The 57,671-nt window shown below is 70.3% G+C and carries 32 protein-coding genes (1 of these 32 running past the window's edge); 12 read left to right on the plus strand and 20 right to left on the minus strand.

Annotated features, from left to right (window positions below):
- The 3 genes from ACZ4WQ_RS42075 to ACZ4WQ_RS42085 form a co-directional block, all read right to left on the minus strand.
- The coding region (locus ACZ4WQ_RS42075; RefSeq protein ID WP_398372965.1) for an amino acid adenylation domain-containing protein at positions 1-7,217 on the minus strand (7,217 nt) is incomplete at its 3' end.
- 2 nt (positions 7,218-7,219) lie between these two features.
- On the minus strand, positions 7,220-8,434 hold the full coding sequence (locus tag ACZ4WQ_RS42080) for an aromatic ring-hydroxylating oxygenase subunit alpha (RefSeq protein ID WP_385338481.1): 1,215 nt from the start codon (positions 8,432-8,434) through the stop codon (positions 7,220-7,222).
- A 377-nt stretch (positions 8,435-8,811) separates the two neighbouring features.
- Entirely contained in the window at positions 8,812-10,053 is a 1,242-nt protein-coding gene (locus ACZ4WQ_RS42085) for an NAD(P)/FAD-dependent oxidoreductase (RefSeq protein WP_358843089.1), read from the minus strand.
- Positions 10,054-10,594: 541 nt separating this feature from the next.
- Here ACZ4WQ_RS42085 and ACZ4WQ_RS42090 point away from each other — a divergent pair.
- On the plus strand, positions 10,595-11,080 hold the full coding sequence (locus ACZ4WQ_RS42090) for a LamB/YcsF family protein (RefSeq protein ID WP_385338485.1): 486 nt from the start codon (positions 10,595-10,597) through the stop codon (positions 11,078-11,080).
- A 155-nt stretch (positions 11,081-11,235) separates the two neighbouring features.
- Positions 11,236-12,309, plus strand: a complete 1,074-nt coding sequence (locus tag ACZ4WQ_RS42095; protein WP_398372962.1) for a hypothetical protein — start codon at positions 11,236-11,238, stop codon at positions 12,307-12,309.
- 107 nt (positions 12,310-12,416) lie between these two features.
- On the opposite strand, the gene ACZ4WQ_RS42100 is transcribed toward ACZ4WQ_RS42095, so the two are convergent.
- Together ACZ4WQ_RS42100 and ACZ4WQ_RS42105 are read right to left on the minus strand one after the other, a co-directional pair.
- Positions 12,417-13,082 (minus strand): TetR/AcrR family transcriptional regulator, encoded by a 666-nt coding sequence (locus tag ACZ4WQ_RS42100; RefSeq protein ID WP_468022814.1) that lies wholly within the window; start codon positions 13,080-13,082, stop codon positions 12,417-12,419.
- A 39-nt stretch (positions 13,083-13,121) separates the two neighbouring features.
- The gene (locus ACZ4WQ_RS42105) at positions 13,122-13,295 is read right to left on the minus strand and encodes a hypothetical protein (protein ID WP_385338494.1); all 174 of its coding nucleotides are present in this window, start codon (positions 13,293-13,295) and stop codon (positions 13,122-13,124) included.
- 165 nt (positions 13,296-13,460) lie between these two features.
- Between ACZ4WQ_RS42105 and ACZ4WQ_RS42110 the strand changes: the two genes are divergently transcribed.
- The 4 genes from ACZ4WQ_RS42110 to ACZ4WQ_RS42125 all read left to right on the plus strand — a co-directional run bounded on the left by ACZ4WQ_RS42110 (position 13,461) and on the right by ACZ4WQ_RS42125 (position 20,218).
- Positions 13,461-16,394: an alpha-glucuronidase family glycosyl hydrolase gene (locus ACZ4WQ_RS42110; RefSeq protein WP_398372959.1), complete on the plus strand. Its 2,934-nt coding sequence runs from the start codon at positions 13,461-13,463 to the stop codon at positions 16,392-16,394.
- Between the two features lie 78 nt (positions 16,395-16,472).
- Entirely contained in the window at positions 16,473-17,600 is a 1,128-nt protein-coding gene (locus ACZ4WQ_RS42115; protein ID WP_358843099.1) for a substrate-binding domain-containing protein, read from the plus strand.
- A gap of 149 nt (positions 17,601-17,749) precedes the next feature.
- On the plus strand, positions 17,750-18,829 hold the full coding sequence (locus ACZ4WQ_RS42120) for a glycosyl hydrolase 53 family protein (RefSeq protein WP_468022815.1): 1,080 nt from the start codon (positions 17,750-17,752) through the stop codon (positions 18,827-18,829).
- A gap of 42 nt (positions 18,830-18,871) precedes the next feature.
- Complete coding sequence (locus ACZ4WQ_RS42125) at positions 18,872-20,218, plus strand: right-handed parallel beta-helix repeat-containing protein (RefSeq protein WP_468022816.1); 1,347 nt, start codon at positions 18,872-18,874, stop codon at positions 20,216-20,218.
- Between the two features lie 135 nt (positions 20,219-20,353).
- Here ACZ4WQ_RS42125 and ACZ4WQ_RS42130 read toward each other — a convergent pair whose 3' ends face one another.
- On the minus strand, positions 20,354-21,157 hold the full coding sequence (locus tag ACZ4WQ_RS42130) for an AfsR/SARP family transcriptional regulator (RefSeq protein ID WP_385338503.1): 804 nt from the start codon (positions 21,155-21,157) through the stop codon (positions 20,354-20,356).
- Between the two features lie 605 nt (positions 21,158-21,762).
- On the opposite strand from ACZ4WQ_RS42130, the gene ACZ4WQ_RS42135 reads away from it, so the two are divergent.
- Together ACZ4WQ_RS42135 and ACZ4WQ_RS42140 are read left to right on the plus strand one after the other, a co-directional pair.
- Positions 21,763-22,278, plus strand: a complete 516-nt coding sequence (locus ACZ4WQ_RS42135; protein WP_311721798.1) for a flavin reductase family protein — start codon at positions 21,763-21,765, stop codon at positions 22,276-22,278.
- Between the two features lie 230 nt (positions 22,279-22,508).
- Positions 22,509-23,420: an ArsR/SmtB family transcription factor gene (locus tag ACZ4WQ_RS42140; protein WP_398372956.1), complete on the plus strand. Its 912-nt coding sequence runs from the start codon at positions 22,509-22,511 to the stop codon at positions 23,418-23,420.
- Positions 23,421-23,481: 61 nt separating this feature from the next.
- On the opposite strand, the gene ACZ4WQ_RS42145 is transcribed toward ACZ4WQ_RS42140, so the two are convergent.
- Together ACZ4WQ_RS42145 and ACZ4WQ_RS42150 are read right to left on the minus strand one after the other, a co-directional pair.
- Complete coding sequence (locus tag ACZ4WQ_RS42145) at positions 23,482-24,972, minus strand: amino acid adenylation domain-containing protein (RefSeq protein ID WP_311721796.1); 1,491 nt, start codon at positions 24,970-24,972, stop codon at positions 23,482-23,484.
- A gap of 262 nt (positions 24,973-25,234) precedes the next feature.
- The gene (locus ACZ4WQ_RS42150; RefSeq protein ID WP_398896205.1) at positions 25,235-25,891 is read right to left on the minus strand and encodes a TetR family transcriptional regulator; all 657 of its coding nucleotides are present in this window, start codon (positions 25,889-25,891) and stop codon (positions 25,235-25,237) included.
- 318 nt (positions 25,892-26,209) lie between these two features.
- Between ACZ4WQ_RS42150 and ACZ4WQ_RS42155 the strand changes: the two genes are divergently transcribed.
- Complete coding sequence (locus tag ACZ4WQ_RS42155) at positions 26,210-27,199, plus strand: LysR family transcriptional regulator (protein WP_311721794.1); 990 nt, start codon at positions 26,210-26,212, stop codon at positions 27,197-27,199.
- 129 nt (positions 27,200-27,328) lie between these two features.
- Here ACZ4WQ_RS42155 and ACZ4WQ_RS42160 read toward each other — a convergent pair whose 3' ends face one another.
- Both ACZ4WQ_RS42160 and ACZ4WQ_RS42165 read right to left on the minus strand, forming a co-directional pair.
- Entirely contained in the window at positions 27,329-29,887 is a 2,559-nt protein-coding gene (locus ACZ4WQ_RS42160; RefSeq protein ID WP_311721793.1) for an FtsX-like permease family protein, read from the minus strand.
- Positions 29,887-30,681, minus strand: a complete 795-nt coding sequence (locus ACZ4WQ_RS42165; RefSeq protein ID WP_311721792.1) for an ABC transporter ATP-binding protein — start codon at positions 30,679-30,681, stop codon at positions 29,887-29,889. The genes ACZ4WQ_RS42160 and ACZ4WQ_RS42165 overlap by 1 nt, the downstream gene beginning before the upstream one ends.
- 65 nt (positions 30,682-30,746) lie before the next feature.
- Between ACZ4WQ_RS42165 and ACZ4WQ_RS42170 the strand changes: the two genes are divergently transcribed.
- Positions 30,747-30,896 carry a hypothetical protein gene (locus tag ACZ4WQ_RS42170; protein WP_311721791.1) on the plus strand — a complete coding sequence of 50 codons (150 nt, stop codon included), beginning with the start codon at positions 30,747-30,749 and terminating at the stop codon, positions 30,894-30,896.
- A gap of 284 nt (positions 30,897-31,180) precedes the next feature.
- On the opposite strand, the gene ACZ4WQ_RS42175 is transcribed toward ACZ4WQ_RS42170, so the two are convergent.
- The 8 genes from ACZ4WQ_RS42175 to sbnA form a co-directional block, all read right to left on the minus strand.
- Positions 31,181-32,203 (minus strand): methyltransferase, encoded by a 1,023-nt coding sequence (locus ACZ4WQ_RS42175; RefSeq protein WP_385338514.1) that lies wholly within the window; start codon positions 32,201-32,203, stop codon positions 31,181-31,183.
- A 129-nt stretch (positions 32,204-32,332) separates the two neighbouring features.
- A complete protein-coding gene (locus tag ACZ4WQ_RS42180; protein ID WP_358843074.1) occupies positions 32,333-33,301 on the minus strand; it encodes an ATP-binding cassette domain-containing protein in 969 nt (322 codons plus the stop codon).
- On the minus strand, positions 33,298-33,513 hold the full coding sequence (locus tag ACZ4WQ_RS42185) for an MbtH family protein (protein WP_311721788.1): 216 nt from the start codon (positions 33,511-33,513) through the stop codon (positions 33,298-33,300). The genes ACZ4WQ_RS42180 and ACZ4WQ_RS42185 overlap by 4 nt, the downstream gene beginning before the upstream one ends.
- Positions 33,514-33,538: 25 nt before the next feature.
- A complete protein-coding gene (locus tag ACZ4WQ_RS42190; protein ID WP_311721787.1) occupies positions 33,539-34,768 on the minus strand; it encodes a cytochrome P450 in 1,230 nt (409 codons plus the stop codon).
- A 40-nt stretch (positions 34,769-34,808) separates the two neighbouring features.
- Positions 34,809-35,627 (minus strand): ABC transporter permease, encoded by an 819-nt coding sequence (locus ACZ4WQ_RS42195; RefSeq protein WP_468022817.1) that lies wholly within the window; start codon positions 35,625-35,627, stop codon positions 34,809-34,811.
- 64 nt (positions 35,628-35,691) lie between these two features.
- Positions 35,692-47,472, minus strand: coding sequence for a non-ribosomal peptide synthetase (locus ACZ4WQ_RS42200; RefSeq protein ID WP_468022818.1), 11,781 nt, complete (start codon positions 47,470-47,472; stop codon positions 35,692-35,694).
- Positions 47,469-52,070, minus strand: coding sequence for an amino acid adenylation domain-containing protein (locus tag ACZ4WQ_RS42205; protein ID WP_398372944.1), 4,602 nt, complete (start codon positions 52,068-52,070; stop codon positions 47,469-47,471). Before ACZ4WQ_RS42205 ends, ACZ4WQ_RS42200 begins: the two co-directional genes overlap by 4 nt.
- The gene (gene sbnA / locus ACZ4WQ_RS42210) at positions 52,067-53,062 is read right to left on the minus strand and encodes a 2,3-diaminopropionate biosynthesis protein SbnA (RefSeq protein WP_311721783.1); all 996 of its coding nucleotides are present in this window, start codon (positions 53,060-53,062) and stop codon (positions 52,067-52,069) included. Before sbnA ends, ACZ4WQ_RS42205 begins: the two co-directional genes overlap by 4 nt.
- Before the next feature lie 518 nt (positions 53,063-53,580).
- Between sbnA and ACZ4WQ_RS42215 the strand changes: the two genes are divergently transcribed.
- Positions 53,581-55,122: a tryptophan halogenase family protein gene (locus ACZ4WQ_RS42215; protein ID WP_385338841.1), complete on the plus strand. Its 1,542-nt coding sequence runs from the start codon at positions 53,581-53,583 to the stop codon at positions 55,120-55,122.
- A 242-nt stretch (positions 55,123-55,364) separates the two neighbouring features.
- Complete coding sequence (locus ACZ4WQ_RS42220; RefSeq protein WP_311721780.1) at positions 55,365-56,654, plus strand: cation:proton antiporter; 1,290 nt, start codon at positions 55,365-55,367, stop codon at positions 56,652-56,654.
- A gap of 62 nt (positions 56,655-56,716) precedes the next feature.
- Here the strand turns inward: ACZ4WQ_RS42220 and ACZ4WQ_RS42225 are convergent, their stop codons facing one another.
- Positions 56,717-57,577: a 3-hydroxyacyl-CoA dehydrogenase family protein gene (locus ACZ4WQ_RS42225; protein WP_311721779.1), complete on the minus strand. Its 861-nt coding sequence runs from the start codon at positions 57,575-57,577 to the stop codon at positions 56,717-56,719.
- Between the two features lie 23 nt (positions 57,578-57,600).
- Positions 57,601-57,671, minus strand: the 3' end of a protein-coding gene (locus ACZ4WQ_RS42230; RefSeq protein WP_311721778.1) for an HAD-IIIC family phosphatase. It continues 955 nt past the right edge of the window; the window shows 71 of its 1,026 coding nt (coding positions 956-1,026); the start codon falls outside the window, past its right edge; it ends in the stop codon at positions 57,601-57,603.

The following is a 57,671-nucleotide window of genomic DNA, read 5'->3' on the forward strand; positions in this document are numbered from 1 at the left end:
GCCGCACCCAACGGCTTCACCACCACCGACACCACCCCCTCACCCGGCACAAACCCATCCGCCCCCGCATCAAACGCCCGCACCACACCCGAAGGAGAGAACGACCTGAGCCGTGAACCGAGCTGGAAGTACTGGGGCGACATCCCCATGTGCACACCGGCGACGATGGCCTGTTCGCACTCGCCCTCACGGATGCTGCGCACCGCCGAGTGCAGAGCCACCAGCGACGACGAACACAACGTGTCGATCGTCATGCTCGGACCCCGCAGATCCAGGAAATAACTCAACCGGTTCGCGAGGATCGCGTTGTGGTTTCCCAGGCCCGCGGCCGTCTCCACGACGTCGCCCACCACCATGTCCCGGTAGTGCTGGTAGCTGGCGCCCACGAACACACCCGTGGATTCCCGCACCCTGCCCGCCAGGCCCGCGTCCTCCAGCGCCCGCCACGCCGACTGGATCAGATGACGCTGCTGGGGGTCGATCCACTGTGCCTCGGCGGGCGACAGGCGGAAGAACCCGGCGTCGAAGTCGGTGAGCCCGTCGACGAAGCCGCCCCGTCGGAGGTATACGGTGCCGGGCTTGGCCTCCGTGCCGTAGTAGGCGTCGATATCCCAGCGTGACGCGGGTACTTCGCGCAGGCAGTCCTCGCCGGCGAGCAGAGCGCGCCACAGCTCCGTGGTGTCCCCGGCGCCCGGGAACACTCCGTCGACACCGATGATGGCGATGTCGTGGCGGTCCGTGTCGGCCGTCCCAGCGGCCTCTTCCGATGGCGGGAGGGCCGTCGAGGTGATCGACGTGGCGAACACCTGGGCCGCGCGGGTGTCCATGGCCGGGGGCTGTTCGGGGGCCGGGGGCTGTTCGGGGGCCGGGGCCGACCCGGCGTCGGAGCCGGGTACGGCCGTGACGCCGTACTCCTCGCGCAGTTCGGCGGCGAGTCTGTCGACCGTGCCGACCTCGAGCACCAGGGTGACCGGGATGTCGACATCCAGCATCGCCCGGATGTCCTGGGCCAGCGAGACGGCGAGCACGGAGTCGAGCCCCTGCTCCTGAAGTGGCCGGTCCACTTCGAGGGCTTCGACCTCCATCTCCAGCGCGGACGCGACCTTCCGGGCCAGGGCGGCATCGAGGCGGTCGGCCCCACCGGGCCGCCCCGGCATGACCCGGTGACCGTTGCGCTCGGCGGCCGGGGCCATCGGCGGGGCGGTACGGACGGCATCCCGCGACGTGCCGGGCTGCCCCGTCCCGTGCGTCGAACTCGGTGAGAGCCGCTTCCAGGTGATTCCGCGGGCCTCCAGCACCGGTTGGTCGCCGTCGAGGATCACCAGGCTTCCGGTGAGCAGGCCGGTGTCGGCGCCCGTGTCCCGGTCGCGCCGGGCGTACACCCGGGCGGTTCCGGGAAGGCGGCCGAGGACCGTGAGCCGCTCGATGGCGAAGGGGACGTACAGCCCTTCAGCGCCGCACGCGGCGAGCGCGGCCTGGAACGCCCCGTCCAGGAGCCGGGCGTCCACCGCGCCGTGCGGCTGGGCCCCGGCCCGCAGCAGGCCCGTCGCCTGCCCGGGCGCGGTGGCCAGGGAGGCGACCGTACGGAAGCCGGGGCCGTAGCGCAGTCCGTCCCGTTCGAAGGCGCGGTACATCGCGTCGACGTCCACGGCCGTGAAGCCGTCGCCGGAGGCGGGGACGGCGAGCACCGGCTGCTCGACGCCGGTCACCTCGGCATCGCAGACCAGGGCTCCGGCCGTGTTGCGGAACCTGACCGAGGTTCCGTCGCGCTCGGCCGAGAGGGCCTCGGGCCCCTCGACGGCCACGCGGAACGTCAGATCGCGCAGGCCGAACCGGTCCCCGCCGAGGAGCTCGGCGACCCTGCCAGGGTACGCGGCACCGGGCAGGGTCGGCTTGCCGAGGACCACGTGTTCGTCGGCCTCGGGCTGCTCGGCCCACGAGTTCGTGGGACGACCGGCCGGCGCGGTGGCGTGCGGCGGGAGCGCGGGCCTCGGCCGGCCGGCGGGCTCCAGCCAGAGGTACCGCTCGTCGTGCGGCGCGGTCGGAAAACGCACCCGCGCACGCCCCGGCCCGGTGACGAGGTCCACGCCCGCGACGAACCGCCGGGCCAACGCGTCCAGTTGCTCCCGCCCGGCTCCTGTGTCGAGCGGCGCCGTCCTCGTGCGCTCGGTACCGAGGGCCACCCCGACGTACAGGGAACGGGCTTCGCCCACGCCGGCCAGGAACAGCCGCAGCTTGTCCTCGAGCTGCTCGAGGCTGTCCACCACGCAGGCGAGTCGGTGCGAGGCGGCCGGGCGGCGCAGGCTCGCGTCGTTCAGGGCGGCCAGGGGCGGGCAGTACGCGGAGCTCACCATCATGACGAGCCGCTGTGCGAGCGTGTGCAGCGCGGCCTGGGACCCCGCCGACAGGGTCAGCAGTCGCGGCCCGTGGTCCGTGGTGTGAAGGTCCCCGGAGTGGGCGGCCTCGACCACAACGTGGGCGCCCGCGCCTCCGAAGCCGAAGCTGCTGACTCCGGCGACCCGCGGCCCCTCCCAGGGCAGCAGCCGGTCGGCGACGAACAGGGGTGAGCTGTCGAAGTCGAAGGCCTTGTTCGGGGTGGTGAAGTTGAGGGACGGCGGGATGCTGCCGGCCTGGAGCGCGAGAATCGTCTTGATGAGGCCGGCCATCCCCGCGGCGGGCTCCAGATGGCCGACGTTCGTCTTCACCGAACCCACGGCCACCGGTCGCGAGGCAGCCTCGCCGAGGACCGCGTGCAGGGCCTCGAGTTCGATGAGGTCGCCGAGCTGTGTGCCGGTGCCGTGCGCCTCGACGTATCCGATGCCGCCCGCGGTGATCCCGGACGCCTTCAGGGCCTTGCGCAGCACCGATTCCTGGGCCGGCCTGCTGGGCGCGGTGAGGAAACCGGCGCTTCCGCCGGTGTGGTTGACGGCCGTGCCGCGGATCACGGCCAGGACCGGGTCGCCGTCGCGTTCGGCGTCCGTGAGCCGTTTGAGGACGACGACACCGCAGCCCTCGCCGCGTACATAGCCGTCCGCCGCCTCGTCGAAGGTGCGGCAGACCCCCTGCGGTGACAGCATCCCGTTGCGTGCGAAGGAGCGTGTCTTGTCGGGGGTCAGCACGAGATTCGCGGCGCCGACCACGGCGGCGTCCACCTCGCCCGCGCGCAGGTGCATGGCCGCCTGGTGCAGGGCGACCAGGGACGACGAGCACGCCGTGTCCACCGCGAAACTCGGTCCCGACCAGCCGAAGGTGTGCGACAGCCGGTTGGCGACCATGGAGATGGCGGTGCCCGTGGCCACGTGTGGGTCGGCGTGGCCGGTGCTGTCGGCCACCAGTTCCGGGAAGTCGCTCGCGATCGTTCCGATGAAGACTCCGGTGTCGGCGCCGAGCGACGTGTGGTCGTGGCCACAGCTCTCCAGTGCCTCGGCCGCCACGCTCAGCAGGATGCGCTGGAGGGGGTCCATCCGCCGTGCCTCACGGTCGGTGAGGCCGAAGCGCGCGGCGTCGAAGTACTCGACCCCGTCGATCCAGCCCATGTGCACGTCATCGGCGTCGGACCAGAGGTGTGCCCAGCCCCGCTTTCCGGCCGGTGCCTGCCCCACGCTGGAGATGCCGCCTACGAGGTTGAGCCAGAACTCGTCGGGTGTGGCGGCCCCGGGGAACCGGCACGCCATACCGATGACGGCCAGCGCGCTGTCGTCGGCCGGGCGCCGTGCGGGCTCGGGCCGGGCGGGCTCCGGCCGGGCGGGCTCCGGCGTCACGTCGGCCGCGACCGGCGTCTCCGCCACGGGTGCGGCTTCGTCCGCCCCGGCGTCGGTGATCGGCACCAGACCCTCCGCCCCCAGCAGCCGGGCCAGCTTGGCCGGCGTGCCGGTCGCGAAGATCAACGGAGGGCTGATCTGGGCGTCCAGCTCACGGCTGAGCCGCGCGGCGGCGACCGTGACGTTGGCCGATTCACCGCCGAGGTCGAAGAAGTTGGCCTGCACCGCGAAGTCGGTGTGTCCCAGCGTGGCCGCGAAGCTCCGTGCGATCGAGTCGGCAAGGGCTCCCTCGGTGATGCCGCTCCCCGGGACCTCCGCGGGCTCGGCGGTGGACGGGACGATGTTGTCCCGCGTCGGCAGCGGCAGCCGCGCCCGCGCGACCTTGCCGTTGCCGGTCAGCGGCAGTGCTTCGACGCGCACGTAGGCGTCGGGCACCATGTAGTCGGGCAGCGGCCCCCTGACGAACTCGTCGAGCTGCGACTTCGTCGCCGTGGCGGCACCGACCAGATAGGCGGTCAGCCGCGGTTCGCCACGTCCCTCGAACCGTGCCGCGACGACCACGGCCGCGCTGACGCCGGTGAACCGCTCCAGCACCCGCTCGATCTCGGCGGGTTCGATGCGGTTGCCGCGCACCTTCACCTGGGTGTCGGCACGGCCGAGCCACTCGACGGCTCCATCGGTGTGCAGCCGTACCTCGTCACCGGTCCGGTACAACCGCACACCGGTGTGCGGATGGGTGAGGAAGGCGTCCGCGGTCAGGTCCGGGCGGTCGGCGTAGCCGCGTGCGAGCCCGGCGCCGGAGATGTACAGCGCACCTGTCGTCCCGACGGCGCTCGGCTCCAACTGGCCGTCCAGGACGTGCAGTTCGAGATTCGGCAGGGGATCGCCCAGAGGCAGGAAGGACCCCGGGGACGTCATGCGGTGGCAGGAGGCCCAGATGGTCGCCTCGGTCGGCCCGTAGAGGTTCCACAGCTCCCGCGCCGACGCGTGCAGCGGCTCGGCGACGCTCATGGGCAGGGCCTCGCCGCCGGAGAGGACGGTGAGCCGCGCGGGCGGGGTCCAGCCGGTTTCCAGCAGCAGACGCCACATGCTCGGCGTCGCCTGGGCGACGGTCACCTCGCCGATGAGCTCTGCCAGTCGGCGCGGGTCGCGCGCCACGTCGCGGGAGGCCAGGACGACCGTGGCACCGACCGTCAGCGGAAGGAGCAGTTCCAACAGGGAGATGTCGAAGGCCACCGTGGTGTGCGCGAGCATGCGGTCGTCGGCCGAGGAGCCGAGGCGTTCGCCGATCCCGGTGAGGAAGTTGGCCAGCGCCGCGTGCTCGATCTCCACGCCCTTGGGGTCACCCGTCGACCCGCTGGTGAACAGGGTGTACGCCAGGTCGTGGCCGCCGACCTCGGCCGGCCGCGCCGCCGCCGAGCCGTCCGCGTCCGGCACGCGCAGGGCCGGGCCGAGCCGCGCTCCCAGAGCGTGTGTACGGGCATCGGTGAGGATCAGGTCGCACCGCGCGACCTCTGTGCAGCGTTGCAGCCGTTCGACGGGGTAGCCCGGGTCGAGCGGCAGGAACGCGGCACCGGCCCGCAGGACGCCGAGCAGCGCGGGGAGCAACTGAACCCCCCGGTCCACCAGCACACCGACCACCGAGCCGTTCTCGACGCCCTGGTCGTGGAGGCGGGCGGCGATCGCGTCCGCCCAGGCGTCCAGTCCGGCGTAGTCCAGCGTCCGGTGGCCACTGCACACGGCGACGGCTTCGGGCCGGTCGGCGACCGCCGTGGCGATGAGGTCGAGGACGGTCGGGCCGGCCGCCGCGGGCTGCTCACCCGCCGACTCCGGTACCGCGGCGAGGGGGGCCGACGGTGCGGCGGGCGCCGTTTCCTCGCCGTGGAACAGCGCGGCCAGCGCGATGTCCTCGACCCGTTCGGTGAAGGCCAGCGCCTCGTCGCTTTCCATCGCGGTCTCCCGTACGAAGACCGTGGGCGGACCGTCCTCGAGGCACAGCAGCGCGATCTCGGTGTGCGGTTCGGCGGACGCCTCCTCCCCCACGCTCCGTTCCAGGACCATCAGCCGCGTGAACGTCGGCTCCTCGGAACCCAGCGGACGTCCCGCCAGGCCGAGGCGCACCTCGAGGTCGGCGGCGTAGCCCTTCCGGGAGGCCGCCTCATCGAGCTTGTCCAGCAGGGACCGGGTGGTGTCCGACGCGTACCGGACGGGAAAGCGCGCGGCGGCGATGCCATGCGTGTGCTCCGCGAGGACCCGTGCGGCCGACGGCGACCAGGCGAAGTCGAAGGTCCGCTCCCCCGTGCGCTCCGCCACGGCCTCGAGGAAGGCCCGGACCACCCCGGCCGCCTCGTCACGCGAGGCGGGGGTGAAGGCCAGCTCGTAGCGCCCGTAGTGGGCGGTGGCGGCGGTGAAGTCGTCCGCGGGCAGTCGCGCCGGTCGCAGATCCCGCAGCCGCGCCTGCCACCACGGCTCATGGGCCCGCAGCGGCTTCTGTGCGGCGGCGATGTTCGCGAGCCGCTCCGCCGAGGCGGCGGGCATCGCGGCGCCCTCGATGATGCCCAGCCGCTGCGCGGCGGCCTGGCCGCTGAGGGCGCTGCCGTCGACGGCCGTGAAGTCGCTCAGGACGAGGTCCGCGTCCGGCGCGGACAGGGTCAGCGCCGAGGTGGTCACCGACAGCGCGACGGTCTCGGAGCGGGGCTCGTCCCGGGGGATCAGCCTGATCTGCCGGGTGAACACCGCGCCCTGTTCGGTGACGAGCGTCGGCAGCCCGAGCGGGTTGGGGAAGGATCCGTAGTCCAGGGCCTTGGAGATCCGCGCGGCCTCGGCGGCCGTGGTGCCGGCGTGGATCAGGCCGCCGGACGCCATGCGGGCGGACCGTCGGTAGAACCGCCGTTCGCGGTCACCGGTGGCGGTGGCGGTGGCGGTGGGCTGGGGCAGGGTTCCGGCCACCACGTGCGGAACGAGTTCGCGGAACAGCTCGATTCCGCTCTCGGCCGTCTCGTAGGTCAGTGACAGGGCGGTGGAGTGGTCGCGGATCGGGAACCACCGCTCCAGCAGCACGCTTCCGGCGTCGACCGCCTCTGTCATGCGGTGCCAGGTCGCCGCGTGGCGGGTCTCGCCCTCGTACAGTGCCCAGGCCGGAACGTGGCTGCCGGAGTACCGGGGCAGCGGGCCGTCATGGAAGTTGATCGCGGCGACCCGGGGCAGTTCGAGGATGTCACCGGACAGAATCCGGAAGTTGACCATGCTGAACAGATAGTCGAACGGCCGCTCCGACAGCGCCCCCGCCAGGTCGCCCCGGGGGTCGAGCAGGGGAACGGCGTGCTCGGCCGCCCACGCGGCCGCGGCCGGGTCGTCGCTGAGGATCCCTTCGATGCGTACGCCCGCGTCGAAGAGTTGGGCGGCGCACTGGGTGAGGACCCGGGTTCCCCCGATGATGAAGCAGTTGGTCGGCATGTTCACCCCTGGGCCGCGGTGGAGTCGACGGGGTGGGCGGAGCCGGCGCTCGGCGCGGCGTCGGAGCCGTCCGCGGGGTCCGTGGTCTCGGCCGCCACCCAGGCGTCGATCTGGGAGACGACCTCCTCGTCGAGGGAGAGCTGCCCGGGGGCCCACATCGGGTTCGACAGACCGCGGTGGGTGCGCTCGCACATCTCCCAGTCCTCGTAGTTCGCCTTGTCCCACAGCGCGAAGACGGCCTCGTGGGAGAAGTCGTCCTTGGCGGTCTCCGAGGGGTGGAAGAGCCAGAAGTGCCGTACGAAGCAGGTGCCGGGGCTCTCGGGCCAGACCCACTGCATCATCACGTAGTCGGCGGTGAACCCGAACAGCAGATTGGGCAGGATCGTGATCCAGTTGATCCGCTGCCGGTCCGCCTCGGGCACCAGGGGCATGGGGACGCGCCCGCTGCGGCCCGTCATGGAGACGGAGTTGAAGCCACCGCGGATCGACTGCCAGGCGCCGACGATGTCGCCCTTGAGGTCGTAGGTGCCCGCGTCGTCGAAGTCGGTGATGCGGTGCAGGTCCTTGTGGGCCGTCGGGAAGTGCAGGCTCTCGTTGACGTTGTGCGCGACGAGCTTCCAGTTCGAGGCGACCGGATAGTCCTTGGCCTGCACACACTCCAGATCGGCCAGCTCGTAGACGCGCGCGAACTCGCCCAGCTCGCCCAGGGAGGCGTCGAGGTCCGGGGCGTCGTCGGAGAAGGTGATGAACACGACGCCGTAGCGGATCTCCGTGCGGATGGGCAGCAGCCCGTTCTTCTCCTTCTCGAAGAAGTGGTCGAAGTACGTGCCGTTGAAGCTCTTGAGTCGGCCGTTGCGGTCGTAGACCCAGCAGTGATAGAGGCAGACCAGGCTCTGCCGCTTCCCGGCGGCCTCCTCCACGAGCTTGTAGCCACGGTGGCGGCAGTAGTTGTGGTACGCCTGGATCCCGTTGTCCCCGTGCAGGAGGAGGACCGACCCGGTGCCGATGTTCAGGGTGCTGTAGGCGCCCTTCTGCTTGAGGCGGGACACATGGTCCACCGGGAGCCAGCGCCGGCCGTAGATGCGGGCCATCTCCCGCTGGTACTGCTCCTGGCCGGTGTAGAACTCGTGCGAACGACCGACGCCGCCGGTCTCGAAGTAGGGCCTCTGGTCGGACTGCTCGCTGATCAGGTGGAACATGCTGGGCGCGCGTGTCATCTGCTGGGCTCCCTCGGAGGGTGCGTGGAAGGCGGTGGCAACGTGCCGATGCCCTCGGGCCCGCGGGGCGGAGTGACCGCGGTGTCCGATGCCGCGGGAAGCACCCTCGCCGCCTGCGCGGTACGACGGCACAGGGCGGCCCGAGGAATGGGAATGACGGAAAACACCGTGAGGTTGCTGCGGATCGACCGGGCAGCACCTGGAGCGGGACACCACGCTTTCGGACGACGCGGCGCCCGGGGAGCCGTGTGCGCGCGGAGGCGTGACGTACGGCTGCCGATGCTTTCTGTATGAAGTGCTTGGCGCGTCAGCCCGCGACGGCGGCTGCCACTCGCGGTCGTCGGGTCGACCGCCGGGCCGGTCGGCGGGCCTGAGGCTCAGCCGGCGGGGTCGTAGATCCGCTGGTCCTGCTCCACGCCGGCATCGTCGTAGAGGCGCTCAAGGGCGTCCGGGGAGTAGATCTCGTGGTCCTCGACGATGCCCCCGATCAGCCCGAGCATCTTGTTGGTCCACTCCTGGCTCTTGCTCATCGCGTCCATCGTGGCGCGGAAGAAGGGCGGTAGCTCGGTGAGTTCGCTCAGGGTGGTGGTGAAGTCGTAGACGCCGGAGCTCTCCTCGTCACGCACCTTGTTGTACTCGGCCAGCGCCTCCTCCATCGGGCGCTCGCCCGCGAGTCCCTGGTGGATGCGGTCGGCCAGGATCTCGCCGTGGAGGAAGGCGTCCGTGATGCCCCACCCGGTGTAGGGGTCCTTGTGGTAACCGGCGTCGCCGACGAGGGCCCAGCCGGGCCCGTACGCGCGGCGATAGTAGTTGTCCGGGTAGCGCATGGGCCTGAAGTCCTCCTCCCGCCTGCCCTGGTCGCGCAGTTGGGCACCCATCTGCGGATCCACGTCGTCGAAGACGGCCTGGAAGCGTGTCTCCACGTCCTGGCGGAATTCCTTGAGCAGGCGCCGGGTGCCGATGATGGCCAGCATGTGCAGGCCGTCGTTGGTGGGCCAGGTGCCGAACCACTGCTCGTTGAAGCCGGCCTTGTGGTGCAGGCCCCAGTCGAGGCCGCTGTAGTACGAGTAGTAGATGAAGCCGGCGGCGGGGCGGACGTCGTACAGCTCGGCGCCGACCTTCTTGGCGACGGTGGAGTGGAACCCGTCGGCGCCGACGACCACGGTGGCGCGCAACTCGCGCTCCGGACCGTCACCGTCGCGTCCCCGGATGCCCACGACGCGGTCGTCGGCGAAGACCAGGTCGGTCACGGTGAATCCCTCGACGACCTCGGCGCCGGCCCGGCGGGCCGCGTTGACCAGGATCTCGTCGAGCACGGTGCGACGCGGGCAGTACACCGCGTCGATGCCGCCCACGGGGTCGGCGAAGCCGTTGAGCTGGATCCCGCGATACGAGTAGTGCATCTTGTTCAGCGCCGGGGTCTTGGCCGCGATGATCTCGTCGAGCAGACCCCACTCCTGGAGCCGCAGGAGCCCTGCCTGGTGGATGTAGTGCGTGGAGACGGTGTCGCTCGGGAAGGAGCTCCGGTCCACCACGAGTACCCGGTGCCCCTGTCGCGCAAGGAGCATCGCCAGCGGCGATCCGGCACAGCGGGCGCCTACAACTATGACGTCGTACACGTATTTCCCCCCATCATTAAGATTAGGTTTCCTTGCGGTAAACCATGCCTGCCGATGCGCCCTGGTCATTGGCGCATCGGCGATGAAAGGGAGGCTATGAGTATCGGCAACCGGTGGTCAAGACTTGGTCGAGATAAAGAAAGTGCAACGCACAGGCGGGGCGGCACCTGTTTCCATCGTCAGGCGGCGGAGGCTCGAGCAGCACCCCGCCCAGGGGCAGCATTTACAGCATTTACTCGAGGAAGCCAGTGTTGACGACAGGTGCCATAGGCCGCGATTCCGGTCAATCAGCCACTCTCGGCCACGGCTTGACGCACGCCGAGTGGGCAAACCGGAGGAAGTACTTCCGTCCAGAACATCGGACCTCTGCTCCGAATTACTCGGTTGAAGTAACCCTTGTAGTTAATAGATGAATTCTCGTCCAGCGCGGCCGAAAACTATTTCCTCGTTGAACGGTCTTGATTCTTCCGGGCCACGGGAAGCCGCCGCCGAACGCTCCACTCATTCGCCGGCGCGGGCCGACTCCACCCGGTCGAAGCCGGTGCCGACACCGACCGCGGTCGCCGCCGTCGACGGCACGGACATCGACATATCCGCCGACTCGTTGTGCGTGCAGGGCGACACTGCGGGCGCGGTGGACATCGCCCGCCGGCTCGGCGAGGAGCTGACTCGCTCCCGCGCCACCGACCTGCTCTCCGGCCTCGGCCCCGCACCGCTCACAGCCGGCGCCCTGCTCCCGGTGGGCGCGCCCGGCGGCCCGATGCCCGGCGTGGACCCGGCGCACCGCTCCGCCCTGCCGGACGACATCACGCTGCGGGTGGTTCCCGGGCCGCGCGACGACTGGTTCGACACGGTCTCCGTGCGGACCCTGTACCGGCAGCCTTGGGAGGCCACCAGCCGCAGCAACCGAGTCGCCGACCATCCGGTCACCGGCGGCTATCCGGTGATCGGCGTGGTGCACGCGGCCGATCTGTCACTGGCCGGGCAGAGAGGGCCGGGGGGACGAGTGTGGTTCCGGCCCGAGTAGGGGGTCGGCGGTGTTTCTCAGGCCTGTGAGACAGAAGGGGCGGTATTGGCTGGTACGCCACTGCTGTACCTCGTGTTCCACATCTACGGTCTGGTGTCGATCAAGTCCTTCCGTCTGACGGCCAGTTGGGCCTCACATGACTCAAGGAGCATCACATGACACAGAGCACCTTCCGAAGCCGGCGTACCGCCACGCTCCTCGTCGCGGCCGCCTCCCTGGCCGTCGGCCTGGTCGCGTCGCCCGCGAACGCCGCGACGACCTGGGAATCGCTACCGGTCCCCGCCACTAATGTGAACTTCTCGCTGCTGCCCTTCGACAGTCAGAACGCCTACGCCACGACGAAGCCCTACTGCTGGGGGGGTTGCCTCCCCGACGAGAAGCTGTGGCAGCGGTCCGGCAGCACCTGGAAGGAGCTGAAGCCGCCCACCGACGCCGCGTTGGGCACGTTGGCCGGTACTGGCCCCAACGACCTGTGGGCGATCGGCCGGAAGGACATCGGCTCCACTGTCTGGCATGTCCACCACTACGACGGCACCAAGTGGTCGTCCGACCTCAGCCCCGATACCCGGAACTTGGAGATTCTCGACGCCGAGGCGGTCAGTAGAACCAGCCTGTGGGGCGCGGGCAACAACCGGAAGGACGGATGGACCCCGACCGTCACCCACTGGGACGGCCAGAGATGGAACACCACCACGTTCACCGGCATAGACGGAGGCTTCGACGCCATCGACGTGCGGTCCGAGAACGACATCTGGGCCGTCGGCTATCGCAACAAGGGCGGCGTCCCCGCCGACTACCAGCCGCTGGCCATGCACTACGACGGCACCAAGTGGAGCGAGGTGCCGGTTCCCGAGACGCCGGGCGAGATGAACATCCTGCGTACCGTGCTCAGCAACGGTCCGAACGACGTGTGGGTCGCCTCCGACAGCCACGTGTCGCACTGGGACGGCGCGACCTGGACGCGCAGGGACATCCCCGTCTCCGGCCGCGTCACGTCGTTCGCCAACTACGGCGGTCAGATCTACGCCGGCGTGTGGGTTGACCTGAGCGGCGGCCCGAAGCTGCTGCGCTGGAGCGGCACTTCGTGGGTGGCCGACACCTCGCTCACCAACGGCACCACGGTCGCGCAGCTGGCCACGACCCCGGACGGCGCGCTGTACGCCCTCTCCCAGGGCGCCTCGTCCCCGTACAACTATCTCTCCCGCCTCGCCCCGCCGACCGCGCGCTGACCCGAAAGGCTTCAAAGGCTTCACACGAGAGGAACCACCCATGGGCGACCTCCAACGGCCGGGCGCCGTTGGAGGCTTCGCCGGGCGCCGGCGTGGAGCCCATCCAGTCACAGTCCGTGCGTGGCGCGGAAGAACTGGTCGATCTCCCGGCGGCCGGGCGCGGGCTGGGACAGGGGCTCGGAGCCGGGGGCTCGCAGGCCGTCCAGGAGGACGCCGGTGTACCGGTCCGCCAGGTCGGATACGGGTTCGTCGTCCGCCGTATCGGATGTGTGCCTCGGCGGGATGGAGTTGAGCATCAGGACGATGTCGTAGGCGTTGACGTCGTCGCGCAGGACTCCCGCCCGCTGGGTACGGGTCACCAGGTCGTCCAGGGCGGCGAGGAGCTCGGTACGGACGGCGCTGAGTTCGGGCCCGGCGTCGGTGGCCCGTCCGCGGGACACAGGAAAGAGCTGGCTGCTGCGCAGCCGGGTCATGTGGCGTACGACCCGGCTGAAGGCGGTCCACGTGACCGGTTCCTCGGCCAGGGCGCGCCGGACCTGGGCCAGGCTCTCTCCCATCACCTTGATCGCGATGCGCTCGACCAGCACGGCCTTGTTCGGGAAGTGCCGATAGATCGTGCCCATGCCCAGGCCGGAGCGCTTGGCGACCTCCGCGATCGACGCCTGGTAGCCGAGGTCGGCGAAGACCTGCTGGGCGACATCGAGGACCTGCTCGACGTTCTGTCGGGCGTCGGCACGGAGCGGCCTGTCCGCAGGCGGTGTGGTCGGTGTCATTTGCTCACGACGTTAACCTCCGACAGGGTAACCGGAAAATCAATTTCCGGTTAGCAGTGACGCCCCGCGTGAGGAGACGGCGCGCTTGGCGATGTAACGCATCGAGACGCCCAGGCCTTCGTCCGCGAAGACCTGACGAGCGGCCGCGATGACACGCTGCCTGTTCCGCTCGGCGTCCGCCCGCAAGTGCTTGTCCGGTCCCATTGCAGCCATACGCCGATCTTATCGGGGCAACTGGAGCACCTGCTCCAGTTACGTCGGCGGGCACCCTGGATGTGGAGTCCGTTGCGTTGACACCTGTGGTGACGCGTGTGACGGTGGCCGGGCTTGGTCCTGGCCTGGATGCGCACTGTTCGTTCATCAACGGAAGTGGGAGTCATGAGCTCAGGAATACCGCGCCGCAGCATTCTGTCCGCGGCCGCCCTCGGAAGCGCGGTCGGTTCGCTCAGCCTCTCCGCGCCGGCGTCGGCGCAGCCGGACCTCGGCACCGAACCGTCGACGGCCACGCTGCCCGCCGAGGACGGGTACGACCTGTGGCTGCGGTACAGACAGGTGGAGGACGCCGGTCAACTTGAGCGATACCGGGCCGCTTTGGAGTATCTGGTCTGGCAAGGAGGCGGCCCGCTCCAACGGTCGGCGGTGGACGAGTTGGCACGCGGGCTCACCGGGCTGCTCGGTACACGAGTAGTGCCACGCACCAGATCCGGCACACGCGCGGCGCTTGTGGTGGGCACCCCGACAAGCTCCGCCCTGATCCGAGAGCTCGTCCCCGCGGCCGATCTGGCCGAGCTGGGCGACGAGGGGTATGTCATCCGCCGGGTCACCCGGCGCGGCAGGGACTTCACCGTGGTGGCGGCCCACGCCGACCGCGGTGTGCTCTACGGCGCGTTCCACCTGCTGCGCCTCGTACAGACGCGACGGCCGCTGGAACACGTCGACCTCACGGAGCGCCCGGCCGCCCCGCTGCGCGTGGCCAACCACTGGGACAACAAGGACGGTTCGATCGAGCGCGGCTACGCCGGCCGGTCCTTCTTCGACTGGGAGAAGCTGCCGCAACTCGACAACCGGTATACGGACTACGCGCGTGTCATGGCCTCGCTCGGCATCAACGGCGCCGTGATCAATAACGTCAACACGCCTGCGGACTACCTCGCCGAGCCGTTCCTGACCAAGCTGGCCGCGCTGGCCGGTGTGCTGCGCCGCTACGGGGTGGCGCTGTACGTCACGGCGAACTTCGCCGCCCCCATCGACCTGGGCGGGCTGAACACCGCCGACCCCCTCGACCCGGGGGTGCGCAGTTGGTGGACGAAGAAGGCCGAGGAGATCTACGGCAGGATCGAGGACTTCGGCGGCTTCCTGGTGAAGGCCAACTCCGAGGGCCGCCCCGGGCCACTGGACTACGGACGCACCCATGCCGACGGGGCCAACCTGCTGGCGGGCGCGCTGAGACCGTACGGCGGGATCGTGATGTGGCGGGCGTTCGTGCACGACAGTGACGAGAAGTGGGACCGGCAGGCCTACCTCGACTTCACGCCGCTGGACGGGAAGTTCGCGGACAACACCGTTGTGCAGATCAAGAACGGGCCGATCGACTTCCAGGTCCGCGAGCCCGCCCACCCCCTCTTCGGCTCACTGCCGCACACCAACTCGGTGATCGAACTTCAGGTGACGCAGGAGTACACCGGACACGCCGCCCATCTGTGCTATCTGGTCCCGCAGTGGAAGGAGGTCCTGGACTTCGACACGCTCAAGGCCGGCGAGGGCAGCACCGTGGCCCGTGTCGTGACCGGCCGCGTGCACCTCTACTCGCACTTCGGATTCGCCGGCGTGATGAACTTCGGCGATGCCAGGAACTGGACCGGCTCACACCTGGCCGCCGCCAACACCCACGGCTACGGACGGCTCTCCTGGAACCCGGACCTGTCCGCACAGGACCTGGCCACCGAGTGGACCCGGATGACCTTCGGCAACGACCCCGACGTCGTCAGGACGGTCACCGCCCTGCTCCGGGACTCCTGGCGCACCTACGAGGACTACACCTCGCCGCTGGGCACGGGATACCTCACCCATCCGCCGGACGGCTCGGTGACCGGGCACCTCGACCCCAGCCCGACCACGACCACCCAGTTCCACAAGTCCAACCGCGAGGGCATCGGCTACGACCGCACCGCCGCCACCGGCAACGGCTACACCAAGCTGTACGCACCGGCGATCCGGGACGCCTACGAGTCGCCGGCGAACTGCCCCGAGGAACTGCTCCTCTTCCTGCACCATGTCCCGTACACCCACGTGCTGGACAACGGCAAGACCGTGATCCAGCACATCTACGACACGCACTTCTCCGGCGCGGCACGGGTGGCGGACATGCGCACGGACTGGGAGGGGCTGCGCCGCCGCGTCGACCACCGGCGGTTCACCGAAGTGCGCCGCCAGTTCGGGGAGCAGAACACCAGGGCCGCCCAGTGGCGGGACACCCTGGTCGCCTACTGGTTCGAACTGAGCCGGATCCGCGACGAGCGCCGCGGCTGGCTCCAGGCGATCGTCGCCCCGGCCGACACGGCGCTGCTGGGCGGGGAGCGCAACGAGCTGCCGGTGCAGGTGGTCAACGCGACGGGCTCCGGGCTGCGCGCCGTGACCACGCTGGACGTACCCGAGGGCTGGCGGTCCGAGGAGGCGACCTGCTACGTGGCCTCGCGGGAGGGCGAGACGGTGAAGATGCCCGTCGTGCCGCCGCCGACCCCCGCGCTCGCCACACTGCACGCCCGCCCGAGGTCGGGCACGGTGCAGGTCCTCGACTCCTCGCTGCGCAGCCTGGCCAGGGCCGTCGTCGTCCCGCCCGCCGCGCGTTGCGTGCACGCGCTGGACGCCGGGCCCGACTCGGCGCCGGTGCTGAAGGACTACACCCGTCTCTCACCGGCCGGCGTCTGGCACGAGGGCGCCGCATTCGGCTGGGTCGGCAACAGCCCCGCCGCCACGGACACCGGGCTGTTCGATGTCGTTCGCCGGGACTACGTACGCAGCGGCGCCCCGACCGTGCTGCGGCTGAAGCTGCCCGCCGGACGCTGCACCGCGCATCTGCTCACCGGCGACCCCAACACCTTCAACAGGCCGCTGATCGTCCGTGTGGACGGGACCGAGACGGCCCGGAGCGAGCAACTCGACGGCCGGGAGTTCACCTGGCTCCGGATCCCGCTGGACGGCGGCTCGTCCGGACGCGAGGTGGACCTGGAGCTGTCCACGGAGAAGGACAAGACCTGGCATCTCAGCGCCTGCGTGGTACTGGCGGAGGACACTCCTCGACCGGCTCGATGACCAGATCGGTTCCGGGTGGCAGATGAGGTGAGCGGGTTAGAATCGTTCAAATCTGCTCACAGGGGGGCCGTGTCCGACATGCTCGTTGCGCAGCGGCATGAGCTACTGGTCAGGGAGCTGGAGGCATCCGAGGGGCTGAAGGTCACCGAACTGGCCGCGCGCCTGAACGTCTCGCGCGCCACCATCCGGCGGGATCTCCTCGAGTTGGAGGCCGGAGGGCGGGTGACCCGGGTCCGCGGGGGTGCCGTGCTCGCGACATCCCGCACCGCCCGGCCCGGGCAGCCGTCCGAGTCACGGCCGGCGGGCGCGCCGTCGGACCCTCTGCGCGCCGATGCCAGGCCGGCTTCGGCACATACGCTCGGATTGCTGGTCCCGTCGGCGCACTACTACTACCCGCGCGTCGTCGCCGGTGTGCAGGCCGTGGCCGCCGAGCGCGGTGTCCGCGTGGTCATCGGCCTGAGTGACTACACGTACCCGAATGACACACAGCAGATCGAGGAGCTGGCCGCGTCCGGCGCCACCGGGCTGCTGGTGACCTCCGCCACGGGCCACATCCTGCCTCAGGAACCGTTCGAACGGCTTCGGGCCGTCGGGCTGCCCTTCGTGCTGATGGAACGTCGGCCGTACGGTCGCTACGTACCAGGCGAGTTCGTGGCCACCGATCACCAGCAGGGCGCGTTCGGTGCGGTCGGGCACTTCATGAACCTGGGGCACGAGAGGGTGGGGCTGTTCACCAACGGCAGCCCCACCGCGCCCCTGCTCCGCGAGGGGTACGAAGCGGCCGTCCGGCACCTGGGCCTTGTCTCCGGTGCACCGGTCGTGGACAGCGGACGCCCCCGGCTGGGGCCCACGGAGGCCACCCGGCTCTATGACCGGTTCATCAAGGAGTGTCTGGCCGACGGCGTCCGGGCCGCGCTGGTGCACTCCGACCACGACGCGATCGAGCTGATGCGGCGGATGCGTTCCCAGGGCCTGCGCACGCCGGACGACATCGCGCTGATCGCCTACGACGACGAGATCGCCTCCCTGGCCGATGTGCCCCTGACCGCGATGGCGCCGCCGAAGCACGAGATCGGTGCCCAGGCCGCGCGGCTGCTCCTGGAACGCCTCGACGCGCCCGACCCCTCAGCCGTACCCGTCCGCCAGTTGCTGATCCAGCCCCGACTGATCGTCAGGTCCTCCTGCGGGGCCGCTGCCCGGGCCTGAACACTCAGCCCAACTCACCACCATCTATTGACACTTGATGCCCTCGAGCGCAGCATTATGCAGCAATCTGCTGCTCAGTGATTCAAATGTGCCGCAATGATTCACCGAGTCATCTCGAGATCTGTCATGAACCTGATCACCCTTGCGTCATGTCCGCCCATGACCGGAGAAAGGTGTGGAACGTGGAAGCGGGACAGGAACATGAGCAACGACCGGCCGGTGTACGCCGCCGAACGGTACTGCTGGGCGCCGCGGCCGGTGCCGGAGCGGTGGCGCTCGGAGCCGCCATCGCCCCCAGCCAGGCACAGGCCGCAACGTTCGTCCGAGGCGCGGACATCAGCTGGATGCCGCAGATGGAGGCGAACGGCTACTACTGGAACAACAGCGCCGGAGTGCGGCAGGATCTGTTCACCATCCTCAAGGGGTACGGCATCACCGCGGTCAGCCTGCGGACCTGGGTCAACCCCTCCAGCGATCCGGCCAACGGGCACTGCGCCATCGAGGAGACCGCGCAGCTGGCGCAACGGGCCAAGAACGCCGGTATGCAGGTCCTCATCGGATTCCACTTCGGCGACACCTGGAACTCGGCCGGTGTGCAGAACCCGCCGGCGGCCTGGGCCGCCATGAACTACAGCCAGATGCTCGACGCGATGTACGACTACGTCTACCACTCGTGCAACGTCATCAAGTACTACGGTGTCACGCCCGCCTGGGTGAAGATCGGCAACGAGACCAACTCCGGCATCTGCAAACCGGTCGGCAGCCTCAGCCGCCCGAATCAGATGACAGGCCTGCTGAACGCCGCGTACGACATGTCCAAACAGGTCTTCCCCAGCACCCCGGTGCTGGTGCATCTGGCCCAGCCGCAGAACCTGAGCGGCGTCCAGAACTTCCTCAACGCCTACCGGGACAACGGCGGGAAGTGGGACATCACCGGCTTGTCCTCGTACGCGCAGGGCGGCAACGTGCCCGGTGTTCTGGCCAACATGCAGACCATCCAGTCCAGCTACGGCAAGCCGGTCATGCAGGTGGAGTACGGCGGGCCGGTGGGCAAACCCACCCAGGTGCGCGATTCGCTGCGGGCGTTCATCACCGGGCTACAGGGCTTCGGCGGCCTGGGCACCTTCTTCTGGGAGCCCGAGGGCTATCCCTCGTTCAACAGCTACAACAGCTCAGCCTGGGACGACAGCAGTCGGCGCCCCACGGCGGCCATGGACGGCTTCCTCTGAAACGTGACGGCCAGGAGTTCCCTCAACCATCTGGAGCGAGCAATGAAATCTGCCCTCGGGGTGACACCGGCCCTCCTCGTCTCGACCGTCACGTTCCTGTCGACCGCCGTCGCAATCGCCCCCAGTTCGGCGGCCGTGAGCAGCGCGGCGGCCGGAGAGGTCTATTACGTCGCCCCCAATGGCAGCGACAACGCCGCGGGAACACTGGCCGCTCCCTGGGCATCGATCGCGCATGCGCAGGCCGTCGCCGCAGCGGGTGACACCGTGTATTTCCGGGGCGGCACGTACGCCTACACCCATGGGATCAACAGTTGCAAGAGCCAGACGGACCGGGTCGATGCGATCACCCTGGACAAGAGCGGCAGTTCGGGTCATCCAATCCACTACATGGCCTACCCGGGAGAAAAGCCGGTCTTCAACTTCTCGCGCATGACGGACGACTGCCGGATCAAGGGCTTCGATGTCACCGGCAGTTGGATCCACCTCAAAGGGCTGGAAGTCACCGGTGTCCCGCAGAACAACAACCTGAACCATGAGTCCTGGGGAATCTGGATCTCCGGGAGCAACAACACGTTCGAACAGATCGACACCCATCACCACATGGGCCCCGGCCTGTTCATTCAAAACGGAGGAGGCAACCTCGTCCTCAACTCTGATTCGCACGAAAATTACGACCCGAACAGCTCCGGTGGGGCGGGCGAAAACGCCGACGGATTCGGTGCGCATATCTCTGCCGGAAATCCCGGGAACGTTTTCCGGGGATGTCGCGCATGGTGGAACTCCGACGACGGTTTCGACCTCATCAACGCCTATTCGTCCGTGACCATCGAGAACTCCTGGGCATGGCGGAGCGGATACATACCCGGGACCACCACGGGATCGGGTAACGGAAACGGGTTCAAGGCGGGTGGCTACGGCGGCGACTACGACGCAGGCGCCGTCAAGCACACCGTCCGCACCTCTGTTGCCTTCGCCAACAAGGCAGCGGGCTTCTACGCCAACCATCACCCGCTCGCCAACGACTTCTTCAACAACACCAGTTACGGCAACCACCCCGACTTCAACATGCTGGGAGTCGATTCGAGCGGCGCCGCCGTGGGCCGGGGCAATCTCCGCAACAACATCGCCTACACGGGCACCCTGACGTCGAACATGACCGGCACCAACGCCGCGTACAACTCCTGGAACCTGGGCATCCCGCTGTCGGACGCACAGTTCCAGAGTGTGTCGACGTCCGGCTGGGACGCGCCCCGCCAAACCGGCGGCGGTCTGCCCGTACTGCCCAACCTCCGCCTCGCGGCGAACAGCACCCTGATCAACAAAGGCGTCGATGTCGGTCTGCCCTACAGCGGGCAGGCGCCGGACCTCGGTGCCTTCGAAGTCTCCTGAGCCATCGGCGCCCCGGCCGGGGCGTGGCCCGGTGGTGTGCACGCAGAAAGTGCCTTCCTGCCGCTTCCCAGCGCAGAAGGCACTTTCGCTGTTCCGGTCACGATCCGGACGTCCGGCGGGTGAGACGCGTCGGTCTCACCGCGTGAGTACGTATCGGCCCGTGTTGATTCCCCGGGGCTCCCCAAGTGCCTCGGCCTGCTGGAGAATCGCCTGGTACAGGCGGCGCATGGAGCGACCGGGCTCCACTCCCAAACCTTCGGCGAGCCGCCGACGTGCCTCCTGGAAGGCGGTCAGCGCCTCCGATTGCCGGCCCTCGCGGTACAGCGCGAGCATGAACAATTCCGTGAGCCGTTCGCGTTCCATGTGACGTTCCGCCAACTGTCTCAGCTCGGGGATGGCGACCCGCCCAAGGCCCGCGGTCAGCCGGAGCTCCGTCAGATCCTCATAGACGGTGAGTCTGCGCTCCTCGAGATCCGCGGCGCTGATCCGGCAGCGCACTCCGTCTCGCGCCTCCATCAGGGCCGGTCCGCGCCATAGGCTCAGCGCCTCTGCGAGCAGGCGGCAGGCGGCGACGGGATCGTCCGTCGCGAGTTCGTTGCCAGCATCGGCCAGCGAGGTGAAGCGGACCGCGTCCACCGCGTCGGCGGGCACGTCCAGAACATAGCCGTTCCGGGTGGTGCAGAGCTTCTTGCCGCCGCCCGGGCAGGTCGCCGACATCGCCCTCCGGATTCTGACTATATGCGCGTGTAGAGCATTTCGCGCATTGGTCATGCTCTGGTCCGCCCACAATTCGTCAATAAGCTGTTCGAATGAAATTACTCTACCGGGAGATAAGGCCAGAAGCGTGAGTACCATGCCGGCCCGTCTGGAGGCCATCGGTTTTTTCTTTTCGGCGGTCGATATTTCCAGCGGCCCAAGCACTCTGAACTGCATGATCATCCTCCAGGAATCGACCTAATGATCGAGTCGAATTCTGCCTCCTGGCGGCCGGATCATGGACATACCACCTGAGCAGCGCAGGACAGATCAAACGGTATGGATGGAAGGAAGGACCACAGGATCGAAGCGCGGGGTCGGTGCGGCACCACGGCGAGCTGCATTGAAGTCGCAGCTCGGCCCTCGGGGACTCTCTGCCACACTGCTCGACTGCCCTGACGCGATGCTGACGCCACCACCGGCGGATCGCCGGGCATCGAACCGCGACCGGGTCCCCTCGCGATGCTCGCGCACGCCTTCCTCACCGCGGTCACCGCACTCGAACGCGACCGGCACCAGCCGTCCGACGGCCTGATCCCGCTGCCCCGCGGGCGATCCGCACCTCAGGACTTTCATCGACGGCTGAAAGTCGTGGCCTGTCGCGACCTGCCCGCCTAGGCTCCTCCTTTGTGCGCCTGAGGCGCGGCTGGACTTCCTGGGTCGAGAGCTGCGTGGCGACAGTGGGCCAATTGCTGTACACGGAGACCGATTTACGCGCATCGCCACGGTCAGTCCCTCTACTCGTACATGCGTATTCTGTCCGACTCCGGAGGCGGAGCCCGAAGACCATGACCGATTACGAAACCCTGTCGGCCAAAGAGGCCGGACCCGACGAGTTCCGCGACATGATGAGCGGATTCCCCTCCGGCGTCTCGGTGGTTACCGCCATCGGTACGGACGGCCAGCCGCGCGGAATGACGTGTTCCTCGGTGTGCAGCGTCTCGCTGGCACCTCCGACGATCGTCGTCTGTCTGCGGTACGGGAGCCCGACCCTGGAGGCGGTGCTCGACAGCGAGACCTTCGCGCTCAACCTGCTGCACTCCCGGGCCAAGTCCGTCGCCCTGCTGTTCGCGTCGGGCGATCCCCGACGGTTCGACACGACGCCATGGCGCTCCGGTCCGTCGGCGGGCGGCCCTCATCTGGTGCGGGACGCGCACTCGATAGCGGACTGCGCGGTGATGCTCACCCAGCGGGTGGGCGACCACGTCGCGGTCTTCGGCCGGACGCGGCTGATCGCCCGCCACCAGCAGCACCCTCCCCTGCTGTACGGCCTGCGCGAGTTCCGCCCGTGGGCGGCCACCTGACCGCTGACCGACTCGCGCGCGCGGCGGCCGTCGCCCTGACGGCCGCCGTTCGGCATTGACGTCGATCGGTGATGCCCGGATCCGCTGAGCATCAGTGTCCGATCAGCTTGGCGTCAGGCGGTCTCGAGAGAGTACTCGTGCGGGATGCCATCCGCTGGGTTGGTGAGAATCCGCTGGTTGCCCGACTGAGGCTGCACCGGTCATGCCACGCGCCTTCGAGAGGTTGGTTCATGCAGAGGATCCACTTCGACAGCGGAGACCTGCTTCGGGTCAGCCTCAGGGCCACGGCCGGGGCGGCCATCGAGACCGCACTCGCCCAGCACCAGCTCGCGGTGGGCGGCAACGCTTGTTCCACCGTGTGGCGGCGGCAGGCTGCCGCCTGCCTTCCGAGGCGGGCGTTCACGCCGCCGGCCGGTTCGCCACCCGGGGATCCGGAGATCCCGGCCGGGACGCGCCTGACCGGCGACGGCTTCCTGCCGGAGGTGTGGCGCCGGGCCGTCGCGCCGTACTGGGACCGGCTGGTGGGCCAGCTGGAAGCGGAGTGCGACGCCCGCGGGCGCATCGCGATGGCGGGCGGCGTCCAGCAGTTGCTGGCGACGCTGCACCCGAGGATCAGGTGGCGGAACCCGGTGCTGACGGTCCCCGGCGGCCCGGACGAGGACGTCCACCTGGACGGCCGCGGCCTGGTGCTCTGTCCTTCCGTGTTTCTCAGCCACCGACCCGGGATGGTCGTCCGTCCGCGCCCGAACGACGAACGGGTGCTTCTCGTCTTCGAGGTACCGCTGGACCCCCGGGTTGCCGAGCGGATCTGGGGGGCGCCGCCGCGACCGCAGTCCGCCTCGCTGAACGCGCTGGTCGGCCGCACCCGCGCCGCGGCGTTACGGGTCCTGCGGGTGGGCTGCACCACCAGCCAGCTCGCCGACCGACTGGGTATCTCCGCGGCCGGGGCGAGCCAGCATGCGTCGGTGCTGCGCGAGGCCGGCCTGATCACCACGCGCCGCTTCCGCAACACGGTGCTGCACACCGTGACGCCGCTCGGCATCGCCCTCCTCGACGGGCACGGGTTCGGCTCGAGCTGGAGGGCGGGCGCGCCGCCCCGGCTCGCCGCCGTCCCGTCGCGCAGCGCGCCCGCACTCGGGTGAACCGCCGGCCGGGAGGCCCGGTGGCGCCCCCCTCGGCGCCGGCGGCCGCCTGACGCGCCGGTCACCCGTGGGCTCGACGTGCCAGGGCGCGGCGGTCGAGCTTGCCGCTCAGCGTGAAGGGCAGTGCGGAGACGATCTCCACGCTCGACGGCACCATATGCGGCGGCAGCAGCCCACTCAGATGAACCCGCAGGTCCCGGACGCTGGGCGGGGCCGCGGTCGTCGGCACCACAAAGGCGGCCAGGACCTGCTGCCCCATGCCGTCGCGGACCGGCGTCACAGCGGCACGGGCCACCGCCGGATGGAGGCGCAGCGCGGCCTCGATCTCGGCCGGCTCCACTCGGTGGCCGCGGATCTTGAGCTGCTGGTCGAGCCGCCCGAGGAATTCCACCGATCCGTCGTCCAGGCAGCGCACGCGGTCGCCCGTCCGGTAGGCCCGGGTACCGTCGTCGAGGGATACGAACTGCTCCTTGGTCTGCTCCGGCGCCTGCCAGTATCCGCGTGCCAGCCCGGCGCCTGAGATCAGCAGCTCTCCCGCCGCCCCGTCCGGGACGCGCTCGAGCCGGGTGTCGACCACCCGGATCTCCGTGGCGCGGATGGGGCGGCCTATGGGCACCGTCGCTCCTGGACGCCGCGCTGCCTCGGCCGGCCCCACCTCGTATGTCAGCGAACCGATCGTGGTCTCGGTTGGCCCGTAGTGGTTGATGATCCGGCATCCGCTGCGGCTCCGGACCCTGTCGACAAGCTCCCAGGGCAGCGCCTCCCCTCCGAGGAACAGCGCCTGGTGCGGCAGCACGTCGGCATCCGGATAGCTCAGGAGCGCCGCCAGATGCGAAGGAGTGATCTTCAGGTGGTCGATGGCATGGGTGCGTGCATAGTCCGTGAAGCTCAACGGATCGATGACCACCTCGCTTGGTACGAGGTGGACGCAGCCGCCGGAGAGCAGCGCGGGGAACACCGCGGTGTTCCCGAGATCGGTGGCGAGGCTCGTGACGCTGGCGAACGATCGGGGCTCGTCGGCGCAGCGCAGCAGGGACACCATGTGGCGGGAGTAGTTCGCCAGTCCGCCGTGGGTCACCGCCACGCCCTTGGGGGCGCCGGTCGACCCCGACGTGTACACCAGACAGGCGAGATCCGCGGGGTCCGGGGGTTGCAGGCGGACGGTCGGTGCCTGCGGCAGATCGCCGAGCCGGATCGCTGTCCCGGTGAATCCTGGCTGGGGTTGATCGGTGAGGAGGATACGGGCCTGTGAATCGGCCAGCTGCGCCGTCAGCCTGCTCTGTGGTTGTTCCGCGTCCAGGCAGACATACGGCGCCCCGGAGCGCAGCACGCCCAGTAACGCGACCAACTGCTCGGTTCCGCGTGCGGCCAGCACGGCCACCGGCTCGTCCGTCGTCGCGCCCTGGGCGACGAGTGCATGCGCGAGGCGTGCTGTCGCGCGGTCCAGCTCCGCATAGGTCAGACGTCCGCCGTCACCGACCAGCGCGGGGCGGTCCGGCCATCGGGCTACCTGCTGCTGGAATTGCTCCATTACCGTGTGTTCAACTGACATGAAAGCCTCCCCGGCGTGGAACCGGGAAGTTCCACGGGTAATAGTCAGTGGACTTGACGAGACCCGTCCTGGTGCAGGCGGATATCCGGATCTTGTGGTCTGGAGTACGGCGGATGAACCGCCCCGGGTCGAATGGAGACCCCATTTCCGAGCACGGCTGCAAGATCGCTCCTTCCACGTACTACTCTCGCGGGAAACGCCTCGAAACTAAACTCGTCAGATCTCTACCGAACGCGGCGCGGTTCACCGGTGCCTGGGGTGATCAACCACATCGCTGGTCGCCGCGGTGGTCTTTGACATCGGCATCGCCACGGAGCGCGGCGAACCCGCCACGGACCATCTCCCAGATTCGGGTCAGCTCGGCGACGGACTGGCCGGCGGTGAGGTTGTGCCTCCGCGCCCGCTGCCGGATGGTGATCTCGGCGCCAGTGACCAAGTGTGTGGCCAAGGCGGCAACGGCTGCCCGATCGGTGACCGTTCCCAGTTGGGCTTCGTGTGCATGCCGCAGCTGCTGATGGATCGCCGGCACCCAGGCCGAGAACCAGTCCGGTTCCCCGGACTGCTCTCGCGCCAGTCGGGCGGCCGCGCGGACCGCCACGTCGCTTTCGAGCAGCCCGGTCAGTGCCAGCGTCAACGAGACCACCGCCTGGACAGATTCCTCACGGCGCGCCGTAACCGCTGCGACCAGTGTCGTGGTGGCGGCACCGCCCTGCTCCCGGACCGCGACCGCGAGTTCTTCCTTGTTGGAGAAGTGGAAGGTCAGAGCCCCGACCGATACGCCGGCGGCGCGGGAGACCCGCGACAGGGACGCCCCGCTGTAGCCGTTCCGGTCGAACTCGCCGGCCGCCGCGCTGACCAGGGCCTGACGGGTGCGGGCTGCCCTTGGTTGCATCGTCGTGATCCTTCCCGCGGAGGGCACACCGTAACCGTGACCAATTGGCGGCTGCGTGAAAACCCTTGCAAAAAGAAACCATTTTATTATTATTGTACGGGGGTGAGCAATGATCAGGCGACCCGCTCTCGTTGGCGGAGATACCCGGCCAGAACCGCAGCACGCCGGAACCCGCACCGGGCCGGTTCAGCGGAGCCGAGAAGCCCATCCGCGTCCTGATCGCCGAAGGAGATGCGTCCTCGCTCGACCTAATGGATACTACGGCTGACGTCGACCACGGGGGGCCTAACGGTGCATCACTCATCCGTATTAGCATGATCACCGCCATGAGGAAGGTACGGGGGCGTGGAGATAGAGGTGCGGCATGCGCGTATCGTCGAGATGATCAATGCGACTGGGAGTCTGTCGAAAGCCGCGATGAAGATCGGCATACCGCAACCGAGCCTGTCGGCCCAGTTGCGAAGAATTGAGAAGGCCGTGGGTGGGAGCCTGTTCGTACGCTCCCGGAGCGGCGTCACACCCACCCCGCTCGGAGAGCGGGTCATCCCCATGCTCGCGGCGCTGGCGGAGCAGGCCGACGCGGTCATCGCCGAGGCGGCCGTCGACACGTCCAGCACACTGCGGTTCGGGACCGCCGAGTGGACACCGCCGACCCTGCGCGGTGCGCTGCGCTCGATGCTTCCCAATATCGACATGCGGACCGAGACCATCCTTCCGGCGGACGCCGTCGACACGGTGCAGCGAGGTGCACTCGGTGCGGCGATGGTGTCGAGCATGGACTCGATCGTTCCGATCGAGCTTTCCGACCGCGACCTCGCCAAGGCGACGATCGTTCGCGATCCGGTCTGGCTGGCGCTGCCGGTCCGCCACCCTCTCGCGGACCACAGCGTCCTGAGCGCCTCTCAGTTGGAAGGGCTGTGGTGGATCGGCTATGCCCGACAGCACTGGTTCTCCCCCGTCGAACGACATCTGCTCGACGGGCTGGGCCAGCGCGATCGCAGCGTCTCGCACTATGCGGGGGGATATCACGAGGCCATGAGCTGGGTGCGGCATGTCGGCGCGGCCGCCCTCACCCCGCTGACGGGCGCCACGTCCGACGTCCGCGTCGTTCCACTGGCCGACACCCATTACACGGAGCTGACGCTGGTGTGGCACAAGGACGCGATGAGCAGTGGCACCGCACGTCAGCTGGTGGAGGTCATTCGCCGTTACTACTACCAATATGCGTGGTCCTTTCCGGGCTATCGATCGTGGCTGGGCGCCCTGACCGACGTACCGTCGGAGGTCCCTGACCCATCGCGCCTGGTGACGGCGGACAGCTCACCTGGTTTTTGAGTGGGCCCCCGCGGCGGCAGGCCGGGGGTTTACCTGCCGCCGCGGGGCTGTGCCGCAGACTCCGTCAGCACCCGGGGTCTGCCGCACGGGTAGGGTCCGGCCGGACAAGGGCAGCCCGGCCGGCCGTGGTCATGGAGCGACGGTGGCTTCCACAGGCCTCGCCCGCAGCGCGACCCACGTCGGGAACAGGATCGTCGCGAACGTCAGCGCCACCGCGGTCCCGACGATCGTCGGGTAGATCCACCCAGGCCCGCCGGGCAGCACCGACCCGTCCAGGGCGATCCCGAACGGGATCAGTGCCCCGGCGGCGACCCCGGTGCCGAGCAGGATGCCGACCAGCGCCGTCACCAGCGCCTCGACCGACATCATCCACATCACCTGGCTGCGGGTCGAGCCGATCAACCGTTGCAGCGCGAACTCGCTGCGCCGCTCGGCGGTCGCCACCATCAGCGAGTTGATCAGCGCGATCACCGCATAGCCGACCACCACCGCGGCCAGCAGGAAGCTCGCCACCCGGCCGGTCTCATCGCCCTGCTCGTGCGCCGCGGTCGCTTCCGAGCGGTCCGCGACGACGAGCCCTGGCACATCGCCCGCCGCCTTCCGCAGCGCCGTCTTCAGGTCCGAGGACGACACCCCCGGCTTCGCCTTCACCAGGATCTGCGGCAGCAGGCCGTCCGTTGTGCGCGGCAGCAGCGCCTCCGCGGGCACCATCGCGTAGCCGAACCCGCGCGGCGGGGTGAACGATCCGACGACCGTCATCGTCGTCGCCTCTCCGTTGCCCCAGCGCAGCCTCACCCGGTCGCCGATGTCCTTGTCGTTGTCGCGCAGCACATCCGTGGGCAGCACGATGCTGTCGCCGGTCAGTTTCCCGTAGTCGCCCTTCACCACCGGGCGCGCGATCGTCTGCCTTGCGCCGGACGCCGAGACCCCCTGGAGGTCGAGCCGGCTCGGCCTGACCCGACGATCCGCGTCGTTGTCGCCCTTGCCCTCGTCGAGGACTTTTTCCAGACGCCCCCCGCTGGACACCGAAGCGGACGCTCCGGCGACCTGCGGGAGGCGGGAGAGCGTGTCCACGAGCGACGGTGGGAGAGCACCGTTCTGCGAGCTGACCACGGCGTCCGCCTTCAGGCCGTCGGCGAATATCCGGTTGCTGGCGTCGTCCTGACTGGTCTGGAGGTAGATCAGTGCCGTGGCCAGCCCGGTCGCCAGCATGATCGGGATGACCGCCGAGGCCAGCCGGACCCTGCGCACATACGCGTTCAGCATCGCCAGCTGCCCCGACAGCCCGGTGAACCAGCCGACCGGCCACCGCAGCGCAGCCGCCAGCCAGCGGCACAGGCCCGGGGACACCAGGGCGATCCCGACCGCCCACAGCATCGCGGAGGGCGCGGCCGTGCTCGCCGCGATCGGCCCGGTCATCACCGAAGCCGTCACGATCGCGAGCGCGGTCGCACCGCCCAGGAACAGGAACGCCAGGATCATGCGGATCGGGCTGATCCAGCGGGTCTGGAGCGTCGCCTCCGCCATCGCCTCGGTCGGCCGGACCTTCGACACCCGGCGGGAGGCGATGAACGCGGCGGCCAGCGCCGCGAACAGCGTGGCGCCGAAGCCGACGAGCCGCGGGATGAATCCCATGCTGAAGATCATCACGCCCGGGATCAGATCCTGATCGACCAGGACGTCGTACATGAAGTGACCGAACGCGAGGCCCGGTGCGAGCGACAGGCCGGCCGCGACCACCGCGATCACCGCCGTTTCCGCCATCACCATGCGGCGCAACTGCCCCGGCGTGACCCCGGTCGTGCGCAGCAGCGCCATCTCCCGGCGGCGCTGCTGCATCAGCATGCCCACCGTGCTGCCCACGACGAAGATCGCGACCATGGTGGCCAGGCCGCCGAACGCGCCCGCCAGCGGGATCAGGTTCTGCTTGCCGCTGATCGCGTCCGGGAACTCGGCGACCCCCCGGTCGTCGCCGTGGAGTACCTGGGCACCGCGGCCCGCGACGGCGTCACCGATCGCGTCGGTGAGCGTCGCCAGGTTGGTGCCCGGGGCGGCGAGCACCCCGATGTCGTCGATCTTTCCGGGCCGGTCGTACAGCCGAGTGGCCTCGTCGTCGGAGAACAGCAGCGCGGACTCGGTGGCGGTCCGGCTCTCGGCGATTCCGGTGACCCGGAAGTCGTGCGGGATGCCGCGCACCGACGCCTTCAGCCGCTGGCCCGGCCGCAGGCCCAGCTTTTTCGCGGTGGCGCTGTCCACCACGACCTCGCCGGACACGGTCGGCTTGGCGCCCGCGACCAGCTTGTACGGCGAGAGCGACGCGCTGGACCAGCCGTGCCCGGACGCGTCGGCAGGCCGGCCGGCCAGCGCGGTGATCGGCACCGAGATGTCCGGCACGGCCGCGGCCACGCCGGGCACCTTGGCCACGGCGTCCACCAGGTTCTCGTCCAGCAACACCCGCTCGGTCATCGGCTCGGTGGCGGTGCCGACCGCGTGGCCGGGGTAATCCTGGCTGCCGGTCACCACGACGGGCGCCGCGGCCAGCCGCTCGGCCTTGACGTTGGCGCGGATGCCGGTCTCCAGCAGACCGCCGCAGCCCTGTACGACGACGGCGCCGACGAACAGCGCGATCAGCGACGCGAGGAACCCGCCCTTGCGGTAGCGCAGGGTCTTGAGCGCGAGACGCAGCATCAGACCATCCGTTCCGCGCCCACGGCCTGCTGCTTCCGGGCCCAGGCGCCGAGTTGGGTCATCTGCCTGGCCACCTGCTGGACGGTGGGCCGTTGGAGCTCGGCGCTCACCTGACCGTCCACCAGGAACACCACGCGGTCGGCGTGCGACGCCGCCACCGGGTCGTGCGTCACGATCACCGCGGTCTGCTCGCCGGAATTCACCGCCTCGCGCAACAGTCCCAGGATCTCCAGCGCGGTCTCGGTGTCCAGTGCTCCTGTCGGCTCGTCTCCGAACAGCAGGACCGGCCGGGTGACCAGGGCGCGGGCGATCGCCACGCGCTGCTGCTGACCGCCGGAGAGCTCGCCCGGGCGGTGCTTGCGCCGGGACGTGAGGCCGGTGCGCTCGATGACCTCGTCCACCAGCCTGCGGTTGGGCCGTTTGCCCGCCAGCCGCAGCGGGAGCGTCACGTTGTCCACCACGTTCAGGGCGGGCAGCAGATTGAAACTCTGGAAGACGAACCCGATCCGGTTCCTGCGCAGCTTGGTCAACGCGCGCTCTTTCATCGCCGTCAGGTCCTCGCCCTCCAGGAAGACCTGGCCGGACGTCGGCCGATCCAGGAGGGCGGCGCAGTGCAGGAAGGTGCTCTTGCCGGAGCCGGAGGGCCCCATCACGGCGGTGAAGGTGTGGCGCTGGAAGCCGAGCGACACCCCGGCCAGCGCCGCCACACTGTTGCGCGAGCGCCCGTACACCTTGCGGACGTCCTGTAAGCGCAGCAGCTCGTCCGTGGTCGGCCGCCCTTGCATCGAGCGCATGAAGATCTCCTTGGTCTCGGGGAATTCCATCAGTTCGGGCCGATCACAGGAGGCGTCGAAGCACGATGGAGCTGGAAAATGCTGGTGCTGAAGAACGTGTGGGCACCATTGACGAACCGCAGTTCGAATGCGCCGATGTGCTCGGCGGTGAATCCGCCGAAAGCAGGGCCCGCGACGCAGCAGAACTTCGTCCGCATGGCGCTCCCGAAATCTGAGATCTGACGGATGCACAGGTCGTAGCCCAAATCGCGGTGCGGATGACGACACTAGCGGAACTGCGCCGTCCCGGAACATGGGGCTAGCCCTACCTTCGACCGGTGGACAACCCGCTATAACCGCGTCAGCCGCGCGTCAGCCGCGCGTCAGCCATTTGTCAGTGAGGGGCATGCGCGCGGATGTGTCAAGGGCAAGACGAAGGGGCGCCCCCGACTGTCCCAGAGTGATCCGGTCCCAGGCGGACCGGATCACCGCAGGCGGAGGCGCCCCTCTTCGCTCATCTTCAGTCCTCGGCGGGCACGCCCTCGATGGCGTAGAGCTCCGCACCGCCGCTGAAGTACGGCATCGCCACCGCACGGGTGAACCGGAAGCCACTCGCGGAGAGCAGAGTCCGCCACTCCAGTTCGGTGCGCTCCTTGCCGCCGTTCATCAGCATCATGGTCAGGTCCAGCATCCGCGCCAGGCCCGGCTCGTTGCCCGCCGGCACGATCCGCTCCAGGATGACCACCCGGCCGCCGGGTCTGACCGAGTCCCGCATCCGGCGCAGTGCGCGAACGCTCTGCTCGTCGTCCATCGCGTGCAGCACACAGCTGATCAGGTAGGCGTCGCCCTCGGGGAGCTCGTCGAACGCGCTGCCCTCGCGCACCTCGACGCGGTCCTCCACACCCGCCTCCTTGAAGTGGCGCATGGTGCGGTCGATTCCGGCGGAGATCTCCACCAGCACGCCCTTCATCTCGGGGTGCTCGTGCAGCACGGCGGCGAGCATCGAGCCCGTTCCGCCTCCGACGTCGACCAGGGTGCCGATGCCGTCGAAGGGGTACGTCCGCGGCAGCGGCAGCTGCTCGGTCCAGGTGGCGGCGCCCATTCCCTTGCGGAACGCGTTCCCGGTGTCCTCCACCGTGTTCAGGTAGTCCCACAGCGGCATGCCGTACTCGATGTCGAACGCGCGGTCGCCGGTGCGCACGGCCTCGGACAGCGCCCCGTAGGCCCGGTAGACCTCTCGGCCGTAGAACAGCACGAGGTCCTTGACCGAGTCCTCGGTGTCGGAGCGCAGGAAGTCGGCCAGCGGGGTCGTCCCGAACCGCCGGTTCTCCTCCTCACGGAAGTATCCGGCGCCGGCCAGGGCGCGCATCAGCCGGTAGAGCGACTCCGGGTGTGTGCGGGTCAGCTCCGCCAGTTCGTCGATGCCACGCGCTCCATCGGCCAGATGATCGGCCACCCGCAGCCGTGCGGCGGAGTACACCGCGGCGCTCAGCCACCCCGCGTACATGGTCTCACGCACCCGAACACTGCTCACTTCGCTCATAGCCTGTCCTTTGAGTGTCTTTGAATCGCCTCGATCGGATGCGATGAGGCACCGGCAATACCTCGAAAACCTAAAAACGCACGAGTCTGAGCCCGTCCGCAGCCGAGGATCCCGGACCGCTGACGGACTTCACCCGTTGTCGGCCGAGTGGCCGACCAGGTTGAGGAACACGTCGTCCAGCGTCGGCCTGCGCAGCACGAAGTCCGCGACGTCGACGCCCGCCTCGCGGAGGGCGATCGCGGCGGCACCGACGCCCTGGGCGCCGTCGTTGAGCTGAACCGAGACCCGCCCGGTCACAGCGTCCACGGTGGGCGGCGACTGGGCGATCGGGGCGAGCGCGCGCACCGCCGCCGCGGTGGTGACGGCGACCTCGTCGGCGCCGGCCGAGGCGACCAACTGCACCTCCAGCCGGTCCTCGCCCACCTTGCGCTTGAGCTCGTCCGGCGTGCCCGCCGCGATCACCCGGCCCGACTCGATCACCACGATCTCGTCGGCCAGCCAGTCGGCCTCGTCCAGGTACTGGGTGGTGAGCAGAACAGTCATGCCGTCGTCGACCAGGCCGCGAACGGTGCTCCACAGGACGATCCGGCTCGCCGGGTCGAGACCGACCGTCGGCTCGTCCAGGAACAGCACCTCCGGCGACCCGATCAGGCAGCTGGCCAGGTCCAGCCGTCTGCGCATGCCGCCGGAGTAGGTGCCCGCCGGGCGGTCGGCGGCCTGGGTCAGCTCGAACCGCCGCACCAGCTCATCCGCGCGTTCCCGCGCGACCCGCCGGCTCATGTGCAGCAGTCTGCCGAACATCACCAGGTTCTCGCGGCCGGTGAGCAGTTCGTCGACCGCCGCGTACTGCCCGGCCAGCCCGATCCGCCTGCGCACCTGTGCCGGCTCGCGGGCCACGTCGAACCCGGCCACCTCGGCTCGGCCGCCGCTCGGCTCCAGCAGCGTGGACAGGATTCGGACCGCGGTGGTCTTGCCCGCCCCGTTGGGGCCGAGCAGGCCCAGCACCGTACCCGCGCCCACGTCGAGGTCGATGCCGGCCAGCGCGGTCACCCCGCCATAGCGCCGGGCGAGGCCTTCTGCCCTGATGGCGGACGTCACCGCTGGGCCACGCGATCCCGCAGCGACTTGGGCCGCATGTCGCTCCAGTGCGTCTCCACGTACTCCACCGCCTCGGCCCGGGTGCTCTCCTCGTGCACGACGGTCCAGCCGTCCGGCACCTCGGCGAACGACGGCCAGAGCGAGTACTGCTCCTCCGAATTGGTGAGCACCACGAAAGTGCCGTTCTCGTCGTCAAAGGGATTGCCGCTCATTTCTCCACTCCTCCTTTACGCGATTTCACCGTTCCGCGGTGAGTGCAACCGGCAGCCCTACGTACCCGTAGACGAAATTGGAGTACAGTCGCCGCGGCTCGCCGCGCAGTTCGATTTCCGCGACCTGGTCGCGCAACGCCTCCAGCACCGCGGAAACGTGCGCGCGCCCCAGGAACGCGCCGATGCAGTAATGCGGGCCGTGGCCGAACGCGACGTGCCGGTTGGGCTTGCGGCCGAGGTCGAACCGCTGGGCGTCCGGGAAGACGTCGTCGTCGAAGTTCGCCGAGGAGTTCCACAGGGTCACCACGTCGCCCGCGCGGATCACCTCGTCCCCCACCGGCACGTCCTCGAGCGCGCGGCGCCCGAAATGCATGGCAGGTGTCGTCCAGCGCAGCACTTCCTCGGTGGCGTCGGCGAGGCTGACCTCCCCGTTCTTCAGGGCCCGCCACTGGTCCGGGTGCTCGGTGAACGCGATCAGCGCGCCGATCGAGGACATCCGGCTGGACTCGTCCGCGCCGAGCACCAGGCTGTAGCAGTTGAAGACGATCTCGTCCTCGGACAGTGGCTCGCCGTCCACCAGTCCGGTGGCCAGCGCGCTGATGACGTCCTCCCCCGGCGACTTGCGGCGCTGCTTGGCCAGCTCACCGAAGTAGAGCAGGATCTCGTTGCGTGCCAGCCACTCCTCCACCTGCGAGTCGTCCTCGTCGTAGCGGGAGAGGGTGCGGTTGTTCCACTCGACCAGCTTGCCGCGGTCGGCGACCGGGATGTCCATCAGGTCGCCGATGGTGTTGATCGGGATGTGGTCCGCGACATCGGTGGCGAAGTCCGCCTCCCGCCGCGCGACGACGTCCGCGATCAGCTGCTGGGTACGTCTGCGCACCAGCTGGCCGACGTGCTCCAGTACCCGCGGCGAGAACGACTTCAGCATCAGCTTGCGGGTCTCGCGGTGCCGGAGGCCGTCGGTGACGGCGAGCATCTTGCCGCCCGCGGAGTCACCGCCCTGGAGCAGCGTGGACAGCACGTTGCCCTTCTCCGACGTGAACCGCTTGTTGTCCTTGTAGACCGCCAGCACATCGTCATAGCGGGATATGGCCCAGAATCCGGGCCGGTCCTCGGCGGGCGGATTCCAGTGGACCGGCGCCTCGGCGCGCAGCTCGCGCCACATCGCCGGCAGGTCGACGTCGAGATACGTACGCGGGTCGGCCAGGTCCGGGAACCGCAGGTCTTCGCGCGCGTCGGCCGGTTGCGCGGTCATGACGTCTCCCTCGGCATCGAAACTCCTTCGGTGGGACTTGTCAGTACTGACTGGTCCGGTAGCGCCGCATGCTGATCACGCCGGTGATCAGCAGCACGGCCGCGAGGGACACCACGCACACGAGGGCGGAGTGGGTGGCGGCGAACCCGGAGACGTTCTGCGGGTTGCCCCACAGCTCGCGCACCGCCGTGACCACGGCGCTGACCGGGTTCCACTCGGCGACCGGGCGGACCAGCGCGGGCATCTTGTCGGGCGAGATGAACCCGGTGGACAGGAACGAGAACAGCACCGCGATGAGGCCGCCGACCGACTCGATGGTCTCCAGGTTGCGCCAGAGCAGGCCGAGCATGATGCCGACCCAGACCATGGCGTAGATGAACACGGCCGCCACCCCGAACCCCGCCAGCACGGACAGCGGGTCGGTGTGCGGGCGCCAGCCGAGGATCAGGCCGGCGAGGGTGACCACGGCGATGCCCAGCACGCCCATCACCAGATCGCCGAGCGAGTTGCCGATCAGCACCGTGGCCCTGGAGATCGGCAGCGAGCGCATCCGGTCGACGAGTCCGCTGCGCAGGTCCAGCGCGACGGCCACCGCCGTGGGCGTGATGCCGGCCAGGCCCACCTGCATCAGCCCACCGGCGAAGATGTACTCGGTGTAGTCGGTGTTGCCGGGCGCCACCACCGATCCGCCGAGCAGATAGCCGAACGCCACCAGCACGATGATCGGGTTCATGATGATTCCGACCATCCTGCCGGGCGCGCGGCGCAGCCTGCGCAGCCGTCGGCCCGCCACCGTCTCGATCTCGATCATGGCCGATGCCAGGGCACGCTCCCGGACCCGCAACACCTCCGTGGTCATGCCGCACTACCTTTCATCGGGGCCTCCGGTCGTCCGGACACGGCATCGAACTCCTGCACACACATCAGGCCGAAACTTCCTTCAGCAGACGGTTGATCACGGCGGCGAGCCATGCCTGCGGGGCCGGGTGCATGAGGTACTCGTGCCCGACGTCCACGGCGTGCCTGGTGACGTGTCCGACGTACGGCCGCCAGCGGTCGACCAGCTCCGCCGCCTCCGCGTCGTCGCGGTCGGCGGTGGCGGCCACCAGGTGCATCTCGCCGTCGTAGTGCTGCGGCACGAACTCCCGTATCAGCGCCCCGTGCCGGTGGGACAGTGCCATGATCCGGCGCACCCGGTCCTCGCCGAGCGCGAGCAGCGGATGCTCGCCGTGACGCAGCACGTCCAGCACGTCGTCCGGGGTGAGTTCGCGCCCATCGAACTGAGCTCGATCGTGCCCGATCACCTCCATGACGTTCACCAGCATCTCGGACTCGGACCGCTGCTCCGCCGGTTGGTCGTGCTCCGGGTAGCCGTCCAGATTCACCACGAGGGCGACCTGCGCTCCCGCCTTCCGTAGCCGGGCCGCGAGCTCCTGCACCACCAGGCCGCCGAACGACCAGCCGAACAGGTGGTACGGACCCTCGGGCTGGATCTCCCGGATGCGGGCGAGGTACTCGTCGGCCAGTTCGCCCACGCTCTCCGGCAGCTCCGCCGCACCGGACAGCGCCGGCGACTGGAGCCCGTAGACCGGGTGGCCCGGCTCCAGGCGCAGGGCCAGGCCGATGTACGGCAGCGCGAAACCGACGCCGCTGTGCACGAAGAACAGCGGGGCGCGGTCGCCCTCCGGCCGGATCGGAAGCACCGGGGCCACCGGGTCGAGTTCCTCGACACCCTCGGCGTCGTCGAACACGCGGCCCATCGCCTCGCCGCGCCAGGCCGCCACCCGCTCGGGCGGCTGCCGCTCGCTCGCGACCGCGGCCAGTCGGGCGGCCGTGCGATGGGTGAACAGGTCCGAGATATCCAGCCGGAGCCCGGCCCGCACGGCGCGGTTGATCAGCCCGGGGGCGAGCAGCGAGTGCCCGCCGAGCTCGAAGAAGTCGTCCAGCACGCCCACTTCGGGCAGGCCGAGCACATCCGCGAACACGCCGCAGAGCAGCTCCTCCAGCACCGTCTCCGGTGCGCGCTGGTCGGTGACCGCCGCCTCCGGTGCCGGCAGCGCCGACCGGTCCACCTTGCCGTTGGGAGTCAGCGGCCAGGCGTCCAGTACGGCCAGGGCGGACGGCCGCAGATACTCCGGCAGCCACGCGGCGAGCTGCGCGCGCAGCTGCGCCGCCTCCGGCTCGGCGCCCGGCTCGGACACCACATAGCCGAACAGCCGTGACCGTTCGCCGTCGACGGTCACCAGGGCGTCCCGGACGCCGGGAAGCGCGCGCAGCGCGGCCTCGACCTCGCCGAGCTCGATCCGGAAGCCGCGGATCTTGACCTGGTGGTCGCTGCGGCCGACGTACTCGAGCCGACCGTCGTGGCCCCAGCGGACCAGGTCGCCGGTGCGGTACATCCGGGAGCCGGGCGAGCCGAACGGGTCGGCGACGAACCGGTCCGCGGTCAGACCGGGGCGGCCGTGGTAGCCACGGGCGAGGCCGTCGCCGGCGATGTACAGCTCGCCCAGCACGCGGTCCGGCACCGGTCGCAGCGCGGAATCCAGCAGGTAGACCCGGGTGTTCGCGATCGGCAGGCCGATCGCGGGCGCCCCGGCCCGCTCGGGGTCCAGCTCGGAGGACGTGGACCAGATCGTGGTCTCGGTCGGGCCGTAGACGTTGAGCACCGAGCGGGCCGCCGCGGCCAGGCCGGCCGCCAGCGGCTCGCTGATCGCCTCCCCGCCGGTGATCACCCGCAGTCCGTGCAGCGCCTCGGCGTCCGCGTCCAACAGCGCCTGCCACAGGCTCGGGGTCGCCTGCATGACATCGATCCGCTCGGCCGTGATCAATGCCGCCAGCGCCTGCGCGTCGCGTACCGCCGCCCGGTCCGCGAGGACGACCTCGCTGCCCGTCAGCAGGGGGACGAACAGCTCCAGGTTGGCCATGTCGAAGCCGAACGTGGTGGTCGCGAGGAAGCGCTCCCCCGCCGCGACCGCCAGTCTGCCGCGCATGTCGGCCAGCAGATTGCGCAGCGCACCGTGCGGCACGGCGACGCCCTTCGGGCGGCCGGTCGAGCCGGATGTGTAGATCAGGTACGCCGCGTGGTCCGGCAGCAGCCCGACGGGCTCCGCGAGGGCCGTCCCGACCGCCTCAGCCGGCCTGTCCAGCCCGCCCGTTTCATCCAGTTCGTCCATTTCATCGACCAGTAGCCGCGGCACATCCGTGTCCGGCAGCTCGGCCGAGGTCGCCGCGTCGGTGATCACCAGCAGCGGCCGTGCGTCCTCCAGCATGTAGCGGATGCGGTCGACCGGGTGGTCCGGGTCCAGGGGCAGATACGCCGCCCCGGCGCGAACCACCGCGAGCGCGGCGACCACCAGGTCCGTCACGCGTGGCAGCGCGATGCCGACCACCGTCTCGAGACCGGCGCCCCGCGCGAGGAGCGCGGCGGCCAACCGGCCGACCCGCCCGTCCAGTTCCCGGTAGGTGAGCGCGTGTGCGCCGCAGCGCAGTGCGACCCGGTCCGGGTTGCGGAGCACCGACTCGGCGAACAGGCCGGGCAGCAGCGCGGTGGGCACGGCGGCCGCGGTGTCGTTGCGCCGCACCAGGATGCGCTCCCGCTCACCCGGCTCCAGCACCGTCAGCGCGCCCAGCCGCTCGTCCGGCCGTTCGGCGACGGCGCGCAGCAGCCTGGTCAGCCGCTCACCCAACCGCTGCGCCGAGGTCCTGGTGAAAAGGTCCGAGCTGTACACCAGGACGCCGGAGACGCCGTCCGGCGCGCCGTCCGACCGTCGTTCGAACAGGTCGAAGGCCAGGTCCACCTTGGGCCGCGTGGTGTGGAGCGGCTCCTCGCGGCAGTCGAAGCCCGGCAGCCCCAGCGCCGACGCGCCGTCGTCCGGGGTGAACTGCACCAGCACCTGGAACAGCGGGTGCCTGGCCATCGACCGGGCCGGGTTGAGCGCCTCCACGAGGTACTCGAACGGCACGTCCTGCCGGGCGTACGCGGCCAGGTCGGTCTCCCGGACCCGATCCAGCAGATCCACGAAGCTCGGGTCGCCGCTGGTGTCGGTGCGCAGCACGAGCGTGTTCACAAAGAACCCGATCATGTCGTGCAGGCCCTCGTCGTCGCGGCCGGCGACCGTACTGCCCAGCGGGATGTCCGTGCCGGCACCCAGCTTGGTGAGCAGGGCCGCGACGGCGGCCTGCATGACCATGAACAGCGTGCTGTTGTGCTCCTGGGCCAGCTTGGCCAGCGCGTGATGCAGGTCGGCGTCGAGATCGAAGCGGACCATGTCGCCCGTGTGGCCGCTGACCGCGGGCCGCGCGAAGTCGCGTGGCAGCTCCAGTTCGTCCGGCAGATCGGCGAGCACCTCGCGCCATTCGTCCAGTTGCGAGGACAGCGGGCCGTCCGGATCCCGCTCGGAGCCGAGCAGATCTCGCTGCCACACCGCGAAATCCGTGTACTGCAGGGCCTCCGGCGCCCAGTCCGGCGCCCGGCCCGCCAGCCGCGCGGTGTACGCCTCGGCGAACTGCCGCAGCAGCGGTCCGGTCGACACACCGTCCACCGCGATGTGGTGGAACACGATGAGCGACACCGACTCGCCGTCGTCCAGCCGGTACAGGTGGGCCCGCAGCGGGCACTCGGTCTCCAGCTCGAAGCCGCGGTCCACCTCATGTGCCAGCTCGGCCGCGAGGTCCGCTGCCGCCATGTCCACGACCCGCAGCCGCGGCCGGAACTCCGGCCTCGGCACCTGGTGCGGCACTCCGTCGGCGTCCTGGGGGAAGACCGTGTGCAGGACCTGGTGGCGTGCCACGACGTCGCCGAGCGCCGCCTCGAACGCCCCCGGGTCGGGCACGCCCGAATAGCGCACCGCGATGGGCACGTTGTAGGTGCCGGTTCCGCCTTCGGCCATGTGGTTGAGGAACCACAACCTGCGCTGTGCGAACGACAGCGGCCACAGCTCGCCGTCGGCGAGCGGGGCGGCGGGCCGCAACGGCGGCCGGCTCGCCTGTTCGGCCTCGGGCAGCAGCGCTGCCAGCGCGGCCGGGGTGGGCGCCTCGAACAGCGCGCGAACCGGCAGGTCGACGCCTGTCGCGGCGCGCACCCGGCCCAGCGCGAAGATCGCCAGCAGCGAATGCCCGCCCAGCTCGAAGAAGTCCTCGTCGAGGCCGACACCGGTCCTGCCGAGTACCTCCGCGAACACGGTGCACACCAACTGCTCCGCCGGGGTCCGCGGCTCGCGGCTCTCCTCGGACACGCTCGGCTCGATCGCCGTCAGCGCGGGGCGGTCCACCTTGCCGTTGGGCGTCAGCGGCAGCTCGTCGAGCAGCAGCACCGCCGACGGCACCATGTAGTCGGGCAGGGCCGCCGCGAGATCGGCCTTGATGACGGCGGTGGCCGGCACCTGCGCGCCCGGGGCGGGCACGACGTAGCCGGACAGCCACGTGTTTCCGTCCTTCCCGTCCACGCGCGCCGCGGCCTCCCTGACGTAGGGCAGCGCGCGCAGCGCGGTCTCGACCTCGCTCAGCTCGATCCGGAACCCCCGGACCTTGACCTGGTCGTCGAGCCTGCCCAGGTATTCCAGGTCGCCGTCCGCGCCCCAGCGGACCAGGTCGCCGGTGCGGTACATCCGGCTGCCGTCCGCCGCGGCCGGATCGGCCACGAACGCGGTCGCGGTGCGCGTGGCCAGGCCCAGGTAGCCGACGCCGACACCGGCGCCGCTCACGAACAGCTCGCCGGGCACGCCGCTGGGTACCGGGCGCAGGTCGGGGCCGAGCACATGCAACGTCGTGTTGCGCAGCGGTCTGCCGATCGGCACCCGCCGGGCCGCCGCCAGCGGTGTGCGGATCTCGGCGTGGGTGACGTCGTCGGAGCACTCGGTCGGGCCGTAGCAGTTCATCATCGGCACCCGTGGGAACCTGGCCAGCCAGCGGTTGCACAGGTCCGGCGGCACCGCCTCGCCGGTGATCGCCAGCCAGCGCAGAGTGCCGAGGTCCACCTCGGCGCCGTCGGTCTCCCACCCGTCGAGCGCGGCCGACAGCAGGGACGGGACCACCTCGAGCACGGTGACGTCGTCGGTCCGCACGGTCTCGAACAGCACGCGCGGCTCGCGGGCCACGTCGTGGTCCACCACCCGCACCACGCCGCCGACCAGCAGCGGCGTCAGCATCTGCCACACCGAGATGTCGACGGTGACCGGCGCGTTGTGGATGAGCCGGTCCTCCGGGGTCAGCCGCAGTGCCTCGACCTTGGCGAGCAGGTGGTTGACCATGCCCGCGCGGTGGACCGCGACCGCCTTCGGCCGGCCGGTCGACCCGGACGTGAAGATCACGTAGGCGAGCGCCTCCGGGGCGTCCACGTCCGGCGCGAGATCGGCGGCCTCGTCCACCTGGTCCCCCAGCGGCACCAGCTCGGCCCGCACCTCGTGCTGCTCCGCCAGCACGGCGAGCAGTTCGGTGCCGAGGGCGCTGTGGGACTCATCGACCACCAGCCGGGTCGCCCCGCTGTCCAGCAGGGTGTCGACGAGCCGGCTCGGGCTCGCCGTGACATCCAGCGGCACATACGCCCGACCCGCGCCCAGCACGCCCAGCACGGCGGCGATGTGGCCGGCACCGCGGTCGGACAGCACGGCCACCCGCTCGCTGCCGGTCAGCCGCCGGGACAGCGCGCTGGCCCGGCCGACCAGGCCGGCGTACGTGGTGGCACCGTCCGGGTCGACCACCGCGATGTCGTCGGGCCGGGCCGCGGCGTGCGCCCGTACGCGGGCCACCAGGCCCTCGTAGCGCTCCGTGGTGACCGGGCCGGTGCCCAGCGTGTGCAGGTGCGCCTGCTCCGCCGCCGGCAGCGCGCCCAGTTCGCTCAGCCGGGCGTGCGGGTCCGTGACCACCGCGGTCAGCAGCGCCAGGAACCGGTCGATGGTGCGCTGCGCGGTGGATCGGGCGTAAAGCTCGGTGCGATACTCCAGGACGCCGACCATCGAGCTCGGCTCGCCGTCGCGGAAGCACTCGTCGAGCAGCAGCGACAGGTCGAACTTGGCACGGCGCAACGGAACCGGCTCGACCGATCCGAACAACGCGGCCGCCTCAGCGGTCGTGTCGACCCGGCTGGTCATCGTCAGCATGTACTGGAACAGCGGCTGCCGGGTCAGTGACCGGTTCGGGTTGAGCGCCTCGACCAGGTGCTCGAACGGCAGATCCTGGTGGGCGTACGCAGCCAGGTCCGACTCCCGCACCCGGTCGATCAGCTCGGCGAACGTCGGGTCGCCGCTGGTGTCGGTCCGCAGCACCAGGGTGTTGACGAAGAACCCGATCAGGTCCTCCAGCGCCTCGTCGTCGCGGCCGGCGACCGGGGTGCCGACCGGGATGTCGGTGCCCGCGCCGAGCCGGGCGAGCAGCGTCGCGAACGCCGCCTGGACCACCATGAACAGGCTGGCGTCCAGATCGGCCGCGAGGCGCGTCAGGTCGCGGTGCAGCCGCTCCGGGACCTCGAACGGCAGTTCCTCGCCCTCGTACCCGGACACCGCGGGGCGCAGATAGTCGGTCGCGACGTCCAGCGCCTCCGGGACGCCCTCCAGCGCCTTGCGCCAGTAGTCGAGCTGGCGCGCGGACACGCTCTCCGGATCGTCGGTGTCTCCGAGGAAGTCGCTCTGCCATACGCCGTAGTCCCGGTACTGCACGGAGAGCGGCGCCCAGTCGGGGGCGTGCCCGGCGATCCGCGCCGAGTACGCGGCGCACAGATCGCGCACCAGCGGGGTGATCGACCCGCCGTCGAAGGCGATGTGATGGATCACCAGGAGCAGCACGTGCTCGCCGTTGTCCACTTCGTACAGCACGCAGCGCAGCGGTGTCCGGGTCAGGTCGATCCTCAAGTCCGCCTGGGTCGCGAGCGCGTCGTCCAGGTGTTCGGCCCCGATGCGCACGACGGTGACCGGCACCTCCGGCCGCGGATCGAGGACCCGCTGCACGGGGGCACCGCCCTCGTCGGAGTACACGGTGCGCAGCACCTCGTGGCGCGTGGTCACATCGGCGAGCGCGGCGCGCAGCGCGGGCTCGTCCGCGGCCGCGGACAGCCGCACCGCGATCGGCACGTTGTACATGCCGGCGCCCTCGTCCTCCTGGAGCCGGTCCAGGAACCACAGGCGCTGCTGCGCGAAGGACAGCCCGGTCCGCCCGCCTTCGCGGGGCGCCGGCCGCAGCGGCGGGCGCGCTGCCGCCGCGCCGCCGATCGCCAGCGCGAGGCCCGCGACCGTCGGGGCCTCAAACAGCGCCCGGATCGGCACCTCCAGGTTCAGCATCGCCCGCAGCCGGGCGATCACCTTCGTGGCCAGCAGCGAGTGCCCGCCCAGGGCGAAGAAGTCGTCGTCGATGCCGATCGAGTCCAGGCCCAGCACCTGGGCGAAGACAAACGCGAGGCTCTCCTCCAGCGGGGTCCTCGGAGCGCGGCCGGCGGGCCGTGCCACGGCGCCCGGCTCGGGCAGCGCCGCGCGGTCCACCTTGCCGTTCGGGGTCAGCGGCAGGGTCTCCAGCGCGACCAGCGCGGCGGGCACCATGTAGTCGGGAAGCGACCCGGACACGTGCTCGCGCACCAGGTCCACATCCGGCAGCTCGCCGCCGGGCACCGGCACGACATAGCCGACCAGCCGTTTGCCGCCGCCGTCCTCGCCGAGCACCACGGACGCGTCGCCGACCGCGGGCGCGCCGCGCAACGCGGCCTCGACCTCGCCGAGTTCGATCCGGTAGCCGCGCAGCTTCACCTGGTCGTCCACGCGGCCCACGTAGTGCAGCACACCGCGGTCGTCCCAGCGGGCCAGGTCGCCGGTGCGGTACATCCGCTCGCCACCGGGATCGAACGGGGAGGCCACGAACCGGGTCGCGGTGAAGCCCTGCCGGTTCAGATAGCCGCGGGCCAGGCCGCCGCTGACGTAGATCTCCCCGGTCACCCCGGCCGGTACCGGGCGCAGCGCGGAGTCCAGGAGGTACACCCGGTGCGCCGCCAGCGGCCGGCCGATCGCCGGGCGCTCGGGCCCGTGCAGCGGGCCCGCGGCGGTGGAGGCGAGCACGGTCTCGGTCGGGCCGTAGCCGTTGAACATCCGGACGCTGTCCGACCAGCGGGTCACGACCTCCTTCTGGCACGCCTCGCCGGCGACCACCATGGTCAGGTCGGAGGGCAGGGTGCTGCCGTCGGGCAGCGCCGCGGCGACGGCGGGAGGGAACGCCAGCAGGTTGACCCGCTGCTCGGCGATCAGGTCGACCAGGGCCGGACCGGGCAGCCTGCTCAGCTCGTCGGTCAGCACCAGCGTGCCGCCGCCGAGCAGCGCCATCGACCACTCCCAGATCGACGCGTCGAAACTGGACGGCGCGAACTGGAGCATCCGGGTGTCCGGCACGACGTCGAACTTCGCGATCAGGTCGAAGACCATCTTGGTGAACCCGAGGTGGTCCACCACGACGCCCTTGGGCTGCCCGGTCGAGCCGGACGTGTAGATCACATACGCGGCATCGGTGGGCAGAAGCGGCCGGGTGCGCTCGGCGTCGGTCAGGTCGCCCGCGGGACGGGCGGCCACCCGCGCCGCGCAGTCCGCGTCGTCGACCAGGATCATCTCGGCCTCGGACGCCGGCAGCGCCTGGCTGATGTCCACCGTGGACACGATCACGGCGGGCCGGGAGTCGCCGAGCATGAACGCGATCCGGTCGGCCGGATACTGCGGGTCGACCGGGACATAGGCGGCACCGGCCTTCTGCGTCGCCAGCACCGATACCAGCAGTTCGGGGGTGCGCGGCAGCACCAGCGCGACGAGCGTGTCCGGGCCCGCGCCGCACGCGACCAGCTCGCGCGCCATCCGGTTGGCCCGCGCGTCCAGTTCGGCGTAGCTCATCGTGGCGCCGGTCCAGCTCAGCGCCGGTGCGTCCGGCGCGGCGGCGACCCGCTCGGCGAACAGCGTCGGCACGTCGCACACACGGCGCTCGGCGATCGAACCCGCCCACGGGCCGATGATGTCGCCACGCTCACCGGCGGTGAGCGCGTCGAGCGCCCCCAGCGGGCGGTCCGCGCCCGCCACCACGGTGCCCAGCAGCCCGATCAGCCGCCGCGCGACCCGTTCGGCGTCGGCCGGTCCGAACAGGTCCGGACGGTACGCCAGCTGTAGCCTGATCTGTCTGCCCGGATGCACCAGCAGCGCCATCGAGTACTCGCCGGACAGCTCGGCGCGGATGTCGTCCACCGCGAGCCCCGGCACGATCGCGCTCAGCTCCGCGATGTCCATCGGGTAGTTCTGGATGGTCACCGACGTGTCCAGCAGCCGACGGATCCCGGTCAGCCGCTGGATGTCGCCGAGACCGAGGTGCTGGTGTTCGGTCAGACCCAGCTGCTGGTCCTGGAGGTCGGCCGCCACCTCGGCGAACGACCGGTACGGGTCGAGCCGCACCGGCACCGGCAGGGTGTTCACGAACATGCCGACCATGTCGTCCACTCCGGACAGGTCGGCCGGGCGGCCGGACTGCACGCTGCCGAACACCACGTCCCGGCTGCCGGTGAGCTGGCCGACCAGGATCGCCCAGCAGCTGTGCATCACGGTGCCGAGCGTGAGCTCACGGCGGCGGGCGAACTCGGTGACCGCCGAGGTCAGGTCAGCCGGCAGGTCGAAGAAGAGATGCTCGGGCCGCACCGGCGGGACCTCGTCGCCGTGCGGTGAGATCAGCGTCCCCTCGGAGACGTTCGCCATCGCGCCACGCCACGCCTGCTCGGCGGTCTCGTCGTCCCGGCTGTCCAGCCATCTCAGATAGTCCTGGTACGGCCTGGGTTCGGTGAACGACGCCGCGCCCCCTCGGTAGGCGGCCAGCAGCTCGCGCATCACGATCGGGGTGGACCAGCCGTCCGCCACGATGTGGTGGAACGTCCACAGCAGACGGTGTCTGTCCGGGCCGACGCGGATCAGCGTGAACCGCATGAGCGGCGGCGCCGCCAGGTCGACACCGCGATCCCGGTCGGCGGCCGCGAAATCGGCGAGCTCCGCCTCGGAGGCGCCGGTCATGTCCACTTCCGACCACGGCAGCTCGACCGACTCGGGGATGACCTGGAGCTGCTCGCCGGTCGCGCTGTAGCGGAAGCAGCAGCGCAGGTTGACGTGCCGGTCCAACAGGCTCGCCGCGGCGGCGCGCAGCCGATCGGGAGCCAGCGGGCCGGTCAGGTCCGCGAGCACCTGGACGTGGTAGACGTCCAGCTCGTTCTTGTGCAGGCCCGCGTGGAACAGCATGCCCTTCTGGAGCGGCGACAGGGACAGCACGTCCTCGAGCGGGCCGAGGTCGGCCTCGAGTCCGTCGATCTCGCGCTGCGTCAGCGTCGATACCGTCAGGTCGGAGGGCGTACGGCCGCCCGCGCCCGGCGTGGCGGTGTGCTCGGCCAGCAGGTCCAGCAGCCGCAGCCACTCCCCGGCCAGTTCCTCGCCGCCGGGGAGCAGATCGGGCAGATACGCCCAGTCGGCGACCAGCCTGCCGTCGCGAACCGCCACGGTCACGGTCACCACATGGCCGGCCGGGGTGGCCGGGTCCGCCTCGGCGGTCACCGGGCCCGGCAGCTCGCCGTCGAACCGCAGCCGCACCTGCGGGGTTCCGCGCCGGGCGAGCACGTCGCCGGTCTGCGGGTTGAGGTGGCGCAGCAGGCCATAGCCGGAGCCGCCGTCCGGCAGCGCCCGCAGCTGCTCCTTGACCCGCTTGACCGCGTCGTCGAGGTCCGCATCGCCCGGGGCGAGATCCTCCACATACGTGACGGCCGCGTCCGCCCGGACCGGGAACCCGCTGGTGCAGCGGCCGACCGTACGGCCGAGGTCCAGTCCCTCGACGAGCCGTTCCCTCGCGTATCCGTCCAGCTCGACCAGCAGGGCGGTGCGGCCCGTCTCGGCCTCTCCGCGGTGCGCGGAGCCGGCCAGCGCCAACGCGGCCAGCAGCGCGTCCTCGGTGGTGGCGTGGAACGCCGACGGCAGCGTGGACAGCAGCGCCGTGCTGGTCCCGGCGGACACCTCCTGCCGGAGGTGACGCACCGCGGCCACGGTGTGCGTGGCCGGGTCCAGCACGGCGTCCGGCACCAACTGGGCGTCGGAGTCGAGCTGTTCCGTCCACGACGGCAGTTCACGCACCCGGCGCGCGGCGCGCGCCTGCCCGGCCAGCTCGGTCGCCCACGCCCGGTAGGACACCGGCACGTCGCCCGCCACCGGCACGCGGCCGGCGACGGCGTCGCGGCACCCGGCGAGCAGGTCCTCGGCGAGCACCCGCCACGACGCGGCGTCCGCCACCAGCTCGTGCGCCAGCATCAGGATGCGCTGCCCGGTGAGCACCACCTGGAGCGCGACGCCTTCGCCCACCGCCAGCCGGGTCCGCGCGGCGGCGGCCAGCTCGGCCGGCTCTGCCGGGCCTGTGGCCGCGGCGGCCTCGGTCACGAGCCGCTCCGCGCGCACCGCGGCCGCCGGCCGTACGCCCAGCGTCAGGAGGCCCTCGAACGGCTCGTTCAAGCACAGCCGCAGCGCCTCGTGCCGGTCGAGCAGCGCCTGCACGGCCGCGGTCAGCGCGGCCAGGTCGGTGCCCTCCGGGGCGTCCAGGACCAGGTACTCGCCCAGCTGCGCGGCCGGACCCGGCAGCGCACCGGCCCGGTCCCGCAGCCGCTGCACCGAGGGGGTCAGCTCGACATCGTGCGCGTCGTGCTGTCCGCCCGCTGCGGCTGTCTCCGGCTGTGTCACGATCTCTCCCTACCGTTGAGTCCGCAGTGGACGACGAGGGCGCGCAACGCCCGGAACCAGGTGTGCGCGATGTCTCCGGCTTCCGCGTCGCCGAACAGCTCGCCCGCCCAGAGCCAGTCGGCCACCAGGTGCGGCCCGGTCGGCCGGTCCTCGGTGACGGGTGTGACGGCCAGGACGTGCCGCAGCGGCATGTCGGCGCTCGTGGCGGTGGCGATCACCGCGTCGCCGCCGTCCAGCCGCCAGGCGCCCGTTCCGGTACCCGCGGTGAACCGGCCCAGGTAGTTCAGGCCGAGCTCGGGCGGCGCGAACCGCCCCAGCGCGGACTCCGTCTGAGCATTGAGGTAGCGCAGCAGTCCGTAGCCCAGGCCGCGGTCGGGCGCGGAGTACGTGCGCGCCGCGAGCCGTCCCAGCGATTCACCGCCCGCCCAGAGGTCGTCCCAGTCCGGCACCGCACCGTCCGCCGACACATCCAGCCGCACCGGGAAGATGCTCGTGAACCAGCCCACCGTGCGGGCCAGGTCCTCGCCGTCGATCGGCTCGCGGCCGTGCCCTTCCAGCTCCACCAGGACCTGCCCGGCGGGCTCGCCCCTGCGGCGCCGCCAGTCGGCGACGGCGATGCCCAGCGCGGTCAGCAGCACGTCGTTGACCTCGACCCCCAGTGCGGCCGGGGTCACACTGAGCAGTGGCCTGGTCACCTCGGGCGGCAGGACCAGGCGCAGCGAGTGCCCGGTGGCGTAGGTGTCGCGCAGCGGGTCGAGCGGCCGGTCGGCCATCGGCGGCCCCGGGTCGCGCACCTGCTCGAGCCAGGCCGGGAACTCCGCGAGCCGGGCGCTGGACCGGGCGTTCCGGCCGAGCGCGCGGCACCACTGGCGGTACGAGGTGCCGACGGCGGTGAGCGCGATGTCCCGGTCCGCCACCGCGGACTCCCACGCCTCGCGCAGGTCCGGCACCAGCACCCGCCACGACACGCCGTCCACGCACAGGTGGTTCACCAGCCACAGCAGCCGGTCCGGGGCGCCGTCCGCGCCGCGGACCAGCACCACCTGGGTGACGATCCCGCGCTCCGGGTCCATGCGGGCCTGTGCGGCCGCCGCGAGCTCCGGTATCGGCGCGAGGGCGGCCTCGGTGAGCACGTCGCTCGCCTTCACCGCCCCCGGCGGCAGGGTCTCCATCACCCACTGCCCGGCGACCGGGACGCTCACCTGCATCCGGAGCGCGTCGTGGTGGTCGAGCACGGCCTGGAGCGCGAAGCCGAGCCGGTCGACGTCCACCTCGGACGGGACCTCGACCACCACGTACTGGCCGTAGCGGCGGACCGCCGTCGGCAGGCCGTCCGCGGCCAACAGGGCCAGGTCCGCGCGCAGTTGCGCGGTCACCGGCGGCGGCTCGACCTCGCCGACGCCGTCCTCCGCGCGCGGCACCGCCGACTGCCCCGCCGGCACGGCGGCGGCCGCGATCGCGGCCGGGGTCTTCAGCTGGAAGATCTGCTGCGGGGTGACCAGCAGGCCCTCCCTGCCGATCCGGCTGGACACCTGGATCGAGATGATGCTGTCCCCGCCCAGGGCGAAGAAGTTGTCGTCCGGGCCGATCGCGGGCAGCCCGAGCGCGTCGGCGAACAGCCGGCAGAGCAGCTGCTCCTCCGGTGTCTCCGGGTCACGGGCCACACCCGCCCGCGCCACCTCGTCCGCCTCCGGCTCGGGCAGCGCCCGGCGGTCCACCTTGCCGTGCCCGGTCAGCGGCAGCGCGTCCAGGGTCACCAGCACGGACGGCACCATGTACTCCGGCAGCACCTCGCCGAGCCGCTCGCGCAGCCGGGCCGGATCGGCCTCCGCTCCACCCGTGGGCACCACATAGCCGACCAGCCGCTGCCTGCCGAGCTCACCGAACACGGCCGCGGCGGCGTCCCGCACCTGCGGCAGCGCCTGCATCGCGGCCTCGACCTCGGCCAGTTCGATCCGGTTTCCGCGCAGCTTCACCTGGTGGTCGCGGCGCTCCACGAACTCCAGCTGCCCGTCCGACCGCCAGACCACCCGGTCGCCGGTGCGGTACATCCGCGAACCGGCGCCCGCGAACGGATCGGGCAGAAACGCCGTCGCGGTCTTCGCCGGATCACCGAGATAGCCGCGGCCGACGCCGGAACCGCCGACGTACAACTCGCCGATGGCGCCACGGGGCACCGCACGCAGATCGTCGCCCAGCACATACAGCGAGGTGTTGCGGACCGCGCGGCCGATCGGAACCCGGCGCCGCGCCATGCCGCTGGTGCCGTCCTCGGCGGTGAGCACCGCGTGCGTGACGTCGTCCGAGCACTCGGTGGGTCCGTAGGCGTTGAGCACGGGGATCTTCGATTCGCGGCGGAACCAGCGGCGGCACAGGTCGGCGGGCATCGCCTCGCCCGTCACCAGAAGCCGGCGCAGGGTGCTCAGCCGCGGGCCGCCGTCCAGGGCGTCCCACGAGTCCAGCGCGGCGCGCAGCAGCGACGGCACCACCTCGACCACGGTGACGCCCTCGTCCACGACCAGCGGGAACAACAGGTTCGGGTCGGCGGCGACGACGCGCGACACGATGCGCACCCGGCCGCCGACCAGCAGGCCCGCCAGCAGCTGCCAGACGGAGATGTCGAAGGTGAGCGGCGCGTTCTCGAGGACCGTGTCGGCCGGCGTCAGGCCCAAGTCCTCGATCTTGGCGCGCAGGTGGTTCACCATGCCGCCGTGGTGCACCATCGCGCCCTTCGGTGTGCCCGTGGAGCCGGAGGTGAAGATGACATACGCCAGCTCGTCCGGGTCGTCGGGCAGCTCGGCGAGGTCGGTGTCCTCAGCGTCGTCCAGCAGCACGATGTCGGCATGGGTCACGGCGGCGATCTCGGTGGCCAACTCGAGGTGTTCGGCGTCCACCAGCAGGCAGCCGATCGCGTTGTCGGCCACCAGGCCGGCGGTGCGCGCGACGGGGGCCCGCACGTCCAACGGCACGTATGCCGCGCCCGCGCCCCAGGTGCCGAGCACCCCGACGACGAACGCGGCGCCCGGCCCGGCGACCACGCCGACCAGCCCGGTGTCCGGCAGCCGCCGGGCCAACGCGTTCGCGCGCGCCACCAGTTGCCCGTAGGTCACCTCGCGTGGCGCGTCGCCCGGACCGTCGACCAGCGCCACCGCGTCGGGCTGCCGCGCGGCGACCGCACGGATCGTCGCGGGGACGCTCAGGTACGGCTCGTCGCGGACCGGCCCGGCGGACATCCGGTCGTAGTGGCCAACCTCGATGGCGTCGAGCAGCGGCACCTCGCCCACGAGGGCCTGCTCCGCGGAGCCGGCGAACCGGCCGAGGAACCCCGCGAACCGGTCCAGGTGATCGGCCACCTCGTCCGGGTGGTACAGGTCCGGGTTGCCGTTGATGCTCAGCCGCAGGGTCTCGCCGGGGTTGTCGACCGTGGTCACCATCAGGTCGCTGACCAGGCCGGTGGTGAGGTTCTCCACCGTCGCCGTGCACGGGCCCAGGTCCAGCCCGGTCAGCAGCGGCAGCATGTTCACGAACGGGCCGGTCGGCCAGGGGTCGTCGGCCTGGAGGCCGAGGTCGCGGCGGATCGCGCCGACCCGGTAGCGCTGGCGGCGCAGCAGCCCGCCGAGCTCCGCCGAGGTTCGGCGGAGCAGTTCCGGACGGCTCTCCGCGCGGTCGACGTGCACCTCCATCGGCAGGAAGTTCGCGGTCATCCCGGGGATCTTGAGGGCGGCCGCACTCGTCCGGGCGCTCGCCGCGACCGTCAGCGTCACGTCCTCGGCGCCCGTCATCCGGTTGGTGTAGAGGGCGGTCGCGGCCATCATCAGCGCGCCGGTGGTCACCCCGGCCCCGGTCGCGGCACCGCGTACGGCGCCGGACACCCGCTCGTCCAACACGCGGGTACGGCGCAGGAACGCGCGGGGCAGCGAGTGCACCGGCGACCGGGTGGACAGCGTGGTCGCCGCGGTGGGCCGCGGAAACCGGGCCCGCCAGAACGTGCGGTCCCGCTCCTCGAACCGTGATCCGAGGTAGGACTCCTCCTCCTCGATCAGCAGCCGCAACGGCGGCAGCGCACCCTGGCCCGGGTCGCCGCCGACGGCACGGGTCGCATAGATCTCCGCGAACCGGCGCCAGTACACGATATGGCTGTAGCCGTCGCTGATCGCATGGTGGATGCAGAGGTACAGCTGGGTCCGCTCGGGGCCCAGCCGCAGCGCGGCCAGCCGCATCAGCGGGAAGTCGGTGATCGCGAACGGGCGCACCAGGTCGGTGTCCATCCACCGCCGGGCGGCGGCTTCGGTGTCCGGCTCTCCGGACAGGTCGTGCCAGGTCATCGGCAGGGCGGGCAGTGGCCGTACGGTCTGCTGGGGCAGCCCGTCCCGCTCGACGAACTGAATCCGGGTGCACTCCGCCTCGTGCACCAGCTGCCGTACGGAGGCCTCCAGCACCGCAGGGTCCACCGGGCCGCGGATGTCCACGCACACGCCGGAGTTGTAGGCCGGCGTCCCGCCGGAGAACTGCTCGTCGTACCAGATCTCCGCCTGGCCCGCCATCAGCGGGAACACGGTCCGGGTATCCGCCGTCGGGTGCGGCTGCGCTGCGGTCACGACTGCCTCCTGGTGGTGGCGGACTCCGCCACGGTCGGGGCCGGCGCGCCGGCCCCGAAGTGCTCCGCCACCCACTCGTCGTCGTAGATGGTGTCCAGATAGCGCTCACCGAGGTCCGGTGCGATGGCCACGGCGGTGAGGTCGCCGGCCGGCGCGTGCTCGGCCAGCCAGCGAAGCGCGCCGGCGACCACGGTCCCGGTCGAGCCGCCGAACAGAAAACCGTTGCGCTGCATCGTCCGGCAGGTGCGCACGGTGTCCGGTTCGGCCACGAGGACCACTTCATCGACGTATGACCGGTCCAGCAGGGTGGGCCGCACCGCGGTGCCGAGGCCCGGGATGAACCGCGGCGCGGGCGGGAACCCGAAGGTGACCGACCCCTCAGCATCGATCGCCACGATCCGCACGGACGGCTTCTCCTCGCGCAGGTGGCGCGCGCAGCCCATCAGCGTTCCGGTGGTGCCCGCACCGACGAACAGCACGTCCAGTTCCGGGAACTGCTTGAGGATCTCCGGGCCGGTCGTGCGCGCGTGCGCGATCCAGTTCGCCGGGTTGCTGTACTGGTCGAGCCAGACGTATTGCTCGTTCTCCCGGCACAGTTGCTCGACGTACGCCAGCCGGGCACCGAGCAACCCGCGCTCCGCATGCGGCTCGGTCACCACGCGCACCTCCGCGCCGTGCGCCCGCATCAACCGCTGCGCGCTCAGCGTGCAGCGCGAATCGGTGACACACACGAAGCCGTAGCCGTAGCTCGCCGCGACGATGCTCAGCGCGACGCCCAGATTGCCCGACGAGCTCTCGACGATGGTCGTGCCGGGGCGCAGCACGCCGGCCCGCTCGGCGGCGCCGACCATCTCCAGGGCCGCCTTCAGCTTCACCGAGCCCGCGAAGTTGAAGCCCTCGCACTTGAGGTAGAGCGACTGCCCGAACATCGGCTCCATGGCCACATAGAGGTCCCCGACGTTGAACTCCTCGGGCCGGGTGATCACCGTCATCGCAACTCCCGGAGAACTCGTTGGATCCGATCCCCAGAAGTGATCGAGAAAGCCGACCGCGACTCCGTCATCGACATCTTCTCCGAACCCCTACTCCCTGACTCGCAATCCCCGACGATGGTCGCTTCCCCCGCTGACAGGGCGATGACGTAGCACTGACCTCTCCTGTCGGCGCCAGGAAAATCGCGCGGGCTGAAGAGGAAATATAGAAAGTTGCAAACTTCTCGCACGGGGTATCCCCCTCGATTCGTTGACACTCGAGGGACACGCGTGAGAAATTCTGCAAACGCCTCAGAAAAAGACGTTCTCGCAATTCTGGCGATCGAACGAACCGTAGCTGTTCAGCACGGGTGGACGCGCGAACACCATGCGCGAGCGGGCGGCCCCACGTCGGGATTGACCGGGACTGAACAGCCACAACGAACCGGTGCCGCATGACGGCGCGGAAAGGGTGAGCAGTGGTGGAGGATCATCGCATCAAGCGGGTCGTCATTCTCGGTGGCGGTACGGCCGGGTGGATGTCCGCCTCGTACCTCGGCAAGGCGCTCGGACCGGACGTATCCATCACCGTCATAGAGTCGCCGCAGGTGGGCCGCATCGGCGTCGGCGAGGCGACGGTGCCGAACCTGCACAAGACGTTCTTCGACTACCTCGGATTCACCGAGGAAGAGTGGATGCGCGAGTGCAACGCCAGCTTCAAGATGGGCATCAAGTTCACCAACTGGCGTACTCCGGGTGACGGTGAGGCCGATCCGCGCGCCATGGATGGCGGGAAGGACTACTTCTACCACCTGTTCGGCCTGCTCGCGAACTCGGACAACCTGCCGATCTCGCACCACTGGACGCACAAGAAGCTGGCCGGCCAGACCGACGAACCGTTCGACTACGCGTGCTACCGCGAACCTCCGGTCATGGACCAGAATCTGTCGCCGCGGTTCATGGACGGCACCAAGTGGACGAACTACGCGTGGCACTTCGACGCGAACCTGGTCGCCGACTTCCTCTGCCGGTTCGCGGTGCAGAAGCAGGGCGCGATCCACATCCAGGACAAGATGACCAGCGCCGAGGTGGACGAGCGGGGCTTCATCACCTGTGTGAAGACCGAGACCGGGCGGGTCATCGAAGGCGATCTGTTCATCGACTGCTCGGGCTTCCGCGCGCTGCTGATCAACGGCGTGATGCGCGAGCCGTTCCTGGACATGAGCGACCACCTCCTCAACGACAGCGCGGTGGCCACCGCGGTCCAGCACGACGACGAGGCAGAGGGCGTCGAGCCGTACACCGGCGCGATCGCCATGTCGTCGGGCTGGACGTGGAAGATCCCGATGCTGGGCCGGTTCGGCACCGGGTACGTGTTCTCCAGTCGCTTCCAGTCGCGCGACGACGCCACCCTCGAGTTCTGCAAGATGTGGGGCCTGGACCCGGAGACCCAGCCGCTGAACCAGATCAAGTTCCGGGTCGGCCGCAACCGCCGCGCCTGGGTGCGCAACTGCGTCAGCATCGGGCTGGCGTCGTGCTTCCTGGAGCCGCTCGAGTCCACCGGCATCTACTTCACCTACGCGGCGCTCTACCAGCTGGCGAAGCACTTCCCGGACAAGCGGTTCGACCCGATCCTCCAGCGCCGATTCAACGCCGAGATCGAGACGATGTTCGACGACACCCGGGACTTCCTCCAGGCCCACTTCAGCTTCGCGCCGCGCAACGACACGGCGTTCTGGCGGGCCTGCAAGGACCTCGAGCTGGCCGACGACATCAAGGAAAAGATGGAGATGTACCAGGCGGGGCTCCCGGTGAACATGCCGATCACCGACGAGGCCACGTACTACGGCAACTTCGACGCCGAGTTCCGCAACTTCTGGAACAACAGCAACTACTACTGCATCTTCGCCGGCCTGAACCACCTGCCGAAGCACACGCCGCCGATCCTCGCGGCCCGGCCGGACATGATGGACCGCGCCCAGCCGGTGTTCGAGGGGATCAAGGCCAAGCAGGAGGAGCTGGCCGCGAGCCTCCCGTCCACCTACGACTACCTGCGCAAGCTCCACGGCAGGACCAGCTAGCCGGGACGCTGACGGCGTCGGCCCACGTGTGTCGGTACGGACCTGGTGCCCCCCGCTCCTCGGCGAGGTGTTTTTCGACAGCTCGCACATTGCAGGTGGGGCACCTTCTCCGTGTCCGTCGCCAAGTATTCGAAGGGATGTCCCATGTCCGAGACTCGGCACTACGGCGTTGCACGCGTCGGCGGCGGTCCGCCGGGCTCGGCGACCGCCTCACTGCCGGCCCGAGAGCGTGCGGAGGACTGATGCAGAGCCCGGCTTCCCACGCGGAACTGACGTTGGCGACCGCGATGGCGGGCGTCGCGTTCATCCTCGTCCTCGGCACCGTGCTCGGTGCCGGGGCGCGACGGCTGCGGCAGCCCGCGGTGATCGGAGAGATCATCGCGGGCATCGCCCTGGGCCCGAGCCTGCTCGGGCAACTGCCCGGCAACCTCACCGACAAGGTGTTTCCGGCCGAGGCGCGGCCGATGCTCAACGCGATCGCGCAGGTCGGACTGCTGTTGTTCATGTTCATGATCGGCTGGGAGTTCGAGAAGGGCCTGCTGCGCAATCGGCGGACGGCCGCGGTGGCGGTCTCGCTCTCGTCCGTGGCGCTGTCTTTCGGGCTCGGCGTCTGCCTTGCCCTCGCGATCCACTCGCGCCATGCGCCGGGCGGCGGGTCGTCCAGCACCTCGCTCGCCCTGTTCATGGGTGCCGCGATGTCGATCACCGCCTTCCCCGTGCTCGCACGTATCCTGACGGACAGCAAGATGATGCGTACGCCGGTCGGGGCTCTGGCCCTCGCCGGCGCGGCGATCGATGACGTGCTCGCCTGGTGCATCCTGGCGGTCGTGTCGGCGACGGTGACCGCGAGCGGCGGTGGCGATCTGTTCCAGATCGCCGGGCTTTCCTTCGTGTATGTGGCGCTGATGTTCACCGTGGTCCGGCCCGTGCTGGCGATGCTGGTCCGCCGGCTCGCCAGGAGACGCGCTCTGCCGCACCTGCTGGTGTTGCTGGCCGGTGGCGCGCTGCTGTCCGCCTACGCCACGACGTGGATCGGCATCCATGCGATCTTCGGCGCGTTCCTCTTCGGACTCGTCACACCGCGGGAGCCGGCTGATCTGCTCCAGGTGCATGTGCGCAGGCCACTGGACATGGTCAGCGCGCTGCTGATGCCGGCGTTCTTCATCGTCACCGGGCTCGGTGTGGACATCGGCGGGCTCTCCGCCGCCAACTACCTGGAACTGGCCGCCATCATCGCGGTGGCCTGCGCGGGCAAGCTGCTCGGCGCCGGGCTCGCGGCCCGTGCGTGCGGCATGGGATGGGGACCGGCCAGGACCATCGCGCTGCTGATGAACACCCGGGGCCTCACCGAGTTGATCATTCTCAACGTCGGTGCCAGTCTCGGCATCCTGGACACATCGCTGTTCACCATGATGGTGATCATGGCACTGGTCACCACCGCCATGGCCGGACCGCTGCTGCCGCGGGATGAGGAGGCCTGGGGGACGAAGCCCACGCCCGCTCACGCCGAGCCGGTCAAGGCACGCGGCTGAGACTTCCGTCAGATCCGCCCTGGGCCAGGGCGTCGGGGCGCGGACTTCACGAACGCGGGACATCAGCGTTCGTAAAGTCCGCGCCCCCCGCTCTTCCGGCCCAGCTTCCCCTCCCGGACCAGCCGGGTGAGCAGCGCGCACGGCTCGAAGCGGTCGTCGCCCGTGAACTCGCGCAGCACATCGAGGGTGTCGACGATCGTGTCCAGGCCGATCAGATCCGCCGTCTGCAACGGGCCCATCGGGTGACCGAGGCAGTCCTGGAAGACGGCGTCGACGGTCGCGGCATCGGCCGTGCCCTGCTGGAGCACCGTGGCCGCCTCGTTGACGGTCAGCATCAGCACCCGGTTGGAGACAAAGCCCGGCCCGTCCGAGACCACCAGGCCCTTCTTGCCCATCGCGGAGAGGAGCCCGGTGGCCTCGTAGAGCGTCGCCTCGGAGGTCCGGTCCGTCACGATCACCTCCACCGCCTCCTTGAGCGGCGCGGGATTCATGAAGTGCATGCCCAGAACACGGTCCGGGCGTCGGGTGCGGGCCGCGAGATGGCCGATCGGAATCGCCGAGGTGCAGGACGCGAACACCGCGTCCGGCGCACAGTGCTCCTCCAGCAGCCGGAACGTCTCCTCCTTGACCGGCACCCGCTCCGGGCCCGCCTCGATCACGAACGAGGCGGTGCCGAGCTCCGCCCACCGGTCCGTCCAGCGGACATCCGCCACCATCTCGTCCGGCTTGCGGCGGGCCCGCCGCAGCAGTCCCGCGAGCCGCGCACCGTCGCGCAGCCGTCCGGGCCCCGACTCCCGCGCTCCCGCGTCCGGTTCGTACACCACGACCCGGCGGCCCGCGTCCGCGAGGCACTGTGCGATACCGCATCCCATGATGCCGCCGCCGACCACCCCGGCCGGTCTCTCCTGCTGCTCGTGCTGCATGGCTCCTCCTCCTCCGCTGAGGCTCAGAATCCGGGCGTGACGACCCGCACATGCCCCGTCTGCGCTGACGGCTCGTTCCGCAGCTCGAGCAGCA

The sequence above is a fragment of the Streptomyces sp. NPDC028305 genome, assembly GCF_055569495.1.

Excerpts from the sequence above, each read along its gene's own strand:
- ACZ4WQ_RS42080 (WP_385338481.1), bottom strand. The coding sequence starts at position 8,434 with ATGACACGCGCGCCCAGCATGTTCCACCTGATCAGCGAGCAGTCCGAC.
- ACZ4WQ_RS42095 (WP_398372962.1), top strand. The coding sequence starts at position 11,236 with ATGACACAGAGCACCTTCCGAAGCCGGCGTACCGCCACGCTCCTCGTC.
- ACZ4WQ_RS42100 (WP_468022814.1), bottom strand. The coding sequence starts at position 13,082 with ATGACACCGACCACACCGCCTGCGGACAGGCCGCTCCGTGCCGACGCC.
- ACZ4WQ_RS42105 (WP_385338494.1), bottom strand. The coding sequence starts at position 13,295 with ATGGCTGCAATGGGACCGGACAAGCACTTGCGGGCGGACGCCGAGCGG.
- ACZ4WQ_RS42110 (WP_398372959.1), top strand. The coding sequence starts at position 13,461 with ATGAGCTCAGGAATACCGCGCCGCAGCATTCTGTCCGCGGCCGCCCTC.
- ACZ4WQ_RS42115 (WP_358843099.1), top strand. The coding sequence starts at position 16,473 with ATGCTCGTTGCGCAGCGGCATGAGCTACTGGTCAGGGAGCTGGAGGCA.
- ACZ4WQ_RS42120 (WP_468022815.1), top strand. The coding sequence starts at position 17,750 with ATGTCCGCCCATGACCGGAGAAAGGTGTGGAACGTGGAAGCGGGACAG.
- ACZ4WQ_RS42125 (WP_468022816.1), top strand. The coding sequence starts at position 18,872 with ATGAAATCTGCCCTCGGGGTGACACCGGCCCTCCTCGTCTCGACCGTC.
- ACZ4WQ_RS42130 (WP_385338503.1), bottom strand. The coding sequence starts at position 21,157 with ATGATCATGCAGTTCAGAGTGCTTGGGCCGCTGGAAATATCGACCGCC.
- ACZ4WQ_RS42135 (WP_311721798.1), top strand. The coding sequence starts at position 21,763 with ATGACCGATTACGAAACCCTGTCGGCCAAAGAGGCCGGACCCGACGAG.
- ACZ4WQ_RS42140 (WP_398372956.1), top strand. The coding sequence starts at position 22,509 with ATGCAGAGGATCCACTTCGACAGCGGAGACCTGCTTCGGGTCAGCCTC.
- ACZ4WQ_RS42145 (WP_311721796.1), bottom strand. The coding sequence starts at position 24,972 with ATGTCAGTTGAACACACGGTAATGGAGCAATTCCAGCAGCAGGTAGCC.
- ACZ4WQ_RS42160 (WP_311721793.1), bottom strand. The coding sequence starts at position 29,887 with ATGCTGCGTCTCGCGCTCAAGACCCTGCGCTACCGCAAGGGCGGGTTC.
- ACZ4WQ_RS42165 (WP_311721792.1), bottom strand. The coding sequence starts at position 30,681 with ATGCGCTCGATGCAAGGGCGGCCGACCACGGACGAGCTGCTGCGCTTA.
- ACZ4WQ_RS42170 (WP_311721791.1), top strand. The coding sequence starts at position 30,747 with ATGGAGCTGGAAAATGCTGGTGCTGAAGAACGTGTGGGCACCATTGAC.
- ACZ4WQ_RS42175 (WP_385338514.1), bottom strand. The coding sequence starts at position 32,203 with ATGAGCGAAGTGAGCAGTGTTCGGGTGCGTGAGACCATGTACGCGGGG.
- ACZ4WQ_RS42185 (WP_311721788.1), bottom strand. The coding sequence starts at position 33,513 with ATGAGCGGCAATCCCTTTGACGACGAGAACGGCACTTTCGTGGTGCTC.
- ACZ4WQ_RS42190 (WP_311721787.1), bottom strand. The coding sequence starts at position 34,768 with ATGACCGCGCAACCGGCCGACGCGCGCGAAGACCTGCGGTTCCCGGAC.
- ACZ4WQ_RS42195 (WP_468022817.1), bottom strand. The coding sequence starts at position 35,627 with ATGACCACGGAGGTGTTGCGGGTCCGGGAGCGTGCCCTGGCATCGGCC.
- sbnA (WP_311721783.1), bottom strand. The coding sequence starts at position 53,062 with ATGACGGTGATCACCCGGCCCGAGGAGTTCAACGTCGGGGACCTCTAT.
- ACZ4WQ_RS42215 (WP_385338841.1), top strand. The coding sequence starts at position 53,581 with ATGTCCGCCTCGTACCTCGGCAAGGCGCTCGGACCGGACGTATCCATC.
- ACZ4WQ_RS42220 (WP_311721780.1), top strand. The coding sequence starts at position 55,365 with ATGCAGAGCCCGGCTTCCCACGCGGAACTGACGTTGGCGACCGCGATG.
- ACZ4WQ_RS42225 (WP_311721779.1), bottom strand. The coding sequence starts at position 57,577 with ATGCAGCACGAGCAGCAGGAGAGACCGGCCGGGGTGGTCGGCGGCGGC.